The 56,670-nt window shown below is 64.0% G+C and carries 54 protein-coding genes, 1 tRNA gene and 1 other annotated feature (2 of these 56 running past the window's edge); of the genes, 21 read left to right on the forward strand and 34 right to left on the reverse strand.

The genetic code is table 11. The features are described from left to right. Together VHN57_RS01355 and pnuC are read left to right on the forward strand one after the other, a co-directional pair. A protein-coding gene (locus VHN57_RS01355) for a phosphotransferase enzyme family protein (RefSeq protein WP_278987521.1) crosses the window boundary here: on the forward strand, nucleotides 1-700 show its 3' portion. Its footprint begins 443 nt before the window's first position; the window shows 700 of its 1,143 coding nt (coding positions 444-1,143); the start codon falls outside the window, past its left edge; its stop codon occupies nucleotides 698-700. Then, a complete protein-coding gene (pnuC, locus tag VHN57_RS01360) occupies nucleotides 700-1,266 on the forward strand; it encodes a nicotinamide riboside transporter PnuC (protein ID WP_278987522.1) in 567 nt (188 codons plus the stop codon). The genes VHN57_RS01355 and pnuC overlap by 1 nt, the downstream gene beginning before the upstream one ends. Before the next feature lie 63 nt (nucleotides 1,267-1,329). Here pnuC and VHN57_RS01365 read toward each other — a convergent pair. After that, nucleotides 1,330-2,558, reverse strand: a protein-coding gene (locus VHN57_RS01365; protein WP_423282422.1) for an IS3 family transposase whose coding sequence is annotated in 2 segments (ribosomal slippage) — nucleotides 1,330-2,270 and nucleotides 2,270-2,558 — 1,230 coding nt in all. Because the reading frame shifts where the segments join, the coding sequence is not laid out codon by codon here. Beyond that, nucleotides 2,161-2,277: a sequence feature (AL1L pseudoknot), on the reverse strand. Its footprint overlaps the gene before it by 117 nt. On the opposite strand from VHN57_RS01365, the gene VHN57_RS01370 reads away from it, so the two are divergent. Then, nucleotides 2,503-2,973 (forward strand): tyrosine-type recombinase/integrase, encoded by a 471-nt coding sequence (locus VHN57_RS01370; protein WP_423282424.1) that lies wholly within the window; start codon nucleotides 2,503-2,505, stop codon nucleotides 2,971-2,973. The two genes, VHN57_RS01365 and VHN57_RS01370, sit on opposite strands and share 56 nt — an antisense overlap. Here the strand turns inward: VHN57_RS01370 and VHN57_RS01375 are convergent. Beyond that, on the reverse strand, nucleotides 2,947-3,264 hold the full coding sequence (locus VHN57_RS01375; RefSeq protein ID WP_423286126.1) for a hypothetical protein: 318 nt from the start codon (nucleotides 3,262-3,264) through the stop codon (nucleotides 2,947-2,949). The genes VHN57_RS01370 and VHN57_RS01375 overlap by 27 nt on opposite strands. Before the next feature lie 144 nt (nucleotides 3,265-3,408). On the opposite strand from VHN57_RS01375, the gene VHN57_RS01380 reads away from it, so the two are divergent. The 3 genes from VHN57_RS01380 to VHN57_RS01390 are packed head-to-tail and all read left to right on the forward strand — an operon-like array spanning nucleotide 3,409 to nucleotide 7,615. After that, nucleotides 3,409-5,091, forward strand: a complete 1,683-nt coding sequence (locus tag VHN57_RS01380) for an ATP-binding cassette domain-containing protein (protein ID WP_423285956.1) — start codon at nucleotides 3,409-3,411, stop codon at nucleotides 5,089-5,091. Further along, nucleotides 5,088-6,152 carry an efflux RND transporter periplasmic adaptor subunit gene (locus VHN57_RS01385; protein ID WP_137406058.1) on the forward strand — a complete coding sequence of 355 codons (1,065 nt, stop codon included), beginning with the start codon at nucleotides 5,088-5,090 and terminating at the stop codon, nucleotides 6,150-6,152. The genes VHN57_RS01380 and VHN57_RS01385 overlap by 4 nt, the downstream gene beginning before the upstream one ends. 50 nt (nucleotides 6,153-6,202) lie before the next feature. Next, entirely contained in the window at nucleotides 6,203-7,615 is a 1,413-nt protein-coding gene (locus VHN57_RS01390; protein ID WP_423285958.1) for a TolC family protein, read from the forward strand. A 386-nt stretch (nucleotides 7,616-8,001) separates the two neighbouring features. Here the strand turns inward: VHN57_RS01390 and VHN57_RS01395 are convergent, their stop codons facing one another. After that, a complete protein-coding gene (locus VHN57_RS01395; RefSeq protein ID WP_423282427.1) occupies nucleotides 8,002-9,195 on the reverse strand; it encodes an IS91 family transposase in 1,194 nt (397 codons plus the stop codon). Nucleotides 9,196-9,198: 3 nt separating this feature from the next. Then, nucleotides 9,199-10,104 (reverse strand): tyrosine-type recombinase/integrase, encoded by a 906-nt coding sequence (locus VHN57_RS01400; RefSeq protein WP_423282429.1) that lies wholly within the window; start codon nucleotides 10,102-10,104, stop codon nucleotides 9,199-9,201. Nucleotides 10,105-10,601: 497 nt separating this feature from the next. Here VHN57_RS01400 and VHN57_RS01405 point away from each other — a divergent pair, with 497 nt between their 5' ends. Continuing rightward, nucleotides 10,602-10,910 carry a hypothetical protein gene (locus VHN57_RS01405; protein WP_278986616.1) on the forward strand — a complete coding sequence of 103 codons (309 nt, stop codon included), beginning with the start codon at nucleotides 10,602-10,604 and terminating at the stop codon, nucleotides 10,908-10,910. Then, the gene (locus tag VHN57_RS01410) at nucleotides 10,907-11,170 is read left to right on the forward strand and encodes a helix-turn-helix domain-containing protein (RefSeq protein WP_341462720.1); all 264 of its coding nucleotides are present in this window, start codon (nucleotides 10,907-10,909) and stop codon (nucleotides 11,168-11,170) included. The genes VHN57_RS01405 and VHN57_RS01410 overlap by 4 nt, the downstream gene beginning before the upstream one ends. Here VHN57_RS01410 and VHN57_RS01415 read toward each other — a convergent pair. Both VHN57_RS01415 and VHN57_RS01420 read right to left on the reverse strand, forming a co-directional pair. Then, complete coding sequence (locus tag VHN57_RS01415) at nucleotides 11,165-12,415, reverse strand: tyrosine-type recombinase/integrase (protein ID WP_278986617.1); 1,251 nt, start codon at nucleotides 12,413-12,415, stop codon at nucleotides 11,165-11,167. The two genes, VHN57_RS01410 and VHN57_RS01415, sit on opposite strands and share 6 nt — an antisense overlap. Before the next feature lie 164 nt (nucleotides 12,416-12,579). Then, nucleotides 12,580-12,653, reverse strand: a tRNA-Cys gene (locus VHN57_RS01420). A 190-nt stretch (nucleotides 12,654-12,843) separates the two neighbouring features. On the opposite strand from VHN57_RS01420, the gene VHN57_RS01425 reads away from it, so the two are divergent. The 8 genes from VHN57_RS01425 to VHN57_RS01460 all read left to right on the forward strand — a co-directional run bounded on the left by VHN57_RS01425 (nucleotide 12,844) and on the right by VHN57_RS01460 (nucleotide 22,779). After that, nucleotides 12,844-13,476 carry a protein-L-isoaspartate O-methyltransferase family protein gene (locus tag VHN57_RS01425; protein WP_004210712.1) on the forward strand — a complete coding sequence of 211 codons (633 nt, stop codon included), beginning with the start codon at nucleotides 12,844-12,846 and terminating at the stop codon, nucleotides 13,474-13,476. A 10-nt stretch (nucleotides 13,477-13,486) separates the two neighbouring features. Then, complete coding sequence (locus tag VHN57_RS01430) at nucleotides 13,487-14,929, forward strand: TolC family outer membrane protein (RefSeq protein ID WP_278986618.1); 1,443 nt, start codon at nucleotides 13,487-13,489, stop codon at nucleotides 14,927-14,929. Nucleotides 14,930-14,998: 69 nt separating this feature from the next. Further along, entirely contained in the window at nucleotides 14,999-15,487 is a 489-nt protein-coding gene (locus VHN57_RS01435; protein WP_004210714.1) for a DUF2497 domain-containing protein, read from the forward strand. A 141-nt stretch (nucleotides 15,488-15,628) separates the two neighbouring features. Continuing rightward, nucleotides 15,629-17,689 (forward strand): prolyl oligopeptidase family serine peptidase, encoded by a 2,061-nt coding sequence (locus VHN57_RS01440; protein WP_423282433.1) that lies wholly within the window; start codon nucleotides 15,629-15,631, stop codon nucleotides 17,687-17,689. A 38-nt stretch (nucleotides 17,690-17,727) separates the two neighbouring features. Then, a complete protein-coding gene (locus tag VHN57_RS01445) occupies nucleotides 17,728-17,943 on the forward strand; it encodes a hypothetical protein (protein ID WP_004210716.1) in 216 nt (71 codons plus the stop codon). Next, on the forward strand, nucleotides 17,940-18,536 hold the full coding sequence (locus VHN57_RS01450) for an AAA family ATPase (protein WP_125986080.1): 597 nt from the start codon (nucleotides 17,940-17,942) through the stop codon (nucleotides 18,534-18,536). Before VHN57_RS01445 ends, VHN57_RS01450 begins: the two co-directional genes overlap by 4 nt. Nucleotides 18,537-18,583: 47 nt before the next feature. Then, nucleotides 18,584-21,283 (forward strand): valine--tRNA ligase, encoded by a 2,700-nt coding sequence (locus tag VHN57_RS01455; protein ID WP_278986623.1) that lies wholly within the window; start codon nucleotides 18,584-18,586, stop codon nucleotides 21,281-21,283. Between the two features lie 44 nt (nucleotides 21,284-21,327). After that, entirely contained in the window at nucleotides 21,328-22,779 is a 1,452-nt protein-coding gene (locus VHN57_RS01460) for an MATE family efflux transporter (RefSeq protein ID WP_423282436.1), read from the forward strand. Nucleotides 22,780-22,793: 14 nt separating this feature from the next. Here VHN57_RS01460 and VHN57_RS01465 read toward each other — a convergent pair whose 3' ends face one another. After that, nucleotides 22,794-24,458: an ATP-binding protein gene (locus VHN57_RS01465; protein ID WP_278985507.1), complete on the reverse strand. Its 1,665-nt coding sequence runs from the start codon at nucleotides 24,456-24,458 to the stop codon at nucleotides 22,794-22,796. Between the two features lie 237 nt (nucleotides 24,459-24,695). Between VHN57_RS01465 and VHN57_RS01470 the strand changes: the two genes are divergently transcribed. Then, nucleotides 24,696-25,778: an acyltransferase family protein gene (locus VHN57_RS01470; protein ID WP_278985508.1), complete on the forward strand. Its 1,083-nt coding sequence runs from the start codon at nucleotides 24,696-24,698 to the stop codon at nucleotides 25,776-25,778. A 4-nt stretch (nucleotides 25,779-25,782) separates the two neighbouring features. Here VHN57_RS01470 and VHN57_RS01475 read toward each other — a convergent pair whose 3' ends face one another. The 11 genes from VHN57_RS01475 to VHN57_RS01525 all read right to left on the reverse strand — a co-directional run bounded on the left by VHN57_RS01475 (nucleotide 25,783) and on the right by VHN57_RS01525 (nucleotide 36,183). Continuing rightward, a complete protein-coding gene (locus tag VHN57_RS01475; protein ID WP_278985509.1) occupies nucleotides 25,783-26,787 on the reverse strand; it encodes an LLM class flavin-dependent oxidoreductase in 1,005 nt (334 codons plus the stop codon). A gap of 45 nt (nucleotides 26,788-26,832) precedes the next feature. Beyond that, nucleotides 26,833-27,264, reverse strand: a complete 432-nt coding sequence (locus VHN57_RS01480; RefSeq protein ID WP_004210730.1) for an Hpt domain-containing protein — start codon at nucleotides 27,262-27,264, stop codon at nucleotides 26,833-26,835. A 55-nt stretch (nucleotides 27,265-27,319) separates the two neighbouring features. Next, nucleotides 27,320-27,556 (reverse strand): sulfurtransferase TusA family protein, encoded by a 237-nt coding sequence (locus VHN57_RS01485; protein WP_026109037.1) that lies wholly within the window; start codon nucleotides 27,554-27,556, stop codon nucleotides 27,320-27,322. Continuing rightward, on the reverse strand, nucleotides 27,546-28,910 hold the full coding sequence (gene der / locus VHN57_RS01490) for a ribosome biogenesis GTPase Der (protein ID WP_010338561.1): 1,365 nt from the start codon (nucleotides 28,908-28,910) through the stop codon (nucleotides 27,546-27,548). Before der ends, VHN57_RS01485 begins: the two co-directional genes overlap by 11 nt. Nucleotides 28,911-28,942: 32 nt before the next feature. Further along, nucleotides 28,943-30,292: an outer membrane protein assembly factor BamB family protein gene (locus VHN57_RS01495; RefSeq protein WP_037516361.1), complete on the reverse strand. Its 1,350-nt coding sequence runs from the start codon at nucleotides 30,290-30,292 to the stop codon at nucleotides 28,943-28,945. Nucleotides 30,293-30,300: 8 nt separating this feature from the next. Continuing rightward, nucleotides 30,301-30,999, reverse strand: a complete 699-nt coding sequence (locus VHN57_RS01500; protein ID WP_004210734.1) for a tetratricopeptide repeat protein — start codon at nucleotides 30,997-30,999, stop codon at nucleotides 30,301-30,303. Nucleotides 31,000-31,073: 74 nt separating this feature from the next. Beyond that, nucleotides 31,074-31,946, reverse strand: coding sequence for a 3-methyl-2-oxobutanoate hydroxymethyltransferase (panB, locus tag VHN57_RS01505; protein ID WP_004210735.1), 873 nt, complete (start codon nucleotides 31,944-31,946; stop codon nucleotides 31,074-31,076). Nucleotides 31,947-32,048: 102 nt separating this feature from the next. Further along, nucleotides 32,049-34,508, reverse strand: a complete 2,460-nt coding sequence (locus tag VHN57_RS01510; protein ID WP_278985510.1) for a TonB-dependent receptor — start codon at nucleotides 34,506-34,508, stop codon at nucleotides 32,049-32,051. 167 nt (nucleotides 34,509-34,675) lie between these two features. After that, nucleotides 34,676-34,864 (reverse strand): YezD family protein, encoded by a 189-nt coding sequence (locus VHN57_RS01515; protein ID WP_004210739.1) that lies wholly within the window; start codon nucleotides 34,862-34,864, stop codon nucleotides 34,676-34,678. A 110-nt stretch (nucleotides 34,865-34,974) separates the two neighbouring features. After that, on the reverse strand, nucleotides 34,975-35,643 hold the full coding sequence (locus tag VHN57_RS01520; protein WP_010338566.1) for an RBBP9/YdeN family alpha/beta hydrolase: 669 nt from the start codon (nucleotides 35,641-35,643) through the stop codon (nucleotides 34,975-34,977). A gap of 174 nt (nucleotides 35,644-35,817) precedes the next feature. Continuing rightward, nucleotides 35,818-36,183 (reverse strand): PRC-barrel domain-containing protein, encoded by a 366-nt coding sequence (locus tag VHN57_RS01525; protein WP_037511472.1) that lies wholly within the window; start codon nucleotides 36,181-36,183, stop codon nucleotides 35,818-35,820. Nucleotides 36,184-36,269: 86 nt separating this feature from the next. Between VHN57_RS01525 and VHN57_RS01530 the strand changes: the two genes are divergently transcribed. Then, nucleotides 36,270-36,701 carry an OsmC family protein gene (locus VHN57_RS01530; RefSeq protein WP_017500508.1) on the forward strand — a complete coding sequence of 144 codons (432 nt, stop codon included), beginning with the start codon at nucleotides 36,270-36,272 and terminating at the stop codon, nucleotides 36,699-36,701. On the opposite strand, the gene VHN57_RS01535 is transcribed toward VHN57_RS01530, so the two are convergent. The 8 genes from VHN57_RS01535 to VHN57_RS01570 form a co-directional block, all read right to left on the reverse strand. Beyond that, on the reverse strand, nucleotides 36,698-37,603 hold the full coding sequence (locus tag VHN57_RS01535) for a DMT family transporter (RefSeq protein WP_278985511.1): 906 nt from the start codon (nucleotides 37,601-37,603) through the stop codon (nucleotides 36,698-36,700). The genes VHN57_RS01530 and VHN57_RS01535 overlap by 4 nt on opposite strands. 53 nt (nucleotides 37,604-37,656) lie before the next feature. Beyond that, nucleotides 37,657-38,463 (reverse strand): class I SAM-dependent methyltransferase, encoded by an 807-nt coding sequence (locus VHN57_RS01540; RefSeq protein ID WP_278985512.1) that lies wholly within the window; start codon nucleotides 38,461-38,463, stop codon nucleotides 37,657-37,659. An 87-nt stretch (nucleotides 38,464-38,550) separates the two neighbouring features. Beyond that, nucleotides 38,551-39,276, reverse strand: coding sequence for an anti-sigma factor family protein (locus tag VHN57_RS01545; RefSeq protein WP_278985513.1), 726 nt, complete (start codon nucleotides 39,274-39,276; stop codon nucleotides 38,551-38,553). Continuing rightward, complete coding sequence (locus VHN57_RS01550; RefSeq protein WP_278985514.1) at nucleotides 39,269-39,796, reverse strand: sigma-70 family RNA polymerase sigma factor; 528 nt, start codon at nucleotides 39,794-39,796, stop codon at nucleotides 39,269-39,271. The genes VHN57_RS01545 and VHN57_RS01550 overlap by 8 nt, the downstream gene beginning before the upstream one ends. A gap of 5 nt (nucleotides 39,797-39,801) precedes the next feature. Next, a complete protein-coding gene (locus VHN57_RS01555; protein WP_278985515.1) occupies nucleotides 39,802-41,025 on the reverse strand; it encodes a glycosyltransferase family 4 protein in 1,224 nt (407 codons plus the stop codon). Between the two features lie 46 nt (nucleotides 41,026-41,071). Further along, nucleotides 41,072-41,797, reverse strand: a complete 726-nt coding sequence (locus VHN57_RS01560; protein WP_254792310.1) for a hypothetical protein — start codon at nucleotides 41,795-41,797, stop codon at nucleotides 41,072-41,074. 79 nt (nucleotides 41,798-41,876) lie between these two features. Beyond that, nucleotides 41,877-43,409, reverse strand: a complete 1,533-nt coding sequence (locus tag VHN57_RS01565; protein ID WP_004210759.1) for a CpaF family protein — start codon at nucleotides 43,407-43,409, stop codon at nucleotides 41,877-41,879. After that, nucleotides 43,406-44,971 carry a 6-pyruvoyl-tetrahydropterin synthase-related protein gene (locus VHN57_RS01570; protein ID WP_423282446.1) on the reverse strand — a complete coding sequence of 522 codons (1,566 nt, stop codon included), beginning with the start codon at nucleotides 44,969-44,971 and terminating at the stop codon, nucleotides 43,406-43,408. Before VHN57_RS01570 ends, VHN57_RS01565 begins: the two co-directional genes overlap by 4 nt. A gap of 116 nt (nucleotides 44,972-45,087) precedes the next feature. On the opposite strand from VHN57_RS01570, the gene VHN57_RS01575 reads away from it, so the two are divergent. After that, nucleotides 45,088-46,101, forward strand: a complete 1,014-nt coding sequence (locus tag VHN57_RS01575; protein WP_278985517.1) for a glycosyltransferase family 2 protein — start codon at nucleotides 45,088-45,090, stop codon at nucleotides 46,099-46,101. Further along, nucleotides 46,074-46,799, forward strand: a complete 726-nt coding sequence (locus VHN57_RS01580; RefSeq protein WP_423282448.1) for a class I SAM-dependent methyltransferase — start codon at nucleotides 46,074-46,076, stop codon at nucleotides 46,797-46,799. The genes VHN57_RS01575 and VHN57_RS01580 overlap by 28 nt, the downstream gene beginning before the upstream one ends. Here VHN57_RS01580 and VHN57_RS01585 read toward each other — a convergent pair. From VHN57_RS01585 to VHN57_RS01620, 8 genes are all read right to left on the reverse strand, one after another. Continuing rightward, entirely contained in the window at nucleotides 46,695-48,350 is a 1,656-nt protein-coding gene (locus VHN57_RS01585; RefSeq protein WP_278985955.1) for a hypothetical protein, read from the reverse strand. The two genes, VHN57_RS01580 and VHN57_RS01585, sit on opposite strands and share 105 nt — an antisense overlap. A gap of 121 nt (nucleotides 48,351-48,471) precedes the next feature. Then, nucleotides 48,472-48,726 (reverse strand): ATP synthase F1 subunit epsilon, encoded by a 255-nt coding sequence (locus VHN57_RS01590; RefSeq protein ID WP_278985957.1) that lies wholly within the window; start codon nucleotides 48,724-48,726, stop codon nucleotides 48,472-48,474. A gap of 153 nt (nucleotides 48,727-48,879) precedes the next feature. Beyond that, a complete protein-coding gene (gene atpD, locus VHN57_RS01595; RefSeq protein WP_004210765.1) occupies nucleotides 48,880-50,325 on the reverse strand; it encodes a F0F1 ATP synthase subunit beta in 1,446 nt (481 codons plus the stop codon). Nucleotides 50,326-50,349: 24 nt separating this feature from the next. Then, complete coding sequence (locus VHN57_RS01600; RefSeq protein ID WP_004210766.1) at nucleotides 50,350-51,234, reverse strand: F0F1 ATP synthase subunit gamma; 885 nt, start codon at nucleotides 51,232-51,234, stop codon at nucleotides 50,350-50,352. A gap of 3 nt (nucleotides 51,235-51,237) precedes the next feature. After that, nucleotides 51,238-51,828, reverse strand: coding sequence for a LysE family translocator (locus VHN57_RS01605; protein WP_037511450.1), 591 nt, complete (start codon nucleotides 51,826-51,828; stop codon nucleotides 51,238-51,240). A gap of 42 nt (nucleotides 51,829-51,870) precedes the next feature. Next, entirely contained in the window at nucleotides 51,871-53,400 is a 1,530-nt protein-coding gene (gene atpA, locus VHN57_RS01610) for a F0F1 ATP synthase subunit alpha (protein WP_004210768.1), read from the reverse strand. A 2-nt stretch (nucleotides 53,401-53,402) separates the two neighbouring features. Next, a complete protein-coding gene (locus tag VHN57_RS01615) occupies nucleotides 53,403-53,957 on the reverse strand; it encodes a F0F1 ATP synthase subunit delta (protein WP_010338579.1) in 555 nt (184 codons plus the stop codon). A 181-nt stretch (nucleotides 53,958-54,138) separates the two neighbouring features. Next, nucleotides 54,139-55,698, reverse strand: a complete 1,560-nt coding sequence (locus VHN57_RS01620; RefSeq protein WP_010338580.1) for a S1C family serine protease — start codon at nucleotides 55,696-55,698, stop codon at nucleotides 54,139-54,141. A gap of 125 nt (nucleotides 55,699-55,823) precedes the next feature. On the opposite strand from VHN57_RS01620, the gene ada reads away from it, so the two are divergent. Next, nucleotides 55,824-56,670: the 5' portion of a bifunctional DNA-binding transcriptional regulator/O6-methylguanine-DNA methyltransferase Ada gene (gene ada / locus VHN57_RS01625; protein ID WP_278985958.1), read on the forward strand. Its footprint extends 242 nt past the window's final position; the window shows 847 of its 1,089 coding nt (coding positions 1-847); its start codon is at nucleotides 55,824-55,826; its stop codon lies off the right edge, out of view.

Here is a 56,670-nt window from a genome sequence, read left to right on the forward strand (position 1 = left end):
CGGCGTGGCGCTGGCGCAACTGCATCGGGCGGCGGCCGGTTTCGCCGCGCCGGCACGCGGGCCGCATCCGCTGGTGTCGAGCTTCACCATATTGCCTGCCGTTGATCCGCTGGCTGCGGCGGAGGCCTATGTCGCGGCGCGACCGGCGGTGGCGGCCTTTCTGGCGGAGCTGCCCTGGCGGTCGGAACTGGCGCGGCTGTTCGCGGCACTGGGGCAGGGACTGGCGCCGCGGCTGGCGGAACAGCCTGCGCTCTGGACCCATAATGACTGGCACCCCTCCAACCTGCTCTGGTCGGCGGAAGGCGCGGTCAGCAGCATCTTCGATTTCGGCCTGTCGACCCGCAGCTGCGCGCTGCATGATCTGGCCACCGCGATCGAGCGGACGGCGATTCCCTGGCTGACGCTGGATCAGGGTCGGTTGGCCGAGTCGGCGGATGTGGAGGGGGCGCTGGCCTTGCTGGCGGGCTATCGCAGTGTCCTGCCGCTGGGACATGCCGAGATCGATACGCTGCTGCGCCTGCTGCCGCTGGTCCATGTCGAGTTTGCGCTGACCGAGATCGACTATTTCTTCGGCATATTGGCCGATCGCGAAGGCGCGATGCTGGCCTGGCAGGCTTATCTGGTCGGCCATGCCGACTGGTTCCTGTCGGGGGCGGGGCAGGGCTTTTTGGCGCAACTCCGCGAGGGAGTGGCGGGCTGATGTCTGTGCTGGAGATCATTGCCGTCATCATCAGCTTCCTCGGCATCTGGCTGACGGCGCGGCGGCATCTGTTGTGCTGGCCGGTCAACCTGATGGCCTGCGCCCTTTATGCCAAGCTGTTCCTGGACGTGCGCCTCTATGCCGACATGGTGCTGCAGGCGTTGTTCGGTATCGCCATCGTCTATGGCTGGATCGGCTGGGCGCGGGGCAAGCGCGACGAGGGCGAGGTAAGGGTGGTGCCGCTGCCACCGATGCGGGCCGCCAAGGGGCTGGCGTTGGGCGCACTCTGTGCCGGCGCGATCGGCTGGTTCACCCATCATTATACCGATGCGGCGCTGCCCTGGATGGATTCGGCGCTGAGCAGTTTCAGCCTGGTCGCCCAATATTGGACGGCGCGGCGCCATGCCGCGAGCTGGCTGCTGTGGATCGCGGTCGACATTTTCTATGTCGGCATGTTCGTGTTCAAGGGATTGTGGCTGACGGCCGGTCTCTATGCCGCGATGATCGGACTGGCGGTGCTGGGCTATTGGCGCTGGCGGCAGGCGATGCGTCGCAACACAGCCTGAACAAGGCTGCTGCCTTGTTCAGGCTGAACCGCACCGGGATTGCCGAAGGCCATTTCATTTAAATTAGGCTGCCAGTGGGACGTCGTCCAGCATGGCATAATATCGCTGCTCGGCTTCGACCGGTGGGATGTTTCCGATGGGCTCCAAGAGCCGCCGATTATTGAACCAGTCCACCCATTCCAGCGTAGCGTACTCAACGGCCTCAAACGACCGCCAAGGCCCTCGACGGTGGATCACCTCGGCTTTGTAGAGACCGTTGATGGTTTCGGCCAAAGCATTGTCGTAGCTGTCTCCAACGCTTCCAACTGACGGCTCGATGCCAGCTTCGGCGAGACGCTCGGTATATTTGATGGACACGTACTGCGATCCGCGGTCGCTGTGATGAACCAGGCCGCCTCGGTGAACAGGCCGCCGATCGTGGATAGCCTGCTCCAGCGCATCCAGCACGAAGCCGGCGTGCGCGGTTCTGCTGACGCGCCAGCCCACGATGTAGCGGGCGTAGACGTCGATAACGAAGGCGACATAGACGAACCCCGCCCAGGTCGCGACATAGGTGAAATCCGAGACCCAGAGCATGTTCGGTGCCGGAGCATGAAACTGGCGATTGACCTGATCCAGCGGGCATGGTGCTGCCTTATCGGCAATCGTGGTGCGCACCGGCTTGCCCCGGATCACCCCTTGCAAGCCAAGATCTCGCATGAGCCGTTGCACGGTGCAGCGAGCAACATCGAAACCCTCGCGCTTCATCTGCCGCCACACCTTGCGCACGCCGTAAACGCCGAAATTCTCCGCAAACACGCGCAAAACCTCGGGCCTCAGAGCCTCGTCTCGTCGAATGCGTGCGGACTGCAGTGCGGGGTCGCGTCGTTTGGCGACGCGCTCATGATAGGTGGATGGGGCGATCGGCAGAACCCGGCAGATCGGCTCGACCCCATAGGCATCGCGATGTTCATCGATAAAGGCGATCATCGTTTGAACGGGCGGTCGAGCTCCGCCTGAGCAAAATATGCCGACGCCTTGCGAAGGATCTCGTTAGCTTGCCGCAGTTCGCGGACCTCACGCTCAAGCGCCTTGAGCTTCTCGGCTGTCTCCGTCGGCACCCCGCCGCGCTTGCCGCTGTCCACCTCGGACTTCTTCACCCATTCCAGCAGCGTGTGCCCGGAACACCCGATCTTCTCGGCCACCGATGTGATCGCCGCCCAGCGGGAAGGATAATCACCTTCATGATCCAGAACCATGCGGATCGCCCGCTCGCGAACCTCGGGTGCAAACTTGTTCGTCGTCTTGCTCATCGTAGACCCTTCCTCTCAGGAGTTAGGGCCTCCGGCAATCCCGGTGCGGTTCAGTGCGCAGCAGCGAAAAGAGTTGGACCCGGCTGGTTGGGTCTTTCCTACTATGATCCCCAAGCAGGCAAATGCAGGCCATAGAACAAATATGGCGAGGCAGTTCGCTCGTAGCGTAGCGCGGGCTGGCCTCGACGTTGACCGCGTTACGCCCCACACGATGAGGCGCACCGCTATCACGAAGTTGGTCAAGGCTGGGGTGGACCTGCCGACCATCCAACGAATCAGTGGGCATAAGACGCTCGCGATGGTGCTGCGATATGTGAATGTCCATGGAGGACATATCGATAGGGCTATGAGTGTCTTGGATGATGCTGGCGGCATCGCTACACCAAAACTACACAAAGCTCAGATTGCCGCTTAGCATCGATGGCTGGCTATTTGTGATTTTATCTAGTAAAATCAACAACTTGTAGTTGGAGGCCGAGCCGGAATCCAATTGGTGAAGCAATAGTCTGAATGTCTTATATTTTGTTGGGCAGTTGGAGCGCCAATCCATCAATCGGTCCATCACGGCTGAATTCAAAATGGGTTCAATTCCCAAAGCCGGAATCGAGAATGGCGCACCCCTAGCCGAATCACCTCGCGCATGGGCAGATCTTGGGACATTTTTGCCGTTCGCGCTTGCTTCGGCGAACGGCGGCTTTTGGCGCATCCGTCCCAAAGCTCTATATCGCCAAATTCTTCTGCTGACGTTATGGCTCTAATGTAAGCAAATGTTGCCATGCAGCATTGACTTCTTGCCGGATTTAGTAGGGGTTGGTTATTGTACCGACCGCAGAAATTCGAGGGGTTCAAATTGGCTGGCGAGCAGTTCGGTCTGCGGCATGCTGCCGCGTGGGTGGGAGAGATTGTTGGCCCGGACAAGGGCTACGTCAATGTCGGCATTATCTATACGCTCGCGATAACGCTTCTCTCGTTGGCAACACCGATTTCCGTTCAACTTCTGATAAACTCGGTCGCCCGGACGGCACTAGTCGCGCCGCTTTGGATATTATCGGGCGTCATGCTGGTACTGCTGCTCATGGTCGCTTGCCTCAGCGCCTTGCGGCTTTACTTGCTGACCATGTTTGAGCGTCGCCTATTTGCGCGCGTGGTGGCGGAAGTCACGGTAAGGGCGGTTCACGCTCAGAACCCTTTCTTCGCTGACGAAAGCCGGGGCAGTCTGTTCAACCGCTATTTCGACATGGTCGTCGTCCAGAAGTCCGTCCCAAGCCTTGTCATCGGTGCATTCACCATTATTCTTCAGGGCGCGGTAGGCCTGGTAGTCACAAGCTTTTATCACCCCTTCTTTCTCGCCTTTAACATCATTCTCGTGGTGATATGCCTGCTGATCTGGATGCTGTGGCGCCATGGCGCAATCACGGGCGCCATAGGGGTTTCCCATGCCAAGCATGAAGCGGCGCAGTGGCTTGAAAGCGTGGGAGCTTCGAATGGCTTCTACAAATCGGCCCGACATCTTGATTTCGCCATGGATCGCTCGGAGGCGGTGACAGCAAATTACATTCGCGCGCATCGTCGATATTTTCGGTACAGCTTTGCGCAGGCGCTGGCCTATTTCCTGGTTTATGCCTTCGCGGCCTCAGCCCTGCTGGCCCTTGGCGGAAATCTCATTCTCGCAGGGCAGCTCTCGATCGGCCAGCTTGTCGCGGCAGAACTCATCCTCTCCGGCGTGTTCTACGGCATCGCACAACTGGGCTGGTATCTCGACACATTCTACGATCTGGTCGCCAGTTCGGAGGAACTGTCGCAGATCTTCGCGATCCCTCAGGAGCCTTTGGGCCTCAGCGGTCAGGCGCCCTCGAACGGATCGGTCCGGTTCCGCACCGTCGAGCTAGGCGAGTCGCGGTTCGATTTCCTGCTCGACAGTGGGGAGCAGGCAGTTGTCGTCGCGGATCCGGGTGTAGAGAATCAGATAGCGCTGCTGCTTAAGCGCCACGTAAATCCGGAACGCGGGTTGCTGACGATCGGCGGCAGCGATCTGGGCAGCTTCGATATGTATTTGCTGCGCTCAGAAGTCGTGGTGCTCAACCGGCCCACCATTGTTGACGTCACCATCCGCGAATATCTGAACATGGCCGCGGGCGGTAATGCGGACAGCGCGCTTTCCATGAAGGTGCTCGCTGTCGTCGGTCTCGCTACCCGCATATCCAGCCTGCGGCAGGGCCTTGATACGCAGCTGGCAAGTTCGGGTTCTCCCCTGTCCATCGTGGAAGTCATGCAGCTCAAGGCGGCCGCCGCGCTGATAAGCCAGCCAAAGGTGCTGTTGCTTTCCCAACTTTACGACATGATGCCCGCTGATGCGCTCCAAGCCACATTGAAGATGCTTCGGGAGAAAGAAACGACGATATTTTTATTTACGGGAAGGCCCGAAGCGCTGAATCTGGACTGCTGTCTCTGGCTGGGGACGCAGGCGCAACGTCGTTTCGGGGACAATGCCGCATTGTCTCAATTTCTCGCCACGAGGGAGGTTCGGTCGTGACGATCAGCGCGACTCAGTTGGCGCATTTCCGCTCCCTTGCTTCGCTGAACCCGCCGCGCGCCATCGTCGTGGTTTCCTGGTTGATCCTGATCGGCCTCGGCGTGGCTGTCGCCATTCTGTTTGTGCCTTGGCGGCAGACCGCACAGGGCGGAGGCCAAGTTACGTCCCTCGATGCGAGCGATCGGTCGCAACAGGTGTCATCGTTGGTGGATGGGCGGGTGGATCGCTTTTTTGTTCAGGATGGCGCGCTTGTAAGAGCTGGCGATCCGATCGCCAAAGTCGTGGATGTCGATCCGAATTTTCTGGATCGCCTGGCTGCCGAAAAGTCGGAAGTCGAGGCGCAGATCGCTGCCATCGAGCAAGCGCGCGCGGTTGCTGCGATCGACGTCTCCCGCACCGCGCAGCTCTTCAGGGAAGGTTTGGCTGCGCGGCGTGACTTTGAGCAGACCCAGATCAAGGTCGCCGACGCCAACGCCAAGCTAGCCGAGGCTCGTGCGAAGTTGAAGCAGATCGAGGTCAAGCAAATGCGGGAGTCCGCGCAACTCGTCACTGCGCCGAGGGATGGCCGGATACAGAACCTCAATGCGGCTGCGGGCGGTGCCCTGATTTCTGCCGGCACAGTGCTTGCGACTGTTACTCCCGAACAAATCGAACGTGCAGTGGAATTGTTCGTTGACGGGCGGGACATCCCCTTGGTCGAGCGCGGGCGTCCGGTTCGGCTTGAGTTTGAGGGGTTCCCCGCATTTCAGTTTAGCGGCTGGCCAGCCTTCGCCATCGGCATTTACGACGGACAGGTCCGCTCCGTGGACCCGGCGCCGCGTGCCGACGGCCTGTTCCGGGTTCTCGTGGAGCCGGCGCCCGGCAAACCTGTCTGGCCCGCCAGCCGCTTCGTGCGCCAAGGTGGGAAGGTGCTGGGCTGGATACAAGGCGACAACGTCACCGTCGGCTATGAACTGTGGCGACAGCTCAACGACTTCCCGCTCAACTTCGGGCAGGATCAGGTCGCTCAAAAAGCTCAGGAGAAAGCCGACAAGAGCTCGATCGAAAAGAAAAAGAAGTGAAGACCCGGACTGTGATCGGCATCGCCTGTCTGGTGGCCGCTGCCCGGATCCTGACGGCACAGGCGCAGGCCCAGAGCATTCCACCGACGGTTGCCGCCGCAGCCAGCAATGGTCCGTTGACGCTGCAAGAGGTGTTGCAGTCGTCCGCCCGATCCGCTCCCGACATCATAGCCGCGCTTGCACGCAACCGGCAAGCCGAAGCGCGCGCGCTGACTGCGCAAGGGGCGTTCGACACCGTGTTCGCCGTGGAGGGGCGGAGCCGAGTCGCGGGCTATTATGACGGTACGGAAATTGCGGCAAAGGCCGAACAGCCACTGAGCAACAATGGCGGCTATCTATATGGGCAATATCGGGCGTCGAGGGGTGATTTCCCTGTCTATGAAGACAAATCATACACGAACCGGCTGGGAGAACTGAAGATTGGGGCGCTTTATTCGCTGCTGCGCGACAGGCTGATCGACGCCCGCCGGTCCGAGTTTCGGCTGGCAACCAACAACATCGACATCGCCCGGTTCGAAACGAAGGCTGCAAGCATAGGCGTGCAGGCCCGCGCGGTGGAGGCATATCAGAAATGGGTGGCCGCAGGACTGAAGCTCAAGGCCTACGAGGCGCTGCTGGCGCTGGCCGGAGGGCGCACGAAAGGGATAGAACGTCAGGTCCAGCTTGGTGCCAAGCCCGATATTCTGCTGACCGAGAATGACGTCAATCTTGTGAGGCGACAGGCCTATGTCGTGGAGGCGCGGCAGGATTTCCGTGCCGCAGCCGTCAAGCTGTCGCTCTACTATCGAGACGCCAATGGCGCGCCGGTCGTTGTCGATGAAATGCGGTTGCCGGCCGATGCCGCAGCTCTTGATGGGATCAGGACGAATTCTGCCTTCAATCTGGAAGGCCGGCCCGATTTCGCCATTATGCTCCAAGAGATAGACAAGGCGACGGTCAAGCTCGCTCTTGCCCGCAACGACCTGCTACCGCGGCTGGAGGTTGGTGGGGAAGTCGCCAAGGACGTCGGCCCGACCGGCTTGGGCGGATCGAGCCGTACGCCGCTCGAAATGATCGTCGGCGTGACGTTCAAAATACCGCTGCAAAACCGAAAGGCCAAAGGCAAGCTGGCTGAAACGCAGGCCAAGATCGATGAACTGACGGTCAAGCAGCAGTTTCTCGCGGAAAAAATCCGCGCCGAAGTCACTGCGATCAGCCTTGAGGTTGATGCAGCTAATCAGTTGGTGGCAACGACGGATAAGGAACGCATACTGGCCCAGCGGCTGGCGGCAGCCGAACGGCGGCGGTTTGAGTTGGGATCGAGCGACTTCTTCCTAGTCAATCAGCGCGAGGAAAGTGCAACCAATGCCGAGGTAAAGCTTATTGAAGCACAGGCACGCATTGCCGCTGCCAGAGCCGAACTGGCCGCCGCGACTGCAGATGAAGATGCCTTGGGGCTAACCCCTATTTCTGGACCAGATTAATCACGCGGCATTTGGAGAATTGACACCGAAGGGAAAGGCAGGTTTTCGCCAAAGCGGCCGCAGATATCCTTTTTTGCGAACGACCGACTTTGTGAAGGGTTTCGGGCGCTTGCGTACGAAAGCCTCCAGTGCAGGAACCCGCGGGCCCCACGCGCTGGTCTATGGGTAAAGCTGCTTTGGGATGGTTCTGGAGGGTAAGCGCTGCCGCTGCGGAAGTGCACCCGCCGGCCGGATCAGCGTTATTTCGTGCAGCGTCAGACCGCGAGCGACGGCTGTTATGAAGTTCGCTGTGCCCAGGGCCCGACGTAATTCCGGGATGGGCACGCGCTGGGTCATCGGCCAATGCGCCATGAGCGTGACCGTCATGCAGGATGGGCCATGCCAGATCATGGCGCGTGTCTCTGGGCTGGGAATGCTGCCGTTGGTGGTGCGCGTGGTTGGCACCAGCGAGCGAAGGTTTCGATAATGGTCATGTGCCCGCCGCAACATGGGCATGGCGGGCGATGATCGGGCTGCTCGCCGGGTTCGGGCTCCTCGGCAGGTGCAGCGACGCCGAGCAGCCTGCGTGCAAGCGCCATGGTGTCCTTGTGCGCTGAACTGGCGAGCAGGCCATAATGCCGGATGCGGTGGAAGCCGCGCGGCAGGACGTGGATCAGGAAGCGACGGATGAACTCGTCGGTCGCCAGCGTCATGACCTGCTGGCGCTCGGCGCCATCGCGGCGATAGTCCTTGTAGCGGAACGTCACGCCGGTCTCGTCGAAGCCGATGAGCCGCCGGTTCGTGATGGCGACGCGGTGGGTGTAGCGCGAGAGATAGGCCAGCACCGCCTGCGGCCCGGCGAAGGGCGGCTTGGCATAGACCACCCAGCGCTTCTTCCGGATCGGGGACAGATGCCGCAGGAAGGCCTTGCGTATCGCTAGGCCCGCCAAGGTGCTGAAGAAGACGAGCTTGCCGGCATCGAACAATGCCAACAGGCGAGTGAGGAACAGGCGGCGGAATAACGCGCCCAGCACGCGCACCGGTAACAGGAAGGCGGGGCGTGACGAGATCCACCGCGTGCCGTCGAGCGCGATGCCGCCGCCAGGTACGATCATGTGCACATGCGGGTGGTGGGTCAGCGCCGATCCCCACGTGTGCAAGACAGCAGTGATCCCAACCCGCGCGCCGAGGTGCTTGGGATCGGCCGCGATGGTCAGCATCGTGTCCGCAGCGGCGCGGAACAGCAGGTCATAGACCACCGCCTTGTTCTGCCAGGCGATGTCGGCGATCTCGGCAGGCACCGTGAAGACGACGTGGAAGTAGCCCACTGGCAACAGATCGGCCTCACGCGCGGCCAGCCAAGTGCGCGCAGCAGCGCCTTGGCACTTGGGACAGTGCCGGTTGCGGCAGGAGTTGTAGGCGATCCGCCAGTGCCCGCAATCATCGCAGGCTTCAACGTGACCGCCCAGTGCGGCGGTGCGGCAGTTCTCGATCGCCGTCATGACCTTGAGCTGGCCGAGGCTGAGATGCCCGGCATGGGCTGCACGATAGGCGGGCCCGGCGCTGTGGAAGATGTCGGCGACCTCGAGTGAGGCGCGCACGGTTCAACCGGGAGGTGCCCTGCCTTCCATCACGGCAACGATCTGGTCGAGCGGGCTGGCCACCGCCCGCATGGTCTTGCTGGAAACCTGAGTATAGATCCCAGTCGTGTTGATGTTCACGTGTCCGAGCAAGACTTGGATTACGCGGATATCGACACCCTGCTCGAGCAGGTGAGTAGCGAACGAGTGGCGCAATGTGTGCGGGCTTACCCGCTTGTGGATCTCTGCGCGCTCGGCCGATTCCTGCACGACCCGGTGCAACTGGCGAGCCGAGACTGGATCCGTGCCGCTACGGCCAGGGAATAACCAACCATGCGGCAACATAACCCCGCGCCGCTTGCCTTCGCGCCACCACTGTCGAAGCAAGTCCAGCAGGTGCGTTGAGAGCATGGCGTTACGATCCTTGCGCCCCTTGCCCTGCTCGACGCGGATCAACATCCGGGTGCTGTCGATGTCATCGACCTTGAGGTGGGCGACCTCCGAGACCCGCAGGCCCGCGCCATAGGCAACGCTGAGGGCTGCCTTGTACTTTATGCCTGGCGCTGCCTCGAGCAGCCGCGCTGTCTCCTCGACGCTCAAAACCACCCGCAGCTTGGGTGTGAAGCGAACGACGACCAGCCCTAGCGCCATCTCCGGCCGCCTGAGGGTTATCCCGAAGAGGAACCGCAGTGCCGACACGGCCCCATTGATCGTGGCCGGCCCCACGGCGCGCTCGTGCTGGTCGACCTGATAACGCCGGAGGTCTTCCACCGTAGCCGTGTCCGGGGGGCGGCCGAGAAACGCGGCGAAGTTCCGGACATGTCGGATATAGTCATTCTGCGTGTGCGCCCCGAAGCCACGCATCGTCATGTCCTGCAACATCCGCTCACGCAGCGAATGGATTGGGATTGCGGTCGTGATCGTATCCATGGTGAGTCCCTTTCCGTTGAAGGAACTCCACGCTCGCCAGGCGACATCGCCGCTCGCAAAGCCTGAACAATACTACGCTACATTACCCCAAGCGACTCTCCCGCGCAGCGGGTTCGTGCGTTGGTCGATTTCGGTCGGTTCAATCGCCACAGATGCTTGCTCGCCCAAACGATACAAAAGCGCAGATGCCGTGTGCGAAATAGGACTGCATAGGCTGGCCCCGGCCCCAAAGTTGGGTACAGTTCAATACACACCGTACGCGACAAATCGCAGCGGCTAAAACTATGAAATAATGTCATAATATGCCATTTATTCAATATGGCAGCTTCTCAGTCGAATCTGACTTGCCGTGCATCCACCCTTCTGTGGCAAATCAATTGGTCGAGGAAATAGCGGACTTCCGGCAATCGCCAGTCTCTTGACGCCCAATCGGAACATAAGTAGAACAAACTTGCCTTTCGCAGTGTGTTCCAGGCTCCACCACCATGGAGTCCAGTATGACACGCAACGTTTCCATCCAAACCTACCTGCCCAAGCATGTCGCTGCCTGGGTTCAGGATGAGGCCACCCGCGCCAAGCAGAGCCGCAGCCAGTGGATCGGCGCTATCGTCACCGATCTGTTTCAGGGCCAAGAGTTTCGGGAGGAGGGCCGCAGGAATGTCGAGCATATCAAGCGGCAGTTGACGTTCATTGCCGTGGCGCTTGATGGCCTGCTTCTGGAACATCCGGACAAGTCCCTTCGCGGCCGGGTGCACGAAGCTCACCGGCGCAAGGTAACAGAGGCCGATTCGGAGCAGAGGCGATGATCCGGCGCGTAGGATCAATGTTGCGCGATAGCGAGAAGCTTGCGCTGCCATTCGGCAAGCCCGCTGTGACAGAAACCACACTCGAGCCAATCTCCGTCCGGATCGCGGATGCCATTCGGTTGACCGGTATCCGGCGATCCAAGCTCTATGAACTGATTGCTTCTGGTGATTTGGAGACGGTCAAAATCGGGCGGTGCACTCTGGTCCCGGTAGCCAGCCTGCACGCTCTGATCGAGCGCGCGAGGCAAGGGCTGTTATGATGCGCTGTGGCCGAACTTGGGGCGCAGGATGGTCGCGCCGTCGCGCAACTGATCGATGTAGTCGGACCAGTGCTGCATCATGCGCACCCGCTCTTCCCAATACTGGCCACGGGCGTAAGCGCGGCGGATCGAGTTGCCGTCCGCGTGGGCAAGTTGGCGCTCGATGGCATCGGGGTTCCAGATGCCCATCTCGTTGAGCAAGGTGGCGGCCATGGCGCGAAAGCCGTGACCGGTCATCTGATCCTTGCTGAAACCCAGCCGACGTAGTGCGGCATTGATCGTGTTGTCCGACATCGGGCGGTCGAGCGCCCGCAGCGACGGAAACAAGAAAGCGCTGTAGCCGGCGTCGTGTTCGATTTCACCGATGATCGCCAAGGCCTGCCGTGAAAGCGGCACGGCGTGAGGGCGTCGCATTTTCATCTTGTGGTCGGGGATCGTCCAGACCGCCTTGTCGAAATCGAACTCGCTCCATTCCGCCCAGCGCAGCTCGCCGGGACGGACGAACAAGTGAGGCAGCAGCCGGAGCGCAATCCGCGTCAGGTCGTTGCCGTCATAGTCCTCGACCGCGCGAAGCAGTCCGCCGGCTTCCGTTGGAGTCGTGATCGCGGCGCGGTGAGTGGTGCGCGGCGTGACGAGCGCACCGCGCAGATCGGAGCAGATATCGCGCTCGGCCCGTGCCGTGGCGATGGCATAGCGGAACACTTGGCTGCACGTGCTGCGGATCCGATTAGCGGTGTCGTACCGCTTCGACGCCTCGACCTTCTTGAGAACAAGCAGCAATTCGTGGGCAGTGATTTCGGAAATCGGACGTTTGCCCAAGGCCGGGTAGGTTTGCGCCAGCAGCCAGCGGGCTTTCTTTAGGGTAATGGCGGCGAGACCCTCCTTCTCGATCTTCTCTAGCCATTCTTCCGCCACGGCCTGAAACGTGTTGGTAGCAGCGATCGATTTGGCGATCTTGTCCAACTTCGCCTGTTCAAGCGGGTCAAGTCCCTTGGCGAGCTTGCGGCGCGCTTCGAGCAGCAGCTCGCGCGCATCGCCCAGCAGAATCTCCGGCCAGCGCCCGAACGACAACGTCCGTTGCTGTCCACCGAAGCGGTAGTTCATGCGCCAGTATCGGATACCAGTGGTCTTCACGAGCAGGTACAGGCCGTCGCGATCCGACAGCTTGTAATCTTTTTCTCGGGGTCTGGCGTGCTTCACCGCGTTGGCGGTCAAGCCCGTCTTGCGTTTCGCACCGTCCGACATTGATGGACCTCCGCATTCATGCTCGGGGTCCGATCCATCATCCGTACCATCATTGTACCCGGATGCAGGTGGAACCGTCCGAACCGCTGCGGGGGATCATACCAGAAAAAGTGATGGAAAACAGCCGTTTGATGGACGCTGCCGGACGTCTTCAAACGGAGAAATGGAGGCCCGAGCCGGAATCGAACCGGCGTGCAAGGATTTGCAGTCCTCTGCGTCACCACTCCGCCATCGGGCCTTCCGTGCGGTGGAGGCGGCAAATGTCCGCCTTTGATCGCAAAGTCAAGCGCGGGAAGGCGAACAATCCCAAGAATCTCGCTCTCCATCGTGGAAAGCCGCTTGGCGCGGGGGAAATGCTGATTTAGAGGTCCGGTAATCCCCTAAGTGTATTGCATTGCCAATACAGTTGTGCCAAGCGAGGAACTATCGTGACCGAGCAGAACTTTTCTTCGATGCGGACCGCCATGGTCGAGAGCCAGCTGCGCACCAGCGCCGTGGACGATCAGCGCGTGATCGCTGTGATGGCGAAGGTGCCGCGCGAGGACTATGTCCCCGCCGAGCGCCGGGCCATGACCTATGTCGATCGCCCGATCCCGCTGGACGGCGACCGTGCGCTGAACCCGCCGCTGGTCACTGGCCGTCTGCTCAAGGAAGCCGATGTCCAGGCCGGCGAGAAGGTGCTGCTGATCGGCGCCGCGACCGGCTACAGCGCGGCGCTGCTCGCCGAGCTGGGTGCGCAGGTGACGGCAGTCGAGGTCGAGGGTGGCGCGGAGATCGCGGTGCCCGGCGTGACCGTGGTGCGTGGCCCGCTGGCCGCCGGCGCATCGGCCGGTGCGCCCTATGATGTTCTTTTCATTGACGGCGCGGTGGAGGAAGTCCCCGCTGCGCTCGTCCAGCAGCTAGTCGATGGGGGACGGGTGGTGACGGGCGTCGTCGAACGCGGTGTCGCTCGCCTGTGCAGCGGCCGCGCGGTGGCGGGCGTGCTGGGTCTCGCCAGCCTTACCGACATGGAAATGGTCGTGCTTCCCGGTTTCGCCGCGCCGGAGCAGTTCGTTTTTTGAGACAGGATAGATGACAGCAAAGCGTATGACCCTTCGGCGCCAAGCCGCTACAGCCTTGCTGTTGCTATCCTCCTCCATGGCAGGGGTGGCGCATGCCGAAACCCTGCAGGGCGCGCTGGCCAAGGCCTATCGCACCAACCCGACCCTGACCGGCGCGCGCGCCGGTCAGCGGGCGACGGACGAGAATGTCCCGATCCAGAAGGCGGCGGGGCGGCCCACCGCCAATTCGCAGCTCCAGTTCCAGGAACTGGTGATCCGCCCGTCGAACAGCTTCCTGGCGCCGCATCGTTCGGCCAATGCCAGTGCCAGCATCGACGTGCCCATTTATTCCGGCGGCACCGTGCGCAACAGCGTGAAGGCAGCGGAAACGCGCGTCGAATCGGGCCAGGCCAATCTGCGCGGGACCGAGGCGAGCGTGTTCTCGCAGACGGTCGCCGCCTATATGGACGTGATCCGCGACAGCGCGCTGGTGTCGCTCAATGCGGCCAATGTGAAGGTGCTGGAGGTCAATCTCCAGGCGACCAACGACCGGTTCGAAGTCGGCGATGTCACTCGCACCGACGTTGCCCAGTCCGAATCGCGTCTGGAACTGGCCCGGTCCGACCTGCAGCGCGCCGAATCCAACCTGATCACCAGCCGCGAAAATTATATCGCGATGGTCGGCGAGGCGCCGGTCGATCTGGAATCGCCGCCCGCTCTGCCGGGCCTGCCGGCCGATCCCGACAGCGCCGTGCGCGTCGCGCTGGCCGATAATCCCGATATCCTTGCCGCGCAAAAGTCGCGTGAGGCGGCGCGCTATGACGTGAAGGCGGCCAAGGGCGCCACGCTGCCGACCCTAAGCGGTTTCAGCCAGGGCAGCTATACCGACTATATGGACAAGGATATTGCGGCCAACAAGCAGGCGGCAGTTGGTGCGACCCTGACCATTCCCTTCTATCAGGGCGGTCGCCCGGCCGCGCAGGTGCGCCAGAACCAGGCGCTCGAGTCGCAGGCGATCGAGCGGCAGATCGAGGTCGAGCGCGGCGTGATCTCGCAGGCGCGCGCCGCCTATGCCGCGCTGCAGGCGTCGCTGCGCACGATCCAGTCGAGCCAGAAGGCGGTCGATGCCGCCGAACTGTCGCTGGAAGGCGTGCGGGCGGAAAATTCGGTCGGCAGCCGCACCATCCTCGACATCCTCAATGCCGAGCAGGAATCGCTCAACGCCAAGGTCGAACTGGTGACCGCGCGCCGCAATGCCTATGTCGCCGGCTTCACCCTGCTGGCGGCCATGGGCCATGCCGAGGCCGACGATCTGGGCCTGGAAAGCGGCACCCTCTATGACCCGATGGTCAATTATGATCGGGTCGAGGGCAAGTGGTTCGACTGGGACTATGACGGCAAGCCCCAGGCGGTTTCGACGCGTACCGTTGACACGCCGGCTCAAAACGCCAAAGTCGATGCCGTGCAGCCTTAACCGCTTGTTAACCTGAACAGGTAATCTTGGCGGAATAGGTGCGGAATGAAATTTGGACGGGAATTATCCATGGGTGACATGACCAAGGAACCCTCGATGGAAGAGATACTCTCGTCCATCAAGCGGATCATCGCCGAAGAGGGCGAGGATGCCGTTCAGGCCGCGCCGCAGCGCCGCCAGAAGACCCCGATCGACCTGAGCGCCGCGTCCCATGCGGTGATGTCGGCCGAGGTCGAGGAAGTGCTGGAACTGACCGACGAGATTCCGGTGGAGGAAGTGATGCCCGCGCCCAAGTCGACCCGCGCCGTGAAGGCTGTGGCCCCGTCCGAATCGGACGGCGACTCGATCCTGTCGGTGGAAAGCGAAGTGGCCGCGCGTCATTCGCTTTCGGCCCTGTCCACCATGCTGGTCAGCCCGCGCGAGGGCGAGGACAATACGCTTGAAGCTCTGGTCCGCTCGATGCTGCGGCCGATGCTCAAGGAATGGCTCGATGCGCGCCTGCCCGCGCTGGTCGAGGACATGGTCGCCAAGGAAATCTCTCGCATCACCGGCCGCTGAGGCCGACAGGCCGGCGATCGCGCGCCGGCCTCTTGCCGGGGGCGTAAGGCGCGCCTAGACCACGGATCATCTCATCGACGCGCCTGGCCGTGCATTGCATGCGCCGGCACGCCGTGTTTTCGATCCGAGGGTGATTTTTCCATGAAACATATCCTGCTTGCCGGCCTTGGCGCACTGGCCCTGTCGCCGATGCTGTCGTCTGTGCTGGTGGCGCCGGCGGCTGCCCGTCCTTTCACGCCCAATGACATGGTGTCGCTAGACCGGGTGTCGTCGCCGACCGTGTCGCCGGACGGCAAGTGGATGGCCTATCAACTGCGCAGCACGGATCTCGCCAATAATCGCGGCCGCACCGACCTCTATCTGCTGGCAATCGACAAGGCGGGGCAGGCGCCCCGGCTGATCGCGTCGGTGCCCGACAAGAATGAGGCATCGCCGGTCTTTTCGGCTGACGGCAGCGCGCTTTATTATGTCTCAAACGCCAGCGGCGACGACCAGTTGTGGCGCGCGCCGATCGCGGGCGGTCAGCCGGTGCAGATCAGCAAGGCGCCCGGCGGCATTTCCGGCTTCCTGCTGAGCCCCAAGGGCGACAAGGTGGCGCTGTGGGCCGACCGTCCGGTCGGTGCGCGCACGATCGACGATGTGAAGGTGCCGACCCCGCCGAGCGCGGGCAGCGGCCGGGTCTATGACCAGCTGTTCGTGCGCCACTGGGACACGTGGAGCGACGGCCAGCGTTCGCAGATCTTCGTCATGCCGGTCGCGGGCGGCAAGGCGGTGTCGGTGATGGGCGGCCTGGTCGGAGACAGCCCGTCCAAGCCGTTCGGCGGGGCGGAGGAACTGGCATGGAGCGCGGATGGCAAGACGCTGTTCTTCACCCTGCGCGAGGCCGGGCGGATCGAACCGCTGTCGACCAACCTCGACATCTTCAGCGTACCGGCCGATGGCAGCGCCAAGCCGGTCAACCTGACCGATGCCAATGATGCGACCGACACGATGCCGGTTGTGTCGCCCGATGGCAAATGGCTGGCCTATGCCGCGATGAAGCGGCCCGGCTATGAAGCCGATCGGCTGGTCCTGATGCTGCGCAACATCGCCACCGGCGAGACGCGCGCGCTGACGCAGGGCTGGGATCGATCGGTCGGATCGATCGCCTGGGAAGCGCATGGCAAGGGGCTGCTGGTCACCGCCAATGACGTGCTCGACAATCCGGTGTTCCGGGTCGATGCCGCATCGGGCAAGGTGACGCGCCTTACCGAAAAGGGCCATGCCGGCAGCGTCGTGCCGCTGCCCGATGGCGGTTTCGTCTATGCGCTGGACAGCATCCAGTCGCCGGCCGATTTCTGGAAGATGCCGGCGAAAGGAAAGCCGGTCCGCCTGACCAGCGTCAATGCGCAGAAGCTGGCCGGGGTGGACGACGTGTCGGTCCAGCGCTTCAGCTTCAAGGGCGCCAATGGCGACACGGTCTGGGGACAGATCGTCAAGCCCATGGCTGCCAAGGGCAAGCTGCCGGTCGCCTTCCTGGTCCATGGCGGGCCGCAGGGCAGCTTCAACGACAGCTGGTCCTATCGCTGGAATCCCAAGGCGTTCGCCGCCCATGGCTATGCCGCGGTGATCGTCGATTTCCATGGCTCGACCGGCTATGGTCAGGCCTTCACCGACGCGATCAACCAGGATTGGGGTGGCAAGCCGCTGGAGGATCTGAAGCTGGGCCTCGCTGCTGCGGCGGCGAAGGACGCCAATGTCGACGCGGGCAATGCCTGCGCGCTCGGCGCCAGCTATGGCGGCTATATGATGAACTGGATCGAGGGGCAGTGGGCCGATGGCTTCAAGTGCATCGTCCAGCATGACGGCGTGTTCGACGCCCGCGCCATGGCTTATGAGACCGAGGAACTGTGGTTCGACGAATGGGAGCATGGCGGCCCCTATTATGAGAAGCCCGAAGAGTTCGAGAAATGGAACCCGGTCAATCATGTCGCCCAGTGGAAGACGCCGATGCTGGTCGTGACCGGCGAGAAGGATTTCCGCATTCCCTACACCCAGGGGCTGGCTGCCTTCACCGCGTTGCAGCGGCGCGAGATTCCGTCGCGCCTGGTCGTCTTCCCGGACGAGAATCACTGGGTGCTGAAGCCCAAGAACTCGCTGCAATGGTATGACGAGGCGCTGGGCTGGCTGGACCAGTGGACCGGCGCGACCAAGGGGAAATGAGCCTTTAAGGGCCTGGCCCGGCCTGCTATATTGGCCCCATGGCAAAGATGAAGGTCGATATCGTCGATGGTCCCATCGACCTCGGCAAGCCGGGCAAGCCCAGATACCGGACCGTCCACAAGGACGGCAAGGCCGTGAAGCTGCGGGTGGTCGATGCCGACAGCCCGCAGTTCGAGGCCGAATTCCTCGCCTCCTTCCGCGCCAGCGTTCGCAAGGCGCGGGAAGAGAATAAGGCGATCAGGGACAAGATTTGATCGGCAAGGGCCATGCGCGGCCGCGCCTGTGGATCGTCGCGGGCCCCAATGGCTGTGGCAAAAGCTCGGCCTATGGTCGCAGCGACGTGGCCGAATTTGATGGTTCGGTCTGGATCATCAATCCCGATCTCCTGACCGCCCGGTTGCGGGAAAGTGAGGGGCTGGCGCAGGACGCCGCCAATCTGGCGGCCGTGCAGCGGATCGAGGCCTGGCTGGATGCGTCGATCGACGTGCATCAGACCATCGGCGTGGAGACCGTGCTGTCCAGTCCCAAATATCGGCGATTGGTGGAGAAGGCGCGGGCGCGCGGCTTCGAGATACGGCTGATCTATGTCTATCTGGATTCGGTGGAGCGCCAACTGGAGCGGATCGCCTATCGCGTGGCGAAGGGCGGGCATGATGTGCCGGCCGACAAGGTGGCGGCGCGGCGCATAAGATCCTTTGCGCAACTGCGCTGGTTCTTCGACCAGGCGGATCGGGCCTGGGTGTTCGACAATAGCCTGAGCGAACCGCAACTGGTCGCCCGCAAGGGGGATGGCAGCATCACGATCCGCGCTGGCCTGCCGTCCGAAGTCATGGATAGCCTGATCTGACGCGCGCCATGCCTTGCGTGTCGTGCGGCAGGCGTTAAAGCGCGATCATGACCGAACTGCCCAAAACCTTTGACCCCGCCGCCATCGAGACCCGCTGGTACCAGCATTGGGAGGCCAATGGCCTGTTCCGTCCGGACCGTCCGGGCGCGGAACCCTTCACCATCGTCAATCCGCCGCCGAACGTGACCGGCAGCCTGCACGTCGGCCATGCGCTCGACAATACGCTGCAGGACATCGTCGTGCGCTATGAGCGGCTGCGCGGCAAGGATGCACTGTGGGTAGTCGGCACCGACCATGCCGGCATCGCGACCCAGATGGTGGTCGAGCGGCAGCTGAACGCGGCCGGGCAGAAGCGCACCGATTTCAGCCGCCACGATTTCGTCGCCAAGGTGTGGGAATGGAAGGCGGAAAGCGGCGGCGCGATCACCAGCCAGCTGCGCCGTCTGGGCTGTTCGATGGACTGGGCCAATGAGCGCTTCACCATGGACGAGGGCTTTTCGAAGGCCGTCATCAAGGTGTTCGTGGAACTGCACCAGCGCGGCCTGCTCTATCGCGACAAGCGCCTGGTCAACTGGGATCCGCATTTCCGATCGGCCATTTCCGACCTGGAGGTCGAGACCAAGGAAACGCAGGGCGGCTTCTGGCGCTTCCGTTATCCGCTGGCGGACGGCGTGACCCTGGCCGATGGCAGCGACCATATCGTCGTCGCCACCACCCGCCCGGAAACCATGCTGGCCGACATGGCGATCGCCGTGCATCCCGACGATGCCCGCTATCAGGCGGTCATCGGCAAGGAAATTCTGCAGCCGATCACCGGTCGCCGCTTCAAGATCGTCGCCGACGAACATGCCGATCCGGAACTGGGTTCGGGCGCGGTCAAGATCACGCCGGGCCATGACTTCAACGATTTCGAGGTTGGCAAGCGGGCGGGCATGAAGGCCGCGGACATGCTCAACATGTTCGATGCCGACGCCAATGTCGTGCAGACCGCCGATGGCCTGATCCCCGATCGCTTCCTGGGGCTGCACCGCTTCAAGAAGGACGGCGTGGACGGCGCGCGCGAGATCGTCGTCGCCGAGATGAAGGCGCTGGGCCTGCTTGTGCTGCATGTCACGAAGAACAAGGAAGGCGAGGAGGTCGCCGCCGATTTCGAGCCGCGCACGATCCAGACCCCCTATGGCGACCGTTCGGGCGTGGTGATCGAGCCCTGGCTGACCGACCAGTGGTATGTCGACGCCGGCAAGCTGGCGGTGGCGCCGATGCAGGCGGTGCGCGACGGCCGGATCGAAATCGTCCCCAAGAGCTGGGAAAAGACCTTCTTCAACTGGATGGAGAATATCCAGCCCTGGTGCGTGTCGCGCCAGCTCTGGTGGGGCCACCAGATCCCGGCCTGGTTCGATGACGAAGGCAATGCCTATGTCGCCGAGACCGAGGAAGAGGCGCAGCTGCAGGCCGGCAACAAGAGGCTGGTCCGCGACCCTGACGTTCTCGATACCTGGTTCTCGTCCGCCTTGTGGCCGTTCGGCACGCTGGGCTGGCCGGAGCAGAGCGAGACGCTCAGCCGCCATTATCCCAATGACCTGCTGATCTCTGGCTTCGACATCCTGTTCTTCTGGGATGCGCGCATGGCGATGCAGGGCATGGAATTCATGGGCGATGTGCCGTGGAAGAAGCTCTATCTCCATGGTCTGGTGCGCGCCGCCGACGGCCAGAAAATGTCCAAGTCCAAGGGCAATGTGGTCGATCCGCTGGGCCTGATCGACAAGTTCGGCGCGGATGCGCTGCGCTTCTTCATGGCGGCGATGGAAAGCCAGGGCCGCGACGTGAAGATGGATGAGAAGCGGGTCGAGGGTTATCGCAACTTCGCGACCAAGCTGTGGAACGCGGCGCGCTTCCTGCAGGCCAATGGCGTCACCGCCTCGACCAGCCGCGAAGCGCCGCACGCCGCGCTGCCGGTTAATCGCTGGATCATCGCCGAAACGGTGGCGACGGTGCAGGCGATCGACACCGCCATGGCCGAACTGCGCTTCGACGCGGGCGCCAACGCCATCTATCACTTCGTCTGGGACCAGTATTGCGACTGGTATATCGAACTCACCAAGGGTTCGATGGATGACGAGACGAAGGCCGTTGCCGGCTGGGCGTTCGACCAGATCCTGGTCATGCTGCACCCCTTCATGCCCTTCATCACCGAAGAGCTGTGGCAGCTGACCGGGCAGCGCGCGCAGGAACTGATCGTGGCCGAGTGGCCGGTCGCCCTCTATGAAGTCGACACCGATGCGCAGGGCGAGATCGACTGGCTGATCCGTCTGGTGAGCGCGATTCGCACCGCGCGGACCGAACTCAACGTGCCGCCGGGCGCCAAGCTGCGCATGGTCGTGCGTGACGCATCGGAGTTGACGCGGGGGCGCCTGGATCGTCAGGGTGCGGCGCTGGCGCGCCTTGGCCGGATCGAGAGCCTGGCCTTTGGCGAGGATGTCGCCGGCGGTGCGGCGCAGATCGTCGTCGACGAGGCGACCTTCATCCTGCCGCTGGAAGGCGTGATCGACATCGCGGCCGAAAAGACCCGCCTCGAAAAGGCGCTGGCAGCGGCGGCCAAGGAACGGGATTCGCTGGGCGGTCGCCTGTCCAACCCGGCCTTTGTCGAGAAGGCCAAGCCCGAGGCCGTGGCCAAGGCGCGCGAGGATCATGCCGAAAAGACCGCCGAGGCGGAAAGGCTGAAGGCGGCACTGGACCGGCTGGGCTGAGCCGCCTAGCCTGCGCCGCAATCGGGGATAAGGGGTAAGGGCGAATGGCAGCAGGGGCACAAGGGGCGCGGGACCTGACACAGGGGCCGATCGCCTCCACCTTGCTGACATTCGCCATCCCGACACTGGCGTCCAATATCCTCCAGTCGCTGAACGGATCGATCAACGCGATCTGGGTCGGTCGCTTCCTGGGGCCACAGGCGCTCGCCGCGACGGCGAACGCCAATATCATCATGTTCTTGATGTTCTCCGTCGTGTTCGGCTTCGGCATGGCGTCGACGGTGATGATCGCGCAGGCGGTCGGCGCGCGCGACATGGATGCGGCGCGGCGCGCCTTCGGCTCGGCGGTCGGCTTCTGCTTCCTGCTGGCCATGGGCGTCGCGGTGGCGGGCTGGTTCGGCGGGCCGGCGCTGCTGCACCTGCTGGCGACCCCGCCCGAAGCGTTCGACATGGCGCTGACCTATTTGCGCGTCATCTTCGTCGCGATGCCGGCCTCGCTGCTGAGCGTCATGATGATGATGGGGCTGCGCGGCACCGGCGACGCGCGCACGCCGCTGATCTTCATGATCCTGTCGGTGGCGATCGACCTGGTGCTCAATCCGGTGCTGATCCTGGGGTTGGGGCCGATCCCGGCGATGGGGATTGGCGGTTCGGCGGCGGCAACGGCGGCGGCGGGCTTCATCAGCCTGATCGCGCTGGTCATCTATACCTATGCCAAGGATTTGCCGTTGCGGCTTCGCGGCGCGGAGCTTGGCTATCTCAAGCCCGCGATGGACGAGATGCGCGTGTTGTCGACCAAGGGCCTGCCGATGGGCCTGCAGATGATCGTCATGTCGACGTCCGGCCTGGTGATGATCGGCCTGGTCAATCGCGAAGGGTTTCTTGTGACGGCGGCCTATGGCGCGGCGCAGCAGATCTGGACCTATCTGCAGATGCCGGCGATGGCGATGGGCGCGGCGGTCAGCGCCATGGCGGCGCAGAATATCGGCGCGGGTCGGTGGGATCGGATCAGCCGGATCACCGGCTATGGGATATCCTATCTGCTGGCGATCACCGGTGCGATGGTGGTCGTCATCCTGATCTTCCATGAAGCGCTGCTGGCGTTGTTCCTGAGCCATAACCAGGCGGTGATTGATGCGGCCTGGAACATGCAGTTGCTGGCGAGCTGGAGCTTCATGCTGTTCGGCTGCACCATGATCCTGTTCGGGGTGATGCGCGCCAATGGCGTGGTGGTGGCGCCGCTGCTGATCCTGGTCTTCACCCTCTTCGCGGTGCGGCTGGGCTTCTATTATCTCGCCTATCCCCGGATCGGCGCGGATGCGCTGTGGCTGAGCTTCCCGGTGGGATCGGCGGTATCACTGACGCTCGCAGCTCTGGTCTATTGGCAGGGCGGCTGGCGCGAGGCCAAGCTGATGGTGCCGATGCACGAAGAGGAATGCCGTGAGGCGGTGCATAGCGAAACCGAACCGGCCGGTCGGATCGCGCCGACCGGTTGAGGCCGAGACGCCGATCAGCGGCCTTGGTTGCGCCAGCGGGTGATGGTGCGGGTGAGGATATCGTCCTCGCCGCCGGCCTGGCGCCAGAGCTGGGTGAAGCTGGGATCGCCGGAAGCCGGGCGCCGCGCTTCTTCCAGATTGTCGAGCGCGACGCGGATCGGCACGGCGACACCTTCCCCGCAGATGATCGCCTCGCGGTTGCGCAGGGCAGGAATCGAATCGAGGAAACCGCGCGCGCCTTCGGGCATGGCCGCCTTCACGAAGGCCTGGTCGCGGTCATTGTTGAGGCGCATCGAGATGATGGTGCCGCACTGCGACAGCACGCCCTCGGCCAGGTCGGACGGACGCTGGGTGATGAGGCCCAGCGATACGCCATATTTACGACCCTCCTTGGCGATCCGCTCCAGGATGCGGCGCACCGCCTGGCCGCCGCCGGCAGTGCTGGCGGGAATGTAGCGATGGGCTTCCTCGCACACGAGCAGGATCGGCCGTTGCGGTTCGTCGCGTGCCCATAGTGCATAGTCGAACACTAGCCGGGACAGCACCGAGACGACAACCGAGGTGATGTCGGAGGGCATGGAGGACACGTCGATGATCGAGATCGGCTTGCCGCCCGAAGGCAGGCGGAAGATCTTAGCGAGGAAGGCCTGCATTGAATCGGCCACCAGCATGCCGGAGAACATGAAGGAATAGCGCGGGTCGCCCTTGATCTCGTCGACCTTGGACTTGAGGCGCAGATAGGGAAGCGATCCGGTGCCCTTGTCGAGCTTGCCCATCTCGTTCTGCAGGATCGCGGTGAGATCGGACAGGAGATAGGGGACGGGCGAATCCACGGTCAGGCGGCCGATGCTTTCGGCCAGACGGTTCTTCATCCGTGCGGCGAGCAGGCATTTGGCGAGGATGTCGCAATCCTGGGTGCGCTCCGCGCCTTCGGAGGTGACGAACACCTCGCAATGTTCCTCGAAATTCATCAGCCAATAGGGCAGGGCGAGATTGTTCACGTCGAACACCGCGCCATTCTGCTGAAAGGCGGCGCCATATTCGCCATGAGGATCGATCATGACGATATGCCCCTGGGGCGACAGGTCGCAGATGCGGTGCAGGATCAGCGCCGCGCTGGTCGACTTGCCGGTGCCGGTGGAGCCGAGCAGCGCAAAATGCTTGCCCAGCATCGAATCGACATAGAGCGCGGCGCGCGTGTCCATCGTCGGATAGACAGTGCCGATCTGGACATGCGGCCGGTCGTCGGCGGCATAGATTTGCTGCATGTCGTAGCTGGACACCGGATAGATGTCGGTGCCGGGCGTGGGATAGCGGGTGACGCCGCGCCGGAAGCCGTAGATGCGGCCGGTCAGCTTTTCCTCATCTCCTTCGCCCAGAAAGTCGATATCGGCGATGATCGCTCCGCCATCGCGCCGGTCGAGCATCAGCGACCGGATATTGGCGATCAGCCAGCGATCGCCGACCCGCATCTTCACCTGGCTGCCGACCTGGCCGGCCATGGCGAGGCAGGTGTCGGGATCATGGGCCAGCGCCGCGAGGCTGTTGGGATCGACCAGGATCTTCGAACTCGACCCGGCGATCTGGAACACCATGCCCAGCGCCTGGTGCATGCCGGCAGACGATGCGGCAGCGCCCGTGTCGTGCGAAAATTGATGTGCGCCCGGCATCTGGGTCATGAGCCTCTATTGTCCCCCGCAGCCGGCACGCGTCCGGCAATCGACCAGATTGCTATCGGGGGGAGGTAAATATTGGATTACCCACGGGCCGAAATGCCCATTGCGGAACGGCCCGTGGAGCCCGGAAATCCGCGCTGATGCGTCCCATGATCCCGCTTCCGGCTCGCTCCGTCGCGCAGGAGGGGGAACAGGAGCGGGTTTCGGGCATTGGAAACCTGCCACAATCAGGATTTTTGCTTGCCCGATATCGTCTTGGCCAATGCGACGCGCCGTTCCGACGCGATCGCGATTGCGCGTGTGATCTGCATTCTGGGTGTCGTCTATGTCCATGCCTGGACCGGACGGAATGGCCAGGATCTGGAACTGCTGCGAGGCTCCCCGCAGGAAGGGCTGCGCTGGGTGCTGATGGAGATTTTCGGCCGTAGCGCGGTGCCGCTGCTGGGCCTGATCTCCGGCTGGCTGGTCGGCGGGTCGGCGCGCACGCGCAACTGGTTCGATCATGTCGGGCGCAAGGCGCGGACGATCCTGCTGCCGATGCTGTTGTGGAATGCGGTGGCGATCCTGCTGGTGTCGGGCGCGGCCTGGCTACTGGGCCTGTCGGCGCCGGTGCCGCAGTCGGGCGGCTGGATCGCCGAGGAATTGTTCATCATCAACCGCAATCCGGACATCAATGTCCAGATGCCGTTCCTGCGCGACCTGTTCCTGTGTATGGTGGCCGCGCCCTTGTTGGTGCGGTTGCCCAACTGGATGCTGATGGCGGTCGCGCTGGCGGCGCTGTCATGCCAGATTGCGGGGCTCGGGCCGCCGGTACTGATGCGCCCGTCGATCCTCTTCTTCTTCACCATCGGCATATTGGCCCGGCGCGAGGGCTGGGCGGACCGGGCCGCGGCAGTGCCGATGCTGGCAGCTTCATTGCCCTTTGGCCTGCTGATGGGCGCGCAACTCTATGTCTCGCTCAAGGGCGGGGCGGGGCTGGCGCCGCTGGCCCTGGCGTGCCTCGACATGTCGGTGCGCATGGCCGCATCGCTCTGTTTCTGGCGCTTGGCCTGGGCACTGGCGGAAAGCCCGGCGCGCGGCCTGCTGATGCGGGTCGAGCCCTATGCCTTCTTCCTCTTCTGCGCCCATCTGATCCTGATCTGGCTGGGCGGGCCGCTACTGGGGCAATTGTTCGGTCCGCTCGGATCGCCGCTCTATCCGCTCTATCTGATCGCCCAGCCCTTCCTGGTGCTGGCGGTGGTGATCCTGATCGGCAACCTGATGCAGCGCCTGTCGCCGACCATGGCCGGGCTGATGAGTGGCGGCCGGCTGGCCGCCACCTGAGGCATCAGGCCAGTTCGCGGGCGCCGATCGCCTGCGCCGCTGCCATGGCGATCTCATAGCTGCGCTTGCGCGCCGCAGGATCGAAGATCTGGGCGGCGATGATCACCTCGTCCACGCCGGTGCGATCGATGAAGGCAGCCAGGTCGCGCTCGACATCCGCCTGGGTGCCGATGCTGGAGGCGCTCAGGACATCGGACAGCATGGCGCGGGCCTGCATCGGCAGGCTGTCATAATAGCCCGCCAGTGGCGGTTGCAGCTTGCCGGGCTGGCCAGTGCGCAGCCGCACGAAGGCCTGCTGCATCGAACTGGCGACCAGTTCCGCCTCCGCCGCACTGTCGGCGGCGAAGATATTATAGCCGGCCATGGCATAGGGGCGGTCAAGCTGGGCCGAGGGGCGGAAGTCGCGGCGATAGATGGCCAGCGCCTCGTCCAGCGCGGCCGGGGCGAAATGGGAGGCAAAGGCGTAAGGCAGCCCGAGCGCGGCCGCCAGTTGCGCGCCGTAGAGGCTGGAGCCGAGAATCCAGAGCGGCACATTGGCGCCTTCGCCCGGCGTGGCCTGAATGCCCAGCCGATCGTCGCCGGCGAAATAGGCCTGGAGTTCGAACACGTCGCGGGGGAACTGGTCGGCCCCGCCGCTGAGGCCGCGGCGGATGGCTTGCGACACTTTCTGGTCGGAACCGGGCGCGCGGCCCAGACCCAGGTCGATGCGGCCGGGGAACAGCGCGTCGAGCGTGCCGAACTGTTCGGCAATCAGCAGCGGCGCGTGGTTGGGCAGCATGATGCCGCCCGCGCCGATGCGGATGGACGATGTCGCCTGGCCGATATGGGCGAGCACGACGGCGGTGGCGGCCGATGCGATGCCGGGCATGCCATGATGTTCGGCCACCCAGAGGCGGTGATAGCCCAATGCCTCGACATGGGCGGCCAGATCGGCAGCGTCGGCAAGGGCGGCGGACACGTCACTGCCTTCGCGGACAGGAACGAGATCAAGGACGGAGAAGCGGGTCATGGCCGCCATATGGGGCGATGGTCGGTTTTATTTCAATACCGAATATCAGCCGGCGCGGCCAAAGCCCTGTGGTTCGACGCGGCGGCCGAAGGTGGGACGGCGCGCGACCAGCGGATTGGCGTCGCGATCGAGCAGGGCCATGGTCTCGGTAAAGCAGGGGCGCAGCGCCACCACGGTCTCGATCAGTTCGTCCGGGCTCTCGCGAAATTCGACGCAGCGGCGCGCGACCATTTCGATCTCTTCGGCCATGGCACTGAGCCGATGGGCGCCGAACTGAGCCGATTCGCCCTTCAGCGTATGGGCGGGGCGGACGAGGGAGACGGCATCGCGGTCTCGAAAGGCCTGCTCGATGGTGCCGATCGCCTTTTCACCATCTTCGCGGAAATAGCCCAGAATGCGCATGAAGGCCGTACCCAGCTCCGTGCGGGTCCGGGCAAAATCGTTCCAGTCCACCAGTTCGGTAGCGTGTTCGGGCACCTGCGCACTCCTTTCCTGACGCTCGCGAGATTAGCCGGCGGGCGTAAACAGCCGGTTAAGCCGGCACCTTGCTGAGTGCGAAACGCTGCGGGGAAAGGGCGGAAAATTGCCATCCATGCTGCTGCGCCAGGGCCGCCAGCTCGCGCGGGGCGATAGCGTCATCGGCATCGATCGTCACATGATCTGCGTCACGCATCGCTCGGGCGGCGCGCAGGACGGGCCAGGGACATTTCATGCCCCTGGCGTCGACATGAAAGGGGGCGGCATCGGGGCCGCCCGCCTCATTTGGCATAGGGGTTCTTGGCGCTGCGCAGCGTCAGGCGTACCGGCACGGCGCCGAAGCCCAGTTCCTTGCGGATGCCGTTCACCAGATAGCGACGATAGCTTTCGGGCAGTTCGTCGAGCCGCGTGCCGAACAGGACGAACGTCGGTGGGCGCGTCTTGTTCTGGGTGATGTAGCGCAGCTTGATCCGCTTGCCACCCGGCGCTGGCGGCGGGTTGGCCTCCAGCGCGGCTTCGAACCAGCGGTTGAGCACGCCGGTCGAAATGCGCTGCGACCAGGCGGTGCGGGTTTCGAACGCGACCTTGATCAGGTCATCAAGGCCCTTTCCGGTGGCGGCCGACACGGTCATGATCGGCACGCCACGGACCTGCGCCAGGCCGTCGAACAGTGCCTGCTTGATGCCCTGATAGAGGGCCGAGCCATGTTCCACCGTATCCCATTTGTTGAGGGCGACGATGAGGGCGCGGCCTTCTTCCAGCACCTTGTCAGCAATGCGCAGATCCTGCGCCTCCAGGCCGCGGGTGGCGTCGAGCAGCAGCACCACGACTTCGGCGAAGTTCACGGCGTTCAGGCCATCGGACACGGCCAGCTTTTCCAGCTTGTCCTGCACCTTGGCGCGCTTGCGCATGCCGGCGGTGTCGATCAGGCGGACGGGGCGTTCCTCGCCCTCATAGCTGGTCCACATCCAGTCGACGGCGATGCTGTCGCGGGTGATGCCGGCTTCCGGTCCGGTCAGCAGGCGGTTTTCGCCAAGCAGCCGGTTGATGAGGGTCGACTTGCCGGCATTGGGGCGGCCAACGATGGCGAGCTTGAGCGGCGCGCTCTCCTCGTCCTCGTAAAATTCCTTCTCATGCTCCTCGCCATCCTCGCGTTCGAGATAGGGGAGCAGCGCCTGGAACAGGTCGGCCAGGCCCTGGCCATGTTCGGCGGAGAAGGGGATGGGTTCGCCCAGGCCCAGTATGAAGGCTTCCATGACGCCGGCTTCGGTCGCCTTGCCCTCGGCCTTGTTGGCGACCAGGATCACCGGGGCGTCGCCCTCGCGCAGCCAGCGGGCGATTTCCTCGTCCAGCGGGGTGATGCCGGCGCGGGCATCGACCATGAACAGGGCGACGTCGCAATTCTCGACCGCGGCCTGGGTCTGCATGCGCATGCGACCGGGCAGGCTGTGGGGATCCTCATCCTCATAGCCGGCGGTGTCGATGATGGTGAAGTCGAGGCCCAGAAGATGAGCCTCGCCCTCGCGCCGGTCGCGGGTAACGCCGGGCTGGTCATCGACCAGCGCCAGCTTCTTGCCGACCAGGCGGTTGAAAAGGGTGGACTTGCCCACATTGGGCCGCCCGACAATGGCAACTGTGGGCAGCATGATGTGGGCCCGTTTCCTTTCTATCGCTGCCCTTAACGCAGCGCCGTCAGCTTGCCGTCATCGGCAAGGATGTAGAGCATGTTGTTGGCGACCACCGGCGAGAGCGACATGGACTTGTTCATGTCCACTGCCTGCTGGATGGTGCCGGTCGCCGGATCGACATAGTTGAGATCACCATGGGTCGATACCAGAATCAGGCGGCCACCGGCAAGGACCGGGCCGGTCCAGCGGATCGCCTTGTCCTTCTTCTTTTCCTTCTGCCAGCGGCGCAGCTGGCTGATCCAGCGGATCTTGCCGGTCGCGCGGGCGACGCAGAGCAGCTTGGCATCGCTGGTGACGGCAAACACCCACTCACCTGCGATCCAGGGGGTGGAGATGCCGGCGATGTTGATTTCCCACAGTCGCTGGCCGCTGGTGAGTTCGTAGGAGGCCATGCGGCCGCCCTGGCCGATCGCGAAGACGCGGCCGCGGTCGATCACCGGATCGGCGTCGATGTCGGTCAGCGAGGCGACGGCGGTGGAGATGCTGGTGCGCGAGAGCGCATCGCCCCACAGGGTGCGGCCATTTTCATAGCGATAGGCGTTGATCTCGCCCGAGCTGTAGCCTGCGATCACCGTGCCCTGCGCGGCGGCCGGAGCGGCCACGCCGAAAATGCCGGTCACCTGCAGCGTGCCGCTGTCGGTCCACTGGGTGGCGCCGTCGCTCTGGTTGAGGGCGAAGATCTGGTTGTCCTGGCCCATCACATAGACATGGCCATTTTCCAGCGTCGGGGCGCCGCGCAGCGGGCCGCCGGGATGGACCTTCCACCCGATCGAGCCATCGGCCACGTTCATCGATACGACGTCGCCCACGCCGGTGCTGGCGAACAGCTTGTCGCCCAGGACGCTGACGCCGCCGCCGAACAGGGCGCGGCCATTGCCTTCGGCCGGAAGGCTGGTCTGCCACAGCTTCTGGCCGGTGTTGGCATCCATCGCGATGACATGGGCGCCGGCGTCGATCACGAACAGCTTGCCGCCGGACACGACGGGTGCGGAGGCAAGGCGCGCTTGCGGCGTGCTGCCTTCGATCGATGCGGTCCAGGCCTGCTGCGGCGATGCGCCCAGCGCCAGATGGCCCATCGCCTTGGACGGATCGCCGCCCGGCTGCGACCATTGGTCATTGGCGTAGGATTCGGGCAGGGTGACGGGCACGTCGGCCAGGGTCGGATCGACTTCGATCCCCTGTTCGTTTGACAGGATCGAGGTGCGGTTGCCGACCACCGGGGTTTTGGGGCCGCCCTTCTTGCCGCCGACCACGCCGCAGCCCGCCAGCATCGCAACCAGGGCGACGGTGGTCAGGGTACGGCCCATCGGGCCGAATTTCGTGATGCTGTGCTTAGCCATGCGCTTGCTTATCCCTGTACCGGTTCGGCGGGCGTTTCGACCGCATCAATTCCCAATAGCCCCGCCATCTGTCGCGCACGTGAACGGATCGACTGGGGCACATTCTCGTCCTTGGCCATGGCCGCGAACATCGGGCCGGCCAGTTCGGGCTTGCGCATCTTCATATAGGCGATGGCAACCAGTTCGCCGGCGCTGCCGAACCAGGGCGCGCCCTCGACGGCGAGGGGCTTGAGGCGATCGACCACCTGCTGCGGCTTGAGCGCATCGAATTCGATCGTGGTCTGACGGATGAGGGCCAGGTCGCGATAGGGCTGGTCGAGCGAGCTGTCCGCTGCCATTGCCTTATAGGCTTCGATCGCGGCCTTGTTGTCGCCCTTGCGCGCGGCGAGGCCGGCCTTCACCAGCAGGGCGGAGGCGCGATAGCCGGGCTGGCTGGCCTTGGCCAGGGCATCGACATCCTTGGCATCGGGCGTGCCGCCGCCGACCGCAGTCGCCAGCATCTTGTCCATCTGTTCGGACACGGCTTCCGACTGGGTCTTGCTGTAATGCTGCCAGTAAAGCCAGCCGCCAAAGGCGGCGAGGCCGACGATCAGCAGCACGGCCAGGGCGCGGCCATAACGCTGCCAGAAGGTCAGGAGCTGGTCCTGGCGGACGGCGTCATCGACCTCCCGCATGAAGGCTTCGCTGTTTTGCGGCGTCAGGGCCACGGGAATCTCCGAAAAATGGTCATTAGGGGCAGCCGGAAGGCGGGATCATTAGCGGCGCAGCGTGGCCACGCAAATCACTTTTTCGGCCGATAGACCTGATCATCGCCCGGAAAGCTGCGATTGCGCACCTCCGCGGCATAGCTTTCTGCCGCCTGGCTGATCGTTTCGGCAAGGTTGGCGTAGCGTTTCACGAAGCGCGCGGTACGTTCGAACATGCCCAGCATGTCCTCCGCCACCAGCACCTGGCCATCGCAACGGGCCGATGCGCCGATGCCGATCACGGGTATGTCGACGCTGGTCGTGATGATGTCGGCCAGTTCCTCCATCACCCCTTCGACCACCATGCCAAAGGCGCCGGCGGCGGCCACGGCCTTGGCGTCGCCCAGGATCTTGGCATGTTCCTCCTGGCTCTTGCCGCGCGCGCCATAGCCGCCCAGCGCATTCACCGCCTGCGGCGTCAGGCCGATATGAGCCATCACCGGGATGCCGCGCTGGGTGAGGAAGCGGATCGTCTCCGCCATCGCCTCGCCGCCTTCCAGCTTGACCCCGGCGCAGCCGGTTTCGGCCATGACGCGGCTGGCGCTGGCAAAGGCCTGCTGCGGCGATGCCTCATAGGAGCCGAAAGGCATGTCGACCAGGACGACGCTGTGATAGCTGCCGCGCACCACGGCGGCGCCATGGGCGATCATCATGTCGAGTGTGACCGGCAGGGTGGAGGGCAGGCCATAGATGACCTGCGCCAGCGAATCGCCGACCAGCAGCATGTCGCAATGCGGATCGAGCAGTTGCGCCTGGCGCGCGGTATAGGCGGTCAGCATCACCAGCGGCTCGTCGGTCTTGCCCTCGAACTTGCGGCGCTGGATCTGGGGCACGGTCAGCCGCTTCATCGGGGCGGGCGTGGGATTGGCGCGGCTGGTCGCGGTGTCGAGCGTGAAGGTCGTGGACATGGGGCGCGGTCTAGCCGAGCGCGGGGCGACGTGCAAATGGCGGACCGGCCGGCGCGGCATGATGCGCGCGCCGGCCGGCCGTCCTGTCTGTGTCCGATCGGATCAGAAGGAGAATTTGATTGTGCCGCCCCAGGTCTGCGGATCGCCGACCTGGCCGGCGATCAGGCCGGTATTGCCCGGCGCGACCTGAAGATTTTCGATATAGTTGACGTCGAAGGCGTTGCGCACCCAGCCGAACACATCGAAGCCTTCGCCGCGGAAGCCGGCGCGGACGTTGGTCAGGGCATAGCCCTTCACTTCGGTGTAGATGGATGGCGAAGCATTGCTGTTCCAGTGCGAACGGTAATTGCCGTCGACGCCCAGATAAAGCTGCCCGTCCTTCGCCAGCAGCGTGACCGGGATGTTATATTCCGCGCCGTAGGAGAAGGCCCATTTCGACACGCCGGGCAGGTTCTGCCCCGAAATGTCGCACTGGCGCGGGCTGAGTGCGCCGGGGACGCCGGGCTGCGAATAATCCGGGGTGGCGCCCGACGGCTGATAGGTGCCGCCGGACAATTCGGGCGGACAGGGCGCGTCGACGAACTTCTTGTACTTGGCGTCGGTGAAGGCGCCATTGGCATAGGCGGTGAAGCGGTCGCTGGCGACGATCTTGAAATCCGCCTCGATCCCCTGCGAACGGACCTTGCCGGCATTGGCGAGATAGCCGCGCACGGTGCCGAACTGGCCGCCATTCACGGTCGCCTGGAAATTCTTGATGTCGGTGCGGAAGGCGGTGAGGTTGAAGGTCGCCCGGCGATCCAGGAACTGGGTCTTGAGGCCGATTTCATAATGATTGACCGATTCCGGCTTCACCGTGCTGGCGTCATAATTGACCGTGTTGTCGGCGTTGAGCGGCAGGCCATTCTGGTTGATACCCAGCGTCTTGAAGCTCTTCGCATAGGTCGCATAGGCCAGCACGTCCGGCGCGATCTTGTAGTTGACGTTGAAGTCGTAGGTGAAGTTCCAGGCGCTGTCGGACGGGGAACTGACCTGGGGCTGGTAAACGCCGCACTGCTGCGTCGTCCCCTTGATGGTGCCGGGCTCCGCAACCGTGGTGCAGCTGATGGCCTGGCCCTGCGCATTGGTGACGACACGCTGGTAGAAACCGGACTTCTTGTCGTAGTTCAAGCGCACGCCGGGCTGGATGGTCAGGGCGTCCGTGACCTTCCAGCTGAGCTGCCCGAACAGGGCGGCGCTGTCGGCCTTTAGCCACTGCGTATTGCTGGCGGTCAGGCCGGCCAGAGTGGCCGGAATATTGGCGGGGTTGTTCGGGTCGGTCGAGGGGGCAAGGCTCCACTGGGCCGCATCTTCGCCCTGCTGTTCGGTGCCCTGGGTGTCGATCCGCTGCTTCAAGCCGAACAGACCGACGACGAAGTCGATGTCCTTGCTTTCGTAATTATAGCGGAACTCCTGGCTATACTGGTCCTGCTGCGAGGGGTTCTGCGACTTGGAGACGATCGACAGGCCGGTGAAGTCGCGGTCATTTTCCGGCTTCCAGTCCCAGAAGCGCCAGGCGGTGACCGAGGTCAGCGTGCCGGGGCCGACATCCCATTTGATCTTGGCCGACACGCCGCCAATCTTGTTGCCGGCATTGAGGTTGGAATCGAGGTCGGTCAGTCGGTCATAGGGGTTGCGGCTGGGCACGACATAGCCCTGGGCAGCGGCCAGCGCATCATATTGGCGATTGAGCGGACGCTGGGTCTTGCCGACGCGCACGAAGGTGGTGCCGCAGCATTCGGGATCCTGCTTGCTATAGTCGCCCGACAAGGTGAGGCTGAAATCCTCGGTCGGCTGGAACAGCAACTGGCCGCGAATGCCCAGATTGTCCTGCTCGTTGATCCAGCGCTGGCTGGTCACATTGTAGAGCGTGCCGCGGCGGCTGGTCGCGGCGACGGCGATGCGGGCGGCGATCGTGTCGGTCAGCGGGCCGGAAATGGCGGCCTTCGCCTGCTTGTAGTTCAGATTGCCGACCGTCAGTTCGGCGCGGCCCTCGAAGTCGAAGGTCGGCTGGTTGGTCGTGATGTTGATCGCGCCCGCCGTGGTGTTCTTGCCATAGAGCGTGCCCTGCGGGCCGCGCAGCACTTCCACCTGGTTGACGTCGAGGAAGTCGAAGGTCGCGGCAGCGACGCGGCTGTTATAGACATCGTCGACATAGATGCCGACGCCCTGTTCGAAGCCGTCGCTGGTGAGGCCGAACGGCACGCCAAGGCCGCGGATGTTGACCGAGGTGTTGCGTGGATTGGTGGTGTAGACCTGTAGCGTCGGCGCGAGCTGCTGCAGCTTCACGATGTTGAAATTGCCGGTCGCCTCGATGCTGTCGCCCTTCACCACGGAAATGGCCAGGGGCACTTCCTGCGCGGTTTCCTGACGGCGGCGGGCGGTGACGACGATCACGTCGCCGCGCGGGCTGCTGGCCTGCTGGTCATCGGCGGCAGCGGGTTGGGCGGCTTCGGCCGCAAAGGCGGCAGGCGTGACAAATGACGCGCTCGCCACGCTGGCGGGCAACAGAAAACGCGCAATCATGTTCTTCCCCTTGGTTCCGGAGGTCCGGTGAGTTTTGATCGCGGCGTTTCCGGTGGTCCGGTCAAAGCCGTGCTGGGGTCGTTTCTGGTGATGCGGCGTCCCCAGTGCCGCATCGGCATGCCATCCCCGACATGCCCTGATCTATGCGCTTGCCCTCCCTTGATCGGTCAGGCGGTCAGGCGCGTCTTTTCGGTGACGTCGATCTGCACGACGCGGGCGTCGTGGACGGTCAATGTGATGGAGCCGAAGCGCAGCCCTTCCAGCACGTCGCGCACCTTGTCGATGCTGGCGATGATGTCGGGGCGCTGGCCTTCGGCGCGGCTGTGGCGAAGTTCGATGGTTCTATGTTCGGTCATGTTCATCCCTCTGGCCGCGTTTTAACTCAACTGCATTAGTAGACAAAAAAGCAAATATAAGGGGCGCGCAAGATTCTCTTGTCGCGCCCCGGCGATGTCTGGGGCCGATATCAGCTGGTCATGCGCAGCCCGTCGGACGGGCGATCGAGCCGCGCCATCGGCATGGCCGGGCGCATCTGGCGCACGGCGGACGCCTGTTCCTGCGCATTGTCGATCAGCCGTTCCAGCAGCGCCTGGCCAAAGCCCCAGGCGCCCAGCCCCGAATCCGCGTTGATATGGCCGCTATGGCCGGCATCGACGAACTGGCTGCCCCAATTCTTGCCGATGCTGTGGGCGCGTTCGAAGAAGATATAGGGGTCGTTCCGACTGGCGACGAGGATCGACGGGAAGGGCAGGGGCGTGCGCGGTGTCGGGCCGAATCCGCCGATCGTCTCGGGCGTTTCCATCCGGTCGCAATCGGGCGGCGCCACCAGCAGCGCGCCGGTCACCGGCCAGCCATAGGCCTGGCTTTGCAGGGCGCCCCACCAGGCGACGGCCAGGCAGCCCAGGCTGTGCGCCGCCAGGATGACCGGCCCATCAGCCTGGCGAATGGCAGCGTCGAGCCGCGTGACCCAGGCATTGCGATTGGGGCTGGCCCAGCTGCCCAGGTCGACGCGCTGGCAATCGCCGCGTCCGCTGTCCCACAATGTCTGCCAATGATCCGGGCCGCTGTTGTTGAGGCCGGGGATGGTCAGCACGACCGGCTGGCGCGCGTCACCCGAATGTCCGAATCGCTCCATTATCCTTATCCTCGTCCTATATTCTGAGCCTCCCAAAATAATACTATTCATCTGGTAGACAATGGGTGAGCGCCGAAATGTGTCAGAATCTGGGCAACCTGAATGGCAGATAAACGGGCGCGTCGACCCCATGGCCGCGCACCCGCATCAAGCCCCTGAACGGGCAGGGAAAAGCTACCAGGGGTAGATCAGCCCATAATATTGGTAGACGTTGCGGCCATAGGCATCGTCGAAGGCCGGCCGGTCCTCGTCCAGATAATGGGGCGCCTGTTCCAGCACCTCCTTGGCCAGTTCGATCACATAGCCGCCCTTGTCCGTATCATAGGCCAGCATCGACCAGGGCAGGGGATAATGTTCATTGCCCATGCCCAGGAAGCCGCCGAAGGACAGCAGTGCATAGCGCACATGGCCGCTGCGCTTGTCGACCATGAAATGGGATATCTTGCCAAGCCTGTCGCCCTGGCGATTGTAGACGGCGGTGCCCTCGACCCGGTCGGACGCGATCAGGTCATGGCGATGCGCGCTCATCATCTCGGCCATTGTCACTCTCCTGCAAAAACATTCTATTCTGATGCAACCATGGGGAACCGCTGGGGTTCCTCCGCTTCACAGCAAGGAGCATCGGCATGAAGATCAATCGCAGCGGTTCGGCGGCCTGGAGTGGCGGCCTGAAGGACGGCAAGGGCACGATCTCGACCCAGAGCGGCGCGCTCGACGCCTATCCCTATGGCTTCGCCACCCGGTTCGAGGGCATGCCGGGCAGCAATCCGGAAGAACTGATCGCGGCGGCCCATGCCTCCTGCTTCACCATGGCGCTGTCGCTGATCCTGGGCGAGGCCGGACTGACGGCGGAGAAGATGGAGACGAGCGCGGTCGTCACGTTGGAGCAGCAGGAGGGCGGCTTTGCCATCACCGCGAGCAAGCTGACGCTGAAGGCGAAGATCCCCGGCGCCGACGACGCGACTTTCCAGGAACTGGCGGCCAAGGCCAAGGCCGGGTGCCCGGTATCGAAACTGCTGAAGGCCGATATCAGCCTGGATGCGGAACTGCTGGCCTAGGCCGCGGGGATACGCCTGGCGTGGCGATGTTCACGCCAGGCGATATAGAGGCCGCTGGCGATGATCAGTGCGGCGCCGACCCAGGTGGTCCACATCGGCCAGTCGCCCCAGATCGCCCAGCCCAGCAGGGTGGTCCACAGGATCGAACTATAATCCATCGGCAGCACCACCGACACCGGCGCCCAGCGCAGCGCGGCGGTGAGGCAAAGTTGCGCGATGCCGCCGAACAGGCCGATCATCAGCAACAGCCCCCAGGTCTGCGCGTCATGCGGCTGGCCATAGAAGAGCATGCCGATGCCGAGCGGCGGCACCGACAGGGCCGTGAACCAGAAGACGACGACCCCCGCGCTCTCGGTGCGGCCCAGTTCCCGCAGCACCAGGCTGACGCTGGCCGTCACCAGCGCGGCGGTGATGGCGACGGCAACGCCCATCGGCGGGAAATGGCCGCCTTCGGGCCGGACCATGATGAGGACGCCCAGAAAGCCGATCAGGACCGCAGCCCAGCGATGGATGCCGGTGGGTTCGCGCAGGATCAGCGCCGACAGGATCGTGCCGAAGATCGGCATGGTGAAGCCGATCGTCGTCGCTTCCGCCGGCGGCAACAGGATATAGGACAGGAAATTGAGCGCCATGCCGGTGAGGCCGATGACCATGCGGGTCGCATGGACACTGATCCGGCGGGTGCGGATGGCGCCGATGCCGCTGCTCATCGCCAGCCAGGCGAAGACCACGGGCAGGGCAAGCGCCTGACGGTAGAAGAGGGTTTCGACCAGATGGACGCCATGGGCGTCGGCAACCCGGCCGGTCACGAACATCACCGCCAGGCAGATGACCGCGACCAGGCGCAGGCCGATGGCGAAGAGCGGGCGATGCGGGCGGGACGGGGCGGCGGCGCTGGACACGCCGCTTCCTTAACCCGGTTACGCGATGGCGCAACCGGGCTGGGTCGGGTTTCTTACTTGGGCGGCTTGCGGAATTTCAGCGTCATGCGGTCGCTTTCGCCGATCGCAACATACTTCGCCCTGTCAACTTCGCCGTTACGCAGCGTGGGCGGCAGGGTCCAGACGCCCTTTTCCCAGTCGGCCGTGTCCTTGGGATTGGCGTTCACTTCCGATGCGCCGACATATTCGAAGCCCGCGCCTTCCGCGATACGGCGGATGGTCGAGACCTTGAGGTAGCCGCTGCTCTTTTCCAGCGCCGTGTCGCGATCCTCGGGCAGGCGATGGTCGACGATGCCCAGCGTGCCGCCGGGCTTGAGCATGGCGAAAAAGGCCTTGAAGGTCGCATCCTCGCTGCCGCCCATGACCATGTTGTGGACATTGCGGAAGGTCAGCACGGTGTCGACGCTGTTGGCCGGGATGCTGGCGGCTTCCTCGGGATAGGCGACCAGCTTCACCTTGTCATAGGCCTGCGGCTTTTCGGCCAGGAACTTCTTGTAGCCGTCAAGATAGCGGCCGGTCGGCTGGAGCGCGTAGAAGCTGCCCTTGTCGCGCAGCAGCGGCGCCAGGATTTCCGTGTACCAGCCGCCGCTCGGCGCCCATTCCACCACCGTCTGGGTCGGCGTCACGCCAAAGAAGGCGAGAGTTTCCTGCGGATGGCGATATTTGTCGCGCGCGACATTGGCCGGGGTGCGGCTGGACGCGCCGATGGCGGCTGCCACCGGATCGGCGCCATGGCCGGCATGCTGGGCGACGGCCGCGCCCAGCGGCAGGAGGGCAAGGGCAGCGGCAAGCGCGATCGATCGGCGGGGAAAAGCGGACATGGGCAACCTCTCAACGGATCTGGAGCGCAGGGTGTGCCGTGCCCGCATCCCACTGGCAAGGAAATCCGGCGCTTATGGACCGGTTGGTCAGGACCAACTGCCCGCGATCGACTCCGCCGTGGCGTCGATCGCGGCCGGTTCATCCTCGCCGGTCAGGGCATAGGACATGTCGCCGCGCCGCCAATAGGCCACCGACTGGGCGCCCTCGCGCACAGAATCCGGCCGTTCTGGGGCGTCGGTGCGCTGGTGCATGGCATAGATGGACAGGTCGCGCCCTTCGGGCGTGCGCAGCGCGATCAGCAGCGCGGGCGTGCGTTCACCGGGGAAGAGCTGGACATCGGTCACGCGCCAGTCGGCGGGCAGGCCGGGAATGTCGATATGGGTGCTGGCCAATATCTCGCGCGGGTCGAAGCTGGGCGATTCGATCTGCCCCTGCATCCGGGCGCGGATCATGGCGACGCGGTGGGAGGTTGCGGCATCGACCACATAGGCGGGCGGCCCGTCGCGTACCATGAGAAGGGCAACGAAGCTTGCCGCCAGCAGGGCAAGGCCGCCGCCGGCGCCGATCGCAAAGCGACGATGGCGCGTGGCGGGCGGGTGGAGCGCGCTCGCCTGTGCCGCCATGGTTTCGGGCAGGGGCGCGCGGTCCTGCGCCAACAGGCGCAGCCCGGTGCGGGCGCTGAGGTCGCCCATGACCTGCGCGGCGAGGTCGGGCCGGCGCGACAGGCGGGTCTCCACCGCAAAGCGCCGGCCGGGATCGAGCTGGCCGTCGACATAGGCCATCAGTTCGATCTCCGAAGGATCCTCACTCATCCTGTCCTCCCACGATGCGCAGCCGATCGCGCGGCTGCCTGTCCCTGTCCTGTCGTAATGTCGCCCGTGCACGGGCAAGACGCGACATCACCGTGCCGACCGCTATGCCCAGAAGGTCGGCGCTTTCCTGATAGCTCAGCCCTTCGACGACGGTCAGGTGCATGACGGCGCGCTGATGGTCGGGCAGGTCGGCAAAGGCGCGGGCGACCTGCATCAGGTCGGCGCGCACCTCCTGTTCGGGATCGGCATGATCGACCTGGATCTGGGCAAAGGCCAGATTGCGGCGTGTTTCCGCCGCCTCGCGCCGCTTCGCCGAGATGAAGACATTGTGGACGATGGCCAGCAGCCAGCGGCGGCGGCTGCGATCGGGCTGGAACTGGTCGCGCCGTTCGATCGCGCGCATCACGGCGTCCTGCACCACATCGTCAGCGGCGACATGGTCGCGCGACAGGGCGCGGGCATAGCGACGCATGGCGCGCAGGTCCGCCTCCATTTCCATGTCCGTCCGCTTGTCCGTCATCCACATCATTCCATTGGGGCGCCCGCCAGTTCGCGATAGACGCGCGCCACCGAATCCAGGACATGGTCCCAGCGATAGTCGCACGCCGTCGCCTCCGCCGCGTGGCCAAGCCGCCGCCTTAGGCCGGTGTCGCGGACGAGGGAAGCCAGGTCGCCGGCATAGGCGCCAACGTCGCCCGGCGGCACCAGCAGTCCGTTGACGCCATTATCGATCAGGGCGGATGCGCTGGGGACGTCGGCCGACAGGACGGCAAGGCCGCTGGCCATCGCCTCCAGATTGACGTTGCCAAACGCCTCCGTGACGCTGGGATTGACCAAGATGTCGGCGCTGGCGACCAGCGCGCCGAGACGTGCCCCTTCGACATGGCCGGCAAAGCTGGCATTGGGCAAATGGCGGGCGAGGGCATCGCGCGCCGGGCCATCACCCAGGATCAGGGGACGCAGCGACAGGCCGTTGGCGCGCGCCGCGATGATGGCGTCGGCGAAGATGTCGAGCCCCTTTTCCCGGACCAGCCGGCCGAAGAAGAGCGGCACGACATCGTCGGGCGCATAGCCAAGCTGGGCGCGCAGGCTTTCATCTCGCATCGCCGGGTGAAAGGCGGATCGATCGACGCCCCGGCTCCAGAGGGCAATGCGTTCGGCGCCATGGATTGCGGCGAGGTCCGCGGCGATCGGCGGGGTCGGGGCGAGGATGCGGTCGCAGTCGCCATAGAAGCGATCGAGATAGGCCACGACCTTCGGGCGCAGGAAGGCGAGGCGATAATAAGCAAGATAGGTCTCGAACCGGGTGTGCAGGCTGGCGACGGCCGGAACGGCGTTGCGCCGCGCCCAGTTCAGCGCCTGCCGGCCGAGCAGGTCGGGTGCGGACAGATGCACGATGTCAGGCTGGAACGCCTCCAGATCGGCGCGGGCGGCACGGGTCAGGCCGATCGCGAGCCGATATTCCGGGCGACCGGGAATGCAGAGCGAGCGCACCGATCGGACATCGCCGGCCGAGGCGAAGGCCGGCGTCGGCGCGGTCGGCGAATAGATGCGCACCTCTGCCTTATGCTCGTCCAGCATATGCCGGACCAGGCGGTTGAGTGCCCGGTTCGCGCCATCGCGCACGCAATCATAATTGCCCGAAAACAGCGCGATCTTCAGCGGCCGGGATGATGCCGGCGCCGCGGCGACCGGCAGGGCGGCATGAATATGGGCGCGAAGGGAAGAGAGCGGGGAATGCAGCGTCATGCCCCGCTTACGCTTGTCGGATCGCGCCTATTCCATCGATGGGCAATTAAAATTGACGAATGATGCGCAGGCCGGCGGTGGGGCGGAAGATATCGCCGCGCGGCCGTTCCGCGCCAAGGCCCGCCTGCATGGCGAAATTGCCGCCCAGTTGCTGGTGCAGTTGCGGCATCAGCAGCAGGCCGCCCTCGCTGCCGCCCTGATAATTGATCTCCAGCCCCAATACCTGCCCTTCACGGCTGTCGTAGAAGGCTGAGTGGTTCAGGATCACGCCGTTGCGGCCATGGCCGCCCGACAGCTTGACGTCGGCAAGCCCTGCCATCGTCACGCTGCTCCAGCGGCTATTGTAGCGATGGGCCACCATATAGGCGAAACTGCTGCGATATTGTTTGGCGCGGCGGTCATAGATGCCGAGATATTGGACGCCATGACCGGTGCGTCCGCCGCCTGTGGTGCCGAAACTCGCCTGAAGGCCTAGCTTCAGTTCAGCAAGCCGGCCGTTGACGAAGGGCAGTTCGCCCTCGATCGCGAAGCCGTCGGCAAAGGCATATTCGATTTCCGGCGCCCAATGGACGGCGTCGTCATCGCCCGATAGCGGAACGGTCGCCAGCGTATTGACCTCCAGTTCGCCGCGCTTGGCGCCCAGCGGCCGCATCATGTCGAAGATCATCGGTTCGGGCACGTCGGGATAGGCGTCTGACGCCAGCGCGGCATCGCCCAGAAAGGCGCTCGCCATGGCGGCAAGGCCATGGCGCGAAAGGGATCGAACGGACAAGAAAGGCTGCTCCCGCGATAAGGATGTGACGATTCACATCCCCGTCTACGCGGGAGCGGAAGCCTTTATTCCCTGAGGGTCAGAGACAGGCCTCGAGGAAGGGCTGGTCGAAGCCGAACATGCGGGCCTTGTCGAGCGTATAGGGGCGCAGGCCCATCGAGCGATATTCGCCGATGATCTTACCGCTGTCATCCTCGTCATGATATTCGAACTTGAACAGTTCCTGGGTGACGATGACGTCGCCTTCCATGCCGATCACTTCGGTCACGTTGGTGACGCGGCGCGAACCGTCGCGCAGGCGCTTCACCTGGACGATCAGATCGACCGAGTCGGCGATCTGCTTGGAAATGGCTTCCTTCGGGATCTTGATGTCGCCCATCAGGATCATGTTTTCCATACGGCCCAGGCATTCGCGCGGGCTGTTGCTGTGCAGCGTACACATGGAGCCGTCATGGCCGGTGTTCATCGCGGCGAGCAGGTCGAAACATTCCGCGCCACGAATTTCGCCCAGGATGATGCGATCAGGACGCATACGCAGGGCGTTCTTGACGAGATCGCCGATGGTGATCGCGCCCTGGCCTTCCAGGTTGGGCGGGCGGGTTTCGAGCGGCAGCCAGTGCGGCTGCTGCAGGCGCAGTTCGGCCGCGTCCTCGATGGTCAGCACGCGCTCGCCCGGATCGATCATCTTCGACAGCGCGTTGAGCATCGTCGTCTTGCCCGAACCGGTACCGCCCGAAATGACGATGTTGAAACGACAGGCACCGGCGATCTTGAGTGCGGTCGCCATCTTCTGGTTCATCGCGCCCCATTGGGCGAGCATGTCGATGGTGATCGGCTTGGCCGAGAATTTACGGATCGAGATGGCCGTGCCCTTGAGGCTGAGCGGCGGCACGATCACGTTGACACGCGAACCGTCGGGCAGGCGGGCGTCGGCCAGCGGCGTGGTCTGGTCGACGCGGCGGCCGACCTTGTTCACGATGCGCTGGGCGATCTGAAACAGATGCTCTTCATCGCGGAACTTGATCGGCGCGATCTGGAGCTTGCCCTTCTTTTCGACATAGGTCTGCTCGGGGCCGTTGACCATGATATCGCTGATGTCCGGGTCGGCCAGCAATTCCTCGAGCGGGCCGAGGCCCAGAAGCTCGTCGACCAGCACCTTTTCCAGCGCGAACTGCTCGCGCCGGTTGAGCGTCAGCTTCAGCTCGGCCAGCACCTCCATGATGATCGGCCGGAATTCCTCCGCCAGTTCATCCTTGGTGAGGGTCGCGGCCGCTTCGGGATCGACGCGTTCGAGCAGGCGGGGAAGCACCTGTTCCTTGATCTTGTGAACCGACGCCTCGAACCCTTGCGGGCCGGCATCGGCGACATGTTCGGCATTGGCGCGTTCGGACAGGCGCGACATGGCGTCCGCATTGCGCTGCATCTGGCTGGTCGGCGCCGATAGCGGATCGAGCGGAATTTCGCCCGGCAGGGCCGCCAGGTCGAGCGGCGGGAACTGCTCGCCGCCGCGCGGGGCCTCCTCGCGCGCTGCGCCGCCGCTGTGCATCGGTCGGGCGACGCCGAAACCCGGCTTGATGCCGGCAGGTCCATTTTTCCGTCCAAATGCGCTCATAACTCTCCGCCGGAATTCTGCGATCGGGCCAGCCACCCCAAAATGGGCCGATTCACCATGGCTGGAGAAGGTGAATAAGCTGGAAACTTTGACAAATGGCTAATGGGCTGGCGCCACAGGAGGAGCGCCAGCATCAGCAAAGCGGCAAGGCTGATGGCCATGCCGACGCTTTCCTGCCACAGGCGCACCCGTTCGATCCGGTAAATGCCCGGCCGCGCATCGAAGCTGATGAGCGGGCCATGGGAAGGTACTGGCTGACCGTTACGCGTCACCTGCCAGATCGGAAAGGCGGCATGGCCCATGGTCACGGGACCAGGGCGGGTGACGATGATTCGGTCGCCGCGCGGCAGGGCGCGCCAGGGGCGCAGGTCGGTCGAGCGATCATAGCGATCGACGTGGGCAATGTCGAAACCGGCCGGAAGATATTCGGGGGCGTCGGGGACGATCCGGTCGAGCCGGCCATAGTCGATCGGCAGACGCAGATTGGCGCAGGTAATGATGCCGCTGACCAGATAGGGGAACAGCAGCAGCACACCAGCACCCGCCAGCAGGACTGGGCGAGGACGATAGGTCATCAGCGCGGTGATGGTTGCAAATTCGACGATGCCCAGCGCCCGCCAGGGAAATTGCGTCTTGTCGAGCAGGTCGATCTGCCAGAGGAACGGGATGAGGTTGATCGACGCGAGGGCGGTGACGATAGCGATTCCCGACCAGATCGACCGAGCGGGCCAGGCCAGCAGCCCCAGCCCCAGCGCGATGCAGGGAAATAGTATGAGATCTTCACGCCAGATCGACCAGTTGGCGGCGTGATATTTGCCGGTCCACAGCAGGGCTGTCGACATATGCGCTTGTAGCGTGGCGGCAGGCAGCAGATAGAAGGCAGCCAGGGTGAAGGCGAGAATGCCGGCGATCAGTCCGGGGACCAGCGTCGTGCGATCCTGCCATATCCGATGCAGCATCAGCGACGCGATCAGGAACACGCCGGTCAGCGTGGCGACCGGCAGATGGGTGAGAATGAGCGCGCCATAGCTGAGCGCGAGCAGGGCGATGCCGCCGCGCGATGGCAGGCGCGCAATCCCCAGGGCGATCAGCGGCAGCCAGATGAAGGCGGCAAATTCGGCCAAGGCGCCGCGCACATAGAAGTCATGGAGATGATAGGGGCCCAGCATATAGAGCGCGGCGCCCAGCAGCGGATGCGTGCCGCGCGAGGCGAGCCAGCGATGCATCGTCATGCCCGATGCGATCAGCAGCAGGAGTGCGGCGACATTGATCGCCTGGAGAACCGAGAGGCCCATCGCCGTCAGTCCACCGGACAGCCAATAGGCGAGCGGCGGATAGAAATAGAAGGTCGGGCTGCCCAGGCCTTCGAAGCTGCGGGGCAGCCAGCGCTCGTACAAGTGCCCGGCCGCCATTTGCTCGCTGAAATGGCCGGTCCACATATAATTGTAGAGATAGGAATGGCTGGCCCCTGGACCGAACAGGAAGGAAGGCAGCATCAGCAGGATGCCTAGCGCGGCCAATATGGTCATTGGGTGACGAAGAAGGCCGGAGGCGAAGCGCATGACCGCCCTGATGCCGCAATAGGGTAAACGAAGCGTAAGTCCTGTCTGGCGGTTACCCGTCATTAACCATTCTGACCGATAGCGAGCATAAGTGTCTGGCAGGATATCCACGCGCCATGCGAACCGTGTCGATCGTCATTCCCGTTTTCAACGAGCAGGACAGCCTGTCGCTGTTTCTGGATGCGGCGCGTCCTGCGCTGGCCGATGCATTGGCGCTGATCGGGCCGGATGCGCAGGCCGAATATCTGTTCGTCGATGATGGCAGCACGGACCGCACAGCCGATGTACTGGCGATCCTGTCGCGCCTGAACAGCGATGTCCGCTGCATCACCCTGTCCCGCAATTTCGGCAAGGAAGCGGCCTTGGCGGCCGGGATCGATCATGCTCGGGGCGACGCGGTCATTCCGATCGACGTCGACCTGCAGGATCCGCCGGCGGTAATCGTGGAGATGGTGCGATATTGGCTGGCCGGCGCGCAGGTCGTCAATGCGCGGCGGATCGATCGATCGACCGACAGCTGGTTCAAGCGCTGGAGCGCGCGCGGCTTCTATCGCCTGCTCAATCGCCTGTCGGATTATCCTATCCCTGAAAATGTCGGCGATTTCCGACTGCTCGACCGGCAGGCTGTCGATGTCGTCAAGCAACTGGGCGAGCAGGCACGATTTAACAAGGGGCTGTTCAGTTGGATCGGCTTTCGCGTCGCGACGGTCGATTATAGCCGGGCGCGCCGGGAGGCAGGCACCACCAAATGGCGGCTAGGCAAGCTCTGGTCGCTGGCGGTGGACGGCATTACCGCGTCGACCACCATGCCGCTGCGCATCTGGTCCTATATCGGTGGCGGGATCGCATTGCTGGCCTTTGCCTATGCGGCCTTCCTGATCGTGCATACGCTCGTCACCGGGGTCGATACGCCGGGCTATGCCTCCATCATGGTGGCGGTGCTTGGGCTGGGCGGGCTCAATCTGATGAGCCTGGGAATAATCGGCGAATATCTGGGCCGTGTCGCACGCGAAGTGCGGCAGCGGCCGCTTTATGTGATTGCGGACGAGCAGGGCGGCACGCCGCTCGTGACGCCACCGGACGCATGTGAAGGAGAGGTCCGGTGGATCGATCAGCCTATGCGAGCCTGAGTGCGCAGGAAGGCACGCATTGGTGGTTCGTAGCGCGCCGCGCGATCCTCGAAACGCTTATTTCCCGTCGAATTGCGCTGCGGCGCGATGCACATATTCTGGAAGCAGGTTGCGGGACAGGTGGCAATCTCGCCATGCTCAGTCGCCATGGCCGCGTCGATGCACTGGAATATGATGGCGAGGCACTGGGCATTGCTGCTGCGCGCGGCATCGGCAGGGTCGAGCCAGGCAGGCTGCCCGACACAATCGGTTTCGACGGACGGTGCTACGATCTTATCGTGCTGCTCGATGTGCTCGAACATGTCGAGCAGGATCGTGAGGCGCTGGCTGCGTTGCGCGATCGGCTGGCGCCGGGTGGAAGGATATTGCTGACCGTTCCGGCTGCCCCCTGGCTCTGGTCGGAGCATGACGTGCTGCACCATCACAAGCGTCGCTATACCGCTGCCAGCTTGCATGCCGTTGCACGTGATGCTGGCTTGCAGGTCCATGAGAAGGGGCATTTCAATGCGCTGCTGTTCCCCGTGGCGGTCCTTGCCCGTGCGGTTCAGCGGCTTACCGGGCGTGGCGCGGCAACAGAGGCCGTACCGCCAACATCACTGAATACTCTGCTGCGCCATGTCTTCGCGACCGAGCGGCACTTGTTGGGACGTGTGAGCCTGCCCTTTGGCCTTTCGCTCTACGCCATCCTGACGGCCTGACCCTGGCGGGCCATAACGGCCATCGGGATGATACCATTGTCCGTGCCAGCAACGCGCTGGTTCGGCCGCGCTTGCTCGATAGGGATTGGTCGGTCGCACCAGTGCAGGCATGTGCGATATCGGAGCCAGATAGGTGCCCATCGGCTGGAACCAGAAACTCTGTCGCCACGCCATGAAGAAGCTGCAGCGTACCTCCGGTGCGGCAGGATGGCCGACGGCGCGGCGAATTTCATGCAGCGGGGTCAGCGCGCCCACCGCCAGCGCGACGATCAGGAAAAGTCGCGCGCGGGATGGCACCAGAAGCAGGTCAACAAGCATGACCGCCAATATGGTCAGCGCGGTGACCGATCCCCGCATCATGAAATCTGTCGAAGACCCGATCTGCACGAAGGGAATGGCCAGCAGCCACAATGTCAGCAGGACAAGCGTATCCATCCCGAACCGCCGGACGTGGGCGACCAGTGCGATGGGAATCGCATAGACCAGTACCTCCAGCAGTTCGAACAGGCCCCATTGCAGCGGGGGCAATGCGTTGAGCCGGGCGCCTACATCATCATTTGCTGCGCCAAGATAAAGGAGACCCGGCGTTGCCAGCAACAGGGCAAGGGCGGGCAGGCCGATGTCGCGCGGCCGGATATTCCGCGCCATCAGCGCCCGCATACCCGCCAGTGCGGCAAAGGGCATCGCACCCATCAGCCCCAGGGGCGACCATAAGGCCGTTAGCGGCAACAGGGTCAGAAATTGTGCCAGGCTCGCCTTGCCGTCGCGCCATAGCAGATAGCCTGTTGCGCCGATCCAGCCTGACATCGCATGTTGCGGCACCCAGAAGGCCAGAGTGATGGTCGAGCTATATTGGAGATAGGCCCAATTCTCCATATGGTCGGATAGTCCGCCTCGGAACAGGATGCGCCCCAGGGCATCCAGCCCGCTGAAGCCGAGCAGTATCGCCAATGCCACCGTCCGTTCGCGACGCTGGTTGAACAGTGTCGAACCCATTGCCAGCAACATGGCCAGCATTACCGCATTCTGGAGCAGCAGCGCGATATCGCCGGCACCTGCGCCCCAGGCCTTGCCTGCCAACGCCGGTACGAGGAACATGCCGATCGGGAAGCGCAGCACATCCGGCTCCGCCCGCGCCGTATAGACGAAGGGCCAGGGGTTGATGCGCATATCGTTCAAAGCCGCCAGACGGACCTGCCAGTCGATATTGGCGTAGAAGAAGCGGCCTTCGCCGCCGAGCATCAGCAGGATCAGTGCGACCGCCAGGCAGGTGATCAGGGTCGCGGCGGTCGGTCCCCGTCGATCGGGCATGGCGCGCACGGTCGCGACGCACAGTCCGACGATCAGCAACGCTCCGAGCGGATAGGCCCAGACGGGCATGATATCGAGAAAGCGCCACAGCAGAAGCTGATCCAGCCCGAGCCAGGATAGCAACGCAGCAATCAGCCAGCCCGAGGGCAGTTGGCGTGCCAGCCAGGACGGCGATCCGTTCGCCGACGGCGTGAAGGCAGGTTCATCCTGGGCGGGTGCGGTAAAAGCGAGGGCGGTCATCGGCGGGCGGCACTCACAAGAAAAAGGGGCGCGAAGCGCGCCCCTTGGTCCGTTCGTCTGGCATGAATGCGGCAGGTCGGAAAGAGCCTGGCTCCCCCATCGGCCTGCGCGCCAGGAAGCCTCAGCCCGCCTTTTCGGCGAGAACCGTCAGGCCCTTTTCATTCACTTCGGCAAAGCCGCCCTCGACCGGGATGATTTCCGGTGCGGCGCCAGCCGAAGTGAAGAGCTGGATTGCGCCGTCGCGCACGGTCGACATGAAGGGCGCATGGCCCTCCAGCACGCCGAAGTCGCCATCGGTGCCGGGAACGACGACCTGATAGACCTCTTCCGAGCGGACGAGCTTTTCAGGGGTCACGAGTTCGAAATGCAGTGCCATTCTAAAATCTCCCCCCTCCCTTCCAGGGAGGGGCCGGGGGTGGGTGCCATCGCGATGCGATGGCCTGTGCCCTAGCCGAGAGACAGGAAGCGCGCTTCGCGCGCTACCCCCCCCTCAATCCCCTCCCTTGGAAGGGAGGGGAGGGTTTGTTGCTTAGGCTGCTTCGGCAGCCAGCTTCTTCGCCTTTTCGATGGCTTCGTCGATGCCGCCGACCATGTAGAAGGCGTTTTCGGGCAGATGGTCATATTCACCATCGACCACGGCCTTGAACGACTTCACCGTGTCTTCGATCTGGACGAACTTGCCCGAGATGCCGGTGAAGACTTCGGCGACGTGGAACGGCTGCGACAGGAACTTCTGGATCTTGCGCGCGCGGGCGACGGTGATCTTGTCCTCTTCCGACAGCTCGTCCATGCCCAGGATCGCGATGATGTCCTGCAGCGACTTGTACTTCTGCAGGATCGACTGGACGGCACGGGCGGTGTCGTAATGTTCCTGGCCGACGACGCGGGGTTCCAGAACGCGGCTGGTCGAGTCCAGCGGATCGACCGCCGGATAGATGCCCAGTTCCGAAATGGCGCGGTTGAGAACGGTGGTGGCGTCAAGATGCGCGAACGAGGTCGCCGGCGCCGGGTCGGTCAAGTCGTCCGCGGGGACGTAGACGGCCTGGACCGAGGTGATCGAGCCCTTGTTGGTCGAGGTGATGCGTTCCTGCAGCTGACCCATGTCGGTCGCCAGGGTCGGCTGGTAGCCCACGGCCGAAGGAATACGGCCGAGCAGAGCCGACACTTCCGCGCCCGCCTGGGTGAAGCGGAAGATGTTGTCGACGAAGAACAGCACGTCCTGGTTCTCGACGTCGCGGAAATATTCGGCGATCGTCAGGCCCGACAGGGCGACGCGGGCACGGGCGCCCGGCGGTTCGTTCATCTGGCCATAAACCAGGGCCACCTTCGAACCTTCGCTGATCGCGTTGCCGTCGGCATCCTTGGCGATGACGTTGGCGTCGAGGAATTCATGGTACAGATCGTTACCTTCACGGGTGCGTTCGCCCACGCCCGCGAAGACCGAGGTGCCGCCATGGCCCTTGGCAATGTTGTTGATCAGTTCCTGGATGAGAACGGTCTTGCCGACGCCGGCGCCGCCGAACAGGCCGATCTTGCCGCCCTTGGCATAGGGGGCCAGAAGGTCGATGACCTTGATGCCGGTGACCAGGATCGAGGCGTCGGTCGACTGGTCGACGAATTCCGGTGCCTTGGCATGGATCGGCGAACGCAGTTCGGTGGCGACCGGGCCGCGCTCATCGATCGGCTCGCCGACGACGTTCAGGATGCGGCCGAGGGTGGCCGGGCCGACCGGAACCGAGATCTGCGCGCCGGTGTCGGTGACTTCCTGGCCGCGGGTCAGACCGTCGGTCGAGTCCATCGCGATGGTGCGGACGGTGTTCTCACCCAGATGCTGGGCGACTTCCAGCACCAGGCGCTGGCCGTTGTTGCTGGTTTCCAGCGCCGAAAGGATCGCCGGAAGCGCATCGGGGAAGGTCACGTCGACGACGGCGCCGATGACCTGCGAGATGCGGCCTACATTGTTGGTGGTTGCCATGACTATGTCCTTGCCTGCTTGTCCTTAGAGGGCTTCGGCGCCCGAGATGATTTCGACGAGTTCGGTGGTGATCGCGGCCTGGCGGCTGCGGTTATACTGGATCGTCAGCTTGTTGATGAGGTCGCCGGCATTGCGGGTCGCATTGTCCATCGCGGTCATCGACGCACCCTGTTCGGACGCGTTGTTTTCCAGCAGCGCCTTGAAGAGCTGCACCGTGACGTTGCGCGGGAGCAGGTCGTCGAGGATCGCTTCCTCGCTCGGCTCATATTCCACCGTCGCGGCGATCGCATTGCGGTCGGCGTCGGCGGGGATCTTCACCGGGATGATCTGCTGTTCGGTCGGGATCTGCGCGAGCGCCGACTTGAAGCGCGAATAGAAGAGATGGGCGACGTCGAACTTGCCGTCGAGGAACATCTGGCTGAGTTCCTGCGCCACCGCCTGGGCCTGGGCAAAGCCCGGCTCCTTGGCGCCGGTCGTGTCGTAATTGGCGACGATCTTGCCCGGATAGGTGCGGTTGATGACCGGACGACCCTTGCGGCCGATCAGGTAGAACAGCACCTTCTTGCCATCCAGCTCCAGCGCGCGGGCCTTGGCCAGCGCAGCCTTCACGATGTTGGCGTTGAACGCGCCGGCAAGGCCGCGATCGCTATTGGCGACGACCAGCAGATGGACTTCGTCCTTGCCGGTGCCGGCGAGCAGCGGCGAGGCGCCTTCACCCGATCCGCCGGCGATCTTGGTCGCCAGGCTGGCGACGACCGCTTCCAGCCGTTCGCTATAGGGGCGGGCAGCTTCGGCAGCGGCCTGCGCCTTGCGCAGCTTGGCCGCGGCGACCATCTGCTTCGCCTTGGTGATCTTCTGGGTCGACTTCACCGACCCGATGCGCAGCTTCAGTTCCTTGAGGCTAGCCATAGTTCAAATATTCCGAGCAAGGGCCAGACGGCCCGCGAGACCAAAGAAACCGACGCCCATGGCGCCTTCGAACCAGCGCATCGCGCTGCTCTGCCCCACTTTGCGGCCCGCCTTGGTGGCGAGCAGCGCGAGCAGGGCGCACCACAGGAAGCCCAGCCCATAGACGATCGCGATCAGCAGCATGCCCTGCCACGGCGCATCCGGGCCGGTGCCCACGAACTGCGGCAGCGCGGCGAGGAAGAAGATCGCGACCTTGGGGTTCAGCACGGTGCTGACCAGGCCTTGGGCGAAGGGCGATCCGCCGATCCGGACCTTGGGCGTTTCGCTTGCCGGCGCCGGCTTGATCGCGCCGCGCAGCAGGCCAAAGCCCATCCAGGCCAGATAGAGGGCACCGGCGATCTTAACGCCCAAGAACAGCCCCGGCACCGCATTCAGCACGCTGAGGAAGCCGAAGCCGCACAACAGCATGTAGAACAGGCCGCCAAGCTGGATGCCGCCGATCGCCGCCATTCCCGCCTTGAACCCGCGGCGCGCCGCGTGGCCGGCCACCAACATGGTGTCCGGCCCCGGCAGCAGCACCAGACCGATCGACATCACGGTCCAGGCAAGAAGGGAATGGGCGGTCAGCACAGCGTCTTAAGCGAAGGTCTTGCCGAACGAGTCCAGCGCAGCCTTCAGCTTGCCCTTGGCGTCGTCGCCCAGATCCTTGCTGTCGCGGATCGCGGTCAGCACTTCGGGGTGGTCGTGACGCAGATAGGCGAGCATCAGCTCTTCATAACGGGTCACGTCCTTGACCGGGATGCCGTCGAGATAGCCGTTGGTGCCGGCGAAGATCGACGCGGTCTGCTCTTCGAACGGCAGCGGCGAGAACTGGCCCTGCTTCAGCAGTTCGGTCAGGCGCGCGCCGCGGTTCAGCAGCTTCTGGGTCGAGGCGTCGAGGTCCGAACCGAACTGGGCGAAGGCCGCCATTTCGCGATACTGGGCCAGCTCCAGCTTGATCGAGCCCGAAACCTTCTTCATCGCCTTGGTCTGCGCGGCCGAGCCGACGCGCGACACCGACAGGCCGACGTTGATGGCCGGACGGATGCCCTGGTAGAAGAGGTTGGTTTCGAGGAAGATCTGGCCGTCGGTGATCGAGATCACGTTGGTCGGAATATAGGCCGACACGTCGCCTGCCTGGGTCTCGATGATCGGCAGCGCGGTCAGCGAGCCATTGCCATTGGCGTCGTTCATCTTCGCAGCGCGTTCCAGCAGGCGGCTGTGGAGATAGAAGACGTCGCCCGGATAGGCTTCGCGGCCCGGCGGGCGGCGCAGCAGCAGCGACATCTGACGATAGGCGACGGCCTGCTTGGAAAGGTCGTCATACACGATCACGGCGTGCATGCCGTTGTCGCGGAAGAATTCGCCCATGGTGACGCCGGTATAGGGCGCCAGATACTGGAGCGGAGCGGGCTCCGAAGCGGTCGCGGCGACGACGATCGAATATTCCATCGCGCCATTTTCTTCGAGCTGCTTGACGATCTGCGCGACGGTCGAACGCTTCTGGCCGACGGCGACGTAGATGCAGTAGAGCTTCTTGCTCTCGTCGTCGCCCGCGTTGATGCCCTTCTGGTTGATGAAGGTGTCGATCGCGACGGCGGTCTTGCCGGTCTGGCGGTCACCGATGATCAGTTCGCGCTGGCCACGGCCGACGGGGACGAGGGCGTCGATCGCCTTCAGGCCGGTCTGCACGGGTTCGTGCACCGACTTGCGGGGGATGATGCCCGGCGCCTTGACTTCGACGCGCTTGCGCTCGGTATATTCGATCGGGCCCTTGCCATCGATCGGATTGCCGAGGCCGTCGACGACGCGGCCCAGCAGACCCTTGCCGACGGGAACGTCGACGATGGTGCCGGTGCGCTTGACGGTGTCGCCTTCCTTGATCTCGGCGTCCGAGCCGAAGATCACGATGCCGACATTGTCGGCTTCGAGGTTGAGTGCCATGCCCTGCACGCCATTGGCGAACTCGACCATTTCGCCCGCCTGGACGTTGTCGAGGCCATGGACGCGGGCGATGCCGTCACCCACGGTCAGAACGGAACCGACTTCGCTGACCTGCGCTTCGGTGCCGAAATTGGCGATCTGGTCCTTGATGACCTTCGAAATTTCTGCGGCGTTGATATCCATGTTCAGCCTTTCATCGCCAGGGCGAGACTATTCAAACGGGTGCGGATGGAGGAATCGATCATCTGGCTGCCGATCTTGACGACCAGCCCACCCAGGATCGCGGGATCGACCTTGGCCTCGACGGCAACGTCGCGGCCGACACGCGCCTTGAGGCCCTTGGCCAGCGCGGTCAGTTGAGTCTTGGTGAGCGGATGCGCGCTCGTCACTTCGGCGCGGGCCTCGCCCTTGTGATTCGACAGCAGCGTCTCATAGGCGCGGATGACCGCGGGAAGCTGCGAGAGGCGACGGTTCTGGGCGAGCACGCCCAGGAAATTCGTCGTCAGCGGATCGATCGACATGGCGGATGCAACCGCCGCGATCGTCTTACCCGCTGCGTCGCGGCTGAGAACGGGACTGTTGATCAGGCCCTTGAAATCAGACGATTCTGCGATCGCCGTCTTGATTGCCGCGAGGCTCGCTGCGACGGTGTCGAGCGTCTTGCCGTCGCGGGCCAGATCGAACAGCGCCACCGCATAGCGGCCGCTGAGGCTGGCCTGAATACCGCCGGTAGTCTCCACGCGCTTACCGTCCTCCAACTTGATTTGCCGGTCATGCAAAAAGAGGGGGAGCAGTAATAACCGTCCCCTGTTGTCGGGCCGGTTAGCAGTGCCAATATGACTATGCAAGTCATGTGACACGATTCCATCGCATCGACGAAATCAAGCCAATTTGACTGAGTTTTTCGGGAAAACGGACAGGCTAGGGAGCAGGGTCTGCGGGGGCAAGCCGTCCTTTTTGGCAATGATAGACCAGCCGCTCGTTCGGCTGGGGCGGCAGCAGCGCGGCGAGGTCCGACTGGAGCGTCGCGATCCGGGTCAACATCGTGGAATCGCTGCTGCATCCCTTGATCGGGCCATCCTTCAGCAGGGCGCGGGCCTTGTCCATCGTGTCGCCGTCGGGCAGCCAGCGCTGCACCCGCAACAGGCCGGTGGCCGGGTCGAATTCGCTGCGGCTGACATAATTGCCCTCGTCGGGCACATGGGCGCGCTGCCAGGTCGTGCCGGTCGCCTGATACTGCGTGTCGCCGTTGACGCAGCCGCCCTCGGCCCAGTTCAGACCGACATCATTGGGCTGCGACACGGTCAGCCGGCTGCGGTTGAGGTCGATGCGGCAGATATTGTCGCCGGCCCAGGCAAAGGCCTTGTTGCTGACCACGCTCTGGTCCTCGGGCAGCTTCACCCGCTCGTCGATGCTGGCAAAGCTGGGCTTGAAGACGAACAGGCCAAGCGCGCCCATCAGCAGGATGCCGCCACCGGCGATGAACCAGGTGGCACGCTTTTCGCGGCCCTGGCTGTAGAAGAGACCGCCAGCCCCCAGGCCCAGCACGGCGAGGGCCAGCAGCACGGCTGCGCCCGCCATCGCATTTTCGCGGCCGGAAATAACATCGCGCTCGGCGGTGTCGCGGGCCTGCTGCAGCGCCTGCTCGCGCTTGTCGGCGGCGGCGCGGTCATTCTGTTCGGTCAGCTGCGATTCGCGCTGGGTGATCGAGGCTTCGGCCGCATCGGCTTCGGCCATGGTGCGACAAGCGACGACGGTGTGGAGCGAGGACACGCCGGCCTGGCGCAGGAAGGAGGCGACTTCGCGCCAGGATACGGCAAAGCCGAATTCGGCATCATTGCCGTCCGAGATCGAGCCGAAGCTGTTGACGCCCAGCACCCGGCCGCAATCGTCGACCAGCGGGCCGCCGCTGTTGCCCGCGGCAAGCGGGGCGGTGTGCAGGATGGTGTCGAAGCTTTGGCTGGAGCGGCCGGATGAGATACTGCCGCTGGTCTTCACCGTGCCGAGCGGTTCGACCAGTTGCTTGAGGCTGAGGCCCTGGGCGCGATCGACGGTGCCGGGATAGCCGATGGCGGTGACATGCTGGCCGTCATCGACCGCCCCGGCATAGAAGGTGGCGACCGGCAGGCTGCCTTCCTCCAGCTGGATCAGGGCCAGGTCGTTGCCCGGCGAATAGGCGATGATCCGCCCGCCATAGCTTTTCTTGCCCTCCGATGGGATCACGCCGATGACGAGATCCTTCTCCTCGCGCGCCAGTTCGACGACATGGGCGTTGGTCAGCACCTTGTCCGGGGCGATCGCGATGCCGCTGCCATGGCCCACGAAATAGGCGTCCGCGCCGTTGGTCGCGACCAGGGCGACGCGCACCACGCTGCGCGCGGCGGCGGTGATATCCTGCTGTTCGGCCCGTGCGGGGCTGAGCAGGACGAGAGACGCGACAAGCGCGGCGATCGGGCGAAGGCGACGGAAAAGGGCGACCATAGGAGGCGCATACATATGCGAAGGCCCGCTTTAGGCAATCGGGAAAAAGCGGATGCGACGGGCCGTGTGCTTTTGACCGCAAGCGACGGGAAGCCTCGCCAAGCCGTCTGGATTACCCCATATCCATGAACCAGATGACACGCCCCGAACCCGTCCCTGCCGCCATGCCCGATGCCGCAGCCTGCTGGACCGCCTTTCTGGCGCGCGATCGCCGACAGGATGGCTGCTTCGTGGGCGCGGTGCTGACCACCGGCATCTATTGCAAGCCCAGCTGCCCGGCCCGGCACCCGAAGCGGGAGAATATGATCTTCCTGCCTGATGGTGCGGCGGCCCGTGCGGCGGGCTTCCGTGCCTGCCTGCGTTGCCGGCCGGATGAGGTGGGGCGCGACCAGCAGGCGGTGGAAGCGGCGATCCGCCTGATCCGCACCGCCGAAACGCCGCCCCGGCTGGAGGAGATGGCCGACCATGTCGGCTATGCGCCGCATCATTTCCATCGCTTGTTCAAGCGGATCACCGGCCTGACCCCGGCCGCCTATGCCCGCGATCTGCGCACCGAGCGGCTGAAGGCGGCACTGGCGACGCCCGGCAGCGTGACCGATGCGATCTATGAGGCTGGCTATAACGCGCCGAGCCGCGCCTATGCCGATGCCGAACGGCATCTGGGCATGACGCCCAGCGCCTGGCGCGAGGGCGGGCGCGGCGTCGATATCCGCCATGTCGTGATCGGGACAAGCCTGGGCGCGCTGCTGGTCGCGGCGACCGAGCGCGGCCTGTGCCGCATCGCCTTCGAGGAAGGGGAGGCAGAGCTGCGCCGCCGATATCCCAACGCGACTCTGTTGCCCTCGGACGCCGCGCTGGATCGTTGGGCGCGTGTCGTGGCTGCACTGGTGGATGATCCGGGGGCGGGAGCGGACCTGCCAACCGATGTCGGCGGCACCGCCTTTCAGCAGGCGGTCTGGGCCGCCTTGCGGG

This window comes from Sphingobium salicis subsp. salicis (assembly GCF_049472635.1).
Lineage (GTDB): Bacteria > Pseudomonadota > Alphaproteobacteria > Sphingomonadales > Sphingomonadaceae > Sphingobium > Sphingobium yanoikuyae_A.

Bases quoted from the DNA above. Each gene is read 5' to 3' on its own strand.
- der (WP_010338561.1), bottom strand. From the start codon at position 28,910: ATGCTGCCCACAGTTGCCATTGTCGGGCGGCCCAATGTGGGCAAGTCC.
- VHN57_RS01585 (WP_278985955.1), bottom strand. From the start codon at position 48,350: ATGACCGCCCTCGCTTTTACCGCACCCGCCCAGGATGAACCTGCCTTC.
- VHN57_RS01530 (WP_017500508.1), top strand. From the start codon at position 36,270: ATGAAGATCAATCGCAGCGGTTCGGCGGCCTGGAGTGGCGGCCTGAAG.
- VHN57_RS01515 (WP_004210739.1), bottom strand. From the start codon at position 34,864: ATGACCGAACATAGAACCATCGAACTTCGCCACAGCCGCGCCGAAGGC.
- VHN57_RS01620 (WP_010338580.1), bottom strand. From the start codon at position 55,698: ATGGTCGCCCTTTTCCGTCGCCTTCGCCCGATCGCCGCGCTTGTCGCG.
- VHN57_RS01590 (WP_278985957.1), bottom strand. From the start codon at position 48,726: ATGGCACTGCATTTCGAACTCGTGACCCCTGAAAAGCTCGTCCGCTCG.
- VHN57_RS01520 (WP_010338566.1), bottom strand. From the start codon at position 35,643: ATGGAGCGATTCGGACATTCGGGTGACGCGCGCCAGCCGGTCGTGCTG.
- VHN57_RS01465 (WP_278985507.1), bottom strand. From the start codon at position 24,458: ATGACCCAGATGCCGGGCGCACATCAATTTTCGCACGACACGGGCGCT.
- VHN57_RS01460 (WP_423282436.1), top strand. From the start codon at position 21,328: ATGGCAGCAGGGGCACAAGGGGCGCGGGACCTGACACAGGGGCCGATC.
- pnuC (WP_278987522.1), top strand. From the start codon at position 700: ATGTCTGTGCTGGAGATCATTGCCGTCATCATCAGCTTCCTCGGCATC.
- VHN57_RS01475 (WP_278985509.1), bottom strand. From the start codon at position 26,787: ATGACCCGCTTCTCCGTCCTTGATCTCGTTCCTGTCCGCGAAGGCAGT.
- panB (WP_004210735.1), bottom strand. From the start codon at position 31,946: ATGTCCACGACCTTCACGCTCGACACCGCGACCAGCCGCGCCAATCCC.
- atpD (WP_004210765.1), bottom strand. From the start codon at position 50,325: ATGGCAACCACCAACAATGTAGGCCGCATCTCGCAGGTCATCGGCGCC.
- atpA (WP_004210768.1), bottom strand. From the start codon at position 53,400: ATGGATATCAACGCCGCAGAAATTTCGAAGGTCATCAAGGACCAGATC.
- VHN57_RS01600 (WP_004210766.1), bottom strand. From the start codon at position 51,234: ATGGCTAGCCTCAAGGAACTGAAGCTGCGCATCGGGTCGGTGAAGTCG.
- VHN57_RS01415 (WP_278986617.1), bottom strand. From the start codon at position 12,415: ATGTCGGACGGTGCGAAACGCAAGACGGGCTTGACCGCCAACGCGGTG.
- VHN57_RS01555 (WP_278985515.1), bottom strand. From the start codon at position 41,025: ATGACGCTGCATTCCCCGCTCTCTTCCCTTCGCGCCCATATTCATGCC.
- VHN57_RS01440 (WP_423282433.1), top strand. From the start codon at position 15,629: ATGAAACATATCCTGCTTGCCGGCCTTGGCGCACTGGCCCTGTCGCCG.
- VHN57_RS01565 (WP_004210759.1), bottom strand. From the start codon at position 43,409: ATGAGCGCATTTGGACGGAAAAATGGACCTGCCGGCATCAAGCCGGGT.
- VHN57_RS01495 (WP_037516361.1), bottom strand. From the start codon at position 30,292: ATGGCTAAGCACAGCATCACGAAATTCGGCCCGATGGGCCGTACCCTG.
- VHN57_RS01430 (WP_278986618.1), top strand. From the start codon at position 13,487: ATGACAGCAAAGCGTATGACCCTTCGGCGCCAAGCCGCTACAGCCTTG.
- VHN57_RS01455 (WP_278986623.1), top strand. From the start codon at position 18,584: ATGACCGAACTGCCCAAAACCTTTGACCCCGCCGCCATCGAGACCCGC.
- VHN57_RS01570 (WP_423282446.1), bottom strand. From the start codon at position 44,971: ATGCGCTTCGCCTCCGGCCTTCTTCGTCACCCAATGACCATATTGGCC.
- VHN57_RS01485 (WP_026109037.1), bottom strand. From the start codon at position 27,556: ATGCCAAATGAGGCGGGCGGCCCCGATGCCGCCCCCTTTCATGTCGAC.
- VHN57_RS01550 (WP_278985514.1), bottom strand. From the start codon at position 39,796: ATGACGGACAAGCGGACGGACATGGAAATGGAGGCGGACCTGCGCGCC.
- VHN57_RS01575 (WP_278985517.1), top strand. From the start codon at position 45,088: ATGCGAACCGTGTCGATCGTCATTCCCGTTTTCAACGAGCAGGACAGC.
- VHN57_RS01400 (WP_423282429.1), bottom strand. From the start codon at position 10,104: ATGGATACGATCACGACCGCAATCCCAATCCATTCGCTGCGTGAGCGG.
- VHN57_RS01410 (WP_341462720.1), top strand. From the start codon at position 10,907: ATGATCCGGCGCGTAGGATCAATGTTGCGCGATAGCGAGAAGCTTGCG.
- VHN57_RS01445 (WP_004210716.1), top strand. From the start codon at position 17,728: ATGGCAAAGATGAAGGTCGATATCGTCGATGGTCCCATCGACCTCGGC.
- VHN57_RS01375 (WP_423286126.1), bottom strand. From the start codon at position 3,264: ATGCGCCAAAAGCCGCCGTTCGCCGAAGCAAGCGCGAACGGCAAAAAT.
- VHN57_RS01435 (WP_004210714.1), top strand. From the start codon at position 14,999: ATGGGTGACATGACCAAGGAACCCTCGATGGAAGAGATACTCTCGTCC.
- VHN57_RS01525 (WP_037511472.1), bottom strand. From the start codon at position 36,183: ATGGCCGAGATGATGAGCGCGCATCGCCATGACCTGATCGCGTCCGAC.
- VHN57_RS01370 (WP_423282424.1), top strand. From the start codon at position 2,503: ATGCGGATCGCCCGCTCGCGAACCTCGGGTGCAAACTTGTTCGTCGTC.
- VHN57_RS01605 (WP_037511450.1), bottom strand. From the start codon at position 51,828: ATGTCGATCGGTCTGGTGCTGCTGCCGGGGCCGGACACCATGTTGGTG.
- VHN57_RS01540 (WP_278985512.1), bottom strand. From the start codon at position 38,463: ATGTCCGCTTTTCCCCGCCGATCGATCGCGCTTGCCGCTGCCCTTGCC.
- VHN57_RS01545 (WP_278985513.1), bottom strand. From the start codon at position 39,276: ATGAGTGAGGATCCTTCGGAGATCGAACTGATGGCCTATGTCGACGGC.
- VHN57_RS01405 (WP_278986616.1), top strand. From the start codon at position 10,602: ATGACACGCAACGTTTCCATCCAAACCTACCTGCCCAAGCATGTCGCT.
- VHN57_RS01510 (WP_278985510.1), bottom strand. From the start codon at position 34,508: ATGATTGCGCGTTTTCTGTTGCCCGCCAGCGTGGCGAGCGCGTCATTT.